The organism is Pseudomonas sp. FSL W5-0299, assembly GCF_005930655.1.
Taxonomy (GTDB): domain Bacteria; phylum Pseudomonadota; class Gammaproteobacteria; order Pseudomonadales; family Pseudomonadaceae; genus Aquipseudomonas; species Aquipseudomonas mandelii.
Genome location: NZ_RXHX01000002.1, coordinates 220,273 through 277,943 on the forward strand (window position 1 = coordinate 220,273; position 57,671 = coordinate 277,943).

Genomic DNA, 57,671 nt, shown 5'->3' on the forward strand with positions numbered 1-57,671 from the left:
TGCATGGTCGAAGGCTCGATCACGTCGCAAACCAGGATCAGGGTCGGCTCTTCGGTGAACGGGTCGAGAACGGCAGTGGAGTCGTCCGGCATCAGGATCATGTCGGAAGCTTCGATGCCTTTCCAGCCAGCGATGGAGGAACCGTCGAACATTTTGCCTTCTTCGAAGAAAGCTTCATCCAGCGCGTCGCGAGCCGGCATGGTCACGTGGTGCTGAGTGCCTTTGGTGTCCGTGAAGCGCAGATCAATCCACTTGACGTCATGATCTTTGATGAGTTGAACCGACTTCGACATAGTGTCCTCCGGGTGGCTTCGGGCTTAGTAGTGGATGCCCTTAGAATGTGGGTGATGCCGGCGCGAATACTCTGCCAAGGCAACCTGCCTCACAAGGGAGCAAATTGCATGCCAGTGCCCCAGCATGGGTTTTTTGCCCCAATATCACGCTTATAAAGGCACAAAGCGTCTGTAAGCGGAAAATCTCGCCCTACAATGTAGCGTTAAAATCATCAAATGACCTGTTTTGGTGCGCGCAAAACCTTCTGCACATTAACTGGTTAAACCTTGAGCAATTTCCGCTATAATCCGCGCCCCCCTTTTTCGGCTGGGCCTGCGCGCGCTGTTTTCATGAAATTAATCGTAAAAGTCTTCCCCGAGATCACCATCAAGAGCCGCCCGGTACGGATGCGTTTCATCCGCCAGTTGGCCAAAAACATCCGTACCGTGCTCCGCGATCTGGACCCGGCTGTGGTGGTGAACGGTGTGTGGGACAATCTCGAGCTGGAAACCCGCGTCAGCGAGCCCAAGGCCCTGAAGGAGATGACCGAGCGCCTGAGCTGCATGCCGGGCATCGCGCATTTCCTGCAAGTCGATGAATACCCGCTGGGCGACTTCGACGACATCGTCGCCAAGTGCAAGCAGCACTTCGGTGATGCGCTGGCCGGGAAGATCTTTTCGGTGCGCTGCAAGCGTGCCGGCAAGCACGAATTCAGTTCGATGGACGTCGAGAAATACGTCGGCAGCCAACTGCGTCGTCAGTGCGGCGCCGCGGGAATCTCGCTGAAAGAGCCGGAAATCGAAGTCCGCATCGAAATTCGCGACAAACGGTTGTTCGTGATCCACAGCCAGCACAACAGCATCGGCGGTTATCCGCTGGGCGCCCTGGAACAGACGCTTGTGTTGATGTCGGGTGGGTTCGATTCCACGGTGGCTGCGTACCAGATCATGCGCCGCGGCCTGATGAGCCATTTCTGCTTCTTTAATCTGGGCGGGCGGGCCCATGAACTGGGCGTCATGGAAGTCGCGCACTTCATCTGGAAGAAGTACGGCAGCTCCCAACGCGTGTTATTTGTGAGTGTGCCATTCGAGGAAGTACTGGGAGAAATTCTCGGGAAAGTCGATAACAGTCATATGGGTGTAGTTTTGAAGCGTATGATGTTGCGCGCTGCTTCCCGTATTGCCGATCGGCTGGACATCGAAGCGCTGGTTACCGGCGAGGCGATTTCCCAGGTGTCGAGCCAGACACTGCCGAACCTGTCCGTGATCGACTGCGTGACCGACAAGCTGGTCTTGCGTCCGCTGATCGCCAGTCACAAGCAGGACATCATCGACCTGGCCAACGAAATCGGTACTGCCGACTTCGCCAAGCACATGCCGGAATATTGCGGGGTCATCTCGGTGAACCCCAAGACCCACGCCAAGCGTCCGCGCGTGGAGTACGAAGAACAACAGTTCGACATGGCAGTACTTGAGCGTGCGCTCGAGAACGCCAAACTGGTGCCGATCGATCGCGTGATCGACGAATTGGGCCAGGACTTGCAGATCGAAGAAGTCAGCGAAGCGTTGGCTGGTCAGATCGTCATCGACATCCGTCACCCGGATGCCGCTGAAGACGACCCGCTGGGCCTTGCTGGCATTGAGGTACAAACGATGCCGTTTTATGCATTGAACGCTCGTTTCAAGGAACTGGACCCTACTCGCCAGTACCTGCTGTATTGCGACAAAGGCGTGATGAGTCGCCTGCATGCCCACCATTTGCTCAGTGAGGGGCATGCCAATGTGCGCGTTTATCGACCGAGCTAAGTGCCCGGGGCTGTTTGCCTGTGGCCTGCGTCACCGGCCCCCCGACGCCGCCGTCAAGCTGTAACGGCTTTGCCGGACTCTACTGTTAATCGCTGCCAAGACTTGTCAGCACACCGAATCCTCTGATCGAGATACACAAGTGATCGAAAATCTACGCAACATCGCCATCATTGCTCACGTTGACCATGGTAAGACCACCCTGGTAGACAAACTCTTGCGTCAATCCGGCACCCTGGAGCGCAACGAGCTCAACGACGAGCGCGTGATGGACTCCAACGACCAGGAGAAAGAACGCGGTATTACCATTCTGGCGAAAAACACCGCCATCAACTGGAACGGCTACCACATCAACATCGTGGACACCCCGGGCCACGCCGACTTCGGCGGCGAAGTTGAACGCGTAATGTCGATGGTTGACTCCGTTCTGCTGCTGGTTGACGCTCAAGACGGCCCTATGCCGCAAACCCGTTTCGTGACCAAGAAGGCTTTCGAAGCCGGCCTGCGTCCAATCGTGGTGATCAACAAGGTTGACCGTCCAGGCGCACGTCCGGACTGGGTTCTGGACCAGATCTTCGACCTGTTCGACAACCTCGGTGCTACCGAAGAACAGCTGGACTTCAAAGTCGTCTACGCCTCGGCCCTGAACGGCATTGCCGGTCTGGAACACACCGACATGGCTGAAGACATGACCCCGCTGTACCAGTCGATCGTCGACAACGTACCTGCGCCGAAAGTCGACCGTGAAGGTCCGTTCCAGATGCAGATCTCCGCTCTGGACTACAACAGCTTCCTGGGTGTTATCGGCGTTGGCCGTATCGCTCGTGGCCGCATCAAGCCGAACACTCCGGTTGTTGCTATCGACGCCGACGGCAAGAAGCGTAACGGTCGTATCCTGAAGCTGATGGGGCACCACGGTCTGCACCGTATCGACGTTGAAGAAGCAGCTGCCGGCGACATCGTCTGCATCAGCGGCTTCGACCAGCTGTTCATCTCCGACACTCTGTGCGACCCACTGAACGTCGAAGCGATGAAGCCGCTGACCGTTGACGAACCAACCGTTTCCATGACCTTCCAGGTAAACGACTCGCCTTTCTGCGGTAAAGAAGGCAAGTTCGTGACGTCCCGTAACATCAAGGAACGTCTGGACAAAGAACTGCTCTACAACGTTGCCCTGCGCGTTGAAGAAGGCGACACCGCCGACAAGTTCAAAGTCTCCGGCCGTGGTGAGCTGCACCTCTCGGTACTGATCGAAACCATGCGTCGCGAAGGCTTCGAAATGGGTGTTGGTCGTCCGGAAGTGATCATCCGCATGGTTGACGGCGTGAAGCACGAACCGTACGAAAACGTGACCATCGACCTGCCAGAAGAATCGCAAGGTTCGATCATGGAACAGATCGGTATCCGTAAAGGCGACCTGACCAACATGGTTCCGGATGGCAAGGGCCGTGTGCGCCTTGAGTACAACATCCCGGCTCGTGGCCTGATCGGTTTCCGTAACGAGTTCCTGACCCTGACCTCCGGTGCAGGCATCCTGACCTCGATCTTCGACCGTTACGACGTGATGAAGTCCGGCGACATGTCCGGCCGTCAAAACGGCGTGCTGGTTTCGGTTGCTACCGGTAAGGCTCTGACTTACTCGCTGGAAACCCTGCAAGCTCGCGGCAAACTGTTCCTGGGTCACGGTGAAGACGTGTACGAAGGTCAAATCGTCGGCATCAACAGCCGCGACAACGACCTGGGCGTCAACCCAACCAAAGGCAAGAAGCTCGACAACATGCGTGCCTCGGGTAAAGACGAAACCATCGCTCTGGTTCCGCCTATCCGTTTCACCCTGGAACAAGCTCTGGAATTCGTTCAAGAAGACGAATTGTGCGAAGTCACTCCTAAGTCCATCCGTCTTCGCAAGAAGATCCTGGGCGAAAGCGAGCGTACCCGCGCTGCCAAGAAAGCCGGTAACTGAGTCTCGACTTAGTTAGCTGCTAAAAAAACGCCCCCGACCGCAAGGTCGGGGGCGTTTTTGTTTGTCTGGGGTTTGTGCGGTGTCAGTTCGGGTCCCTTCGCGGGCAAGCCTCGCTCCTACGGGTTTTGCACGCGTCACAAGAACGGCGCATGACCTGTAGGAGCGAGGCTCGCCCGCGAAGGCGATCTATCCGGCAGCGTGATTGCGGATCAGAACTTCTCAAGCGTCCTACGGCTGGCGCTGCTCTCGCGCACCACTTCTTTAGGCTTGTATGCGCAATACCCCGGCCGTGGCCCGATTTTCGGGTGATTGCGGCAAGTGTCCGGGCGCTTTTCATAAATAGTGCACAGACGGCTCTTACGATCCAGGTACAGGCAATCGTTGTTGCTCATGCGCTGGAGGGTGAAGATCTCGGACTTCTGGTTGTAACGCTCGACGATCCCTTCCTTCTGCAAGCGCTTGGCAATGTTCTTTGGCGGCTCGCCGCGCTCGAACTCGTCGACGATGCCGATGCGGATCAGGTCCTTGATCTTGACCTCGACCGGCAGCGTGCAGCAGCTGGATACACACGAGCCGCACATCGGTGCAGAATATTTGGCCCAGGTATCGAGGCGATCGATCTCCGCAGCGGCGATCAGGTTGGACTTCATCATCGGTTGTTACCAGCGTGTGCATCAGGGCGCGCGATCATACCGGGACTGGTGGATTTTTGAACAACCTTTCGCCAGATTTTTTCTCCTTCGCTCAAATAACACCGTTAATCCGGCACGGCCCCTGCATTGATTGAGGCACATGACAATGTAATGCCGCCCTATCTCGCACTATCAGGAAAAACTGCCGAACCAGAGTCCCAACGGCCTGTCAGACCGTCTAGGCTCAACAACTCCACGCTCGCTCGAGGTCCTATCGATGACTCAAGAACCACTTGTTCGCGAAGCAGAGGTGGCCGCATTTCGCGATGCCGTCTTGACCAAACTCACCTACGCGGTGGGCAAAGACCCGGATCACGCCTTCGACCACGACTGGTTCGAAGCCATTGCGTTGGCAGCGCGCGATCACATGGTCGAGCACTGGATGGATCACACCCGGCAGATCTACCGCAAAGGTCAGAAACGGGTTTACTACCTCTCCCTGGAATTTCTCATCGGCCGGCTGCTCTACGACAGCCTGAGCAACCTTGGCCTGCTCGACGTCGCCCGCGAAGCGCTGACCGAACTCGGCGTCGACCTGGAACGTATCCGCCTGCTGGAGCCCGACGCGGCGCTGGGCAACGGCGGCCTCGGTCGTCTGGCAGCGTGCTTCATGGAAAGCATGTCGACCCTCGGCATCGCTGGCCACGGCTACGGTATTCGTTATGAACACGGCTTGTTCCGCCAGGCCATCGTTGACGGCTGGCAGCAGGAGCAAACCGAACACTGGCTGGACTTCGGCAACCCGTGGGAATTTGAACGGCCTGAAGTCGTGTACCCGATCGGCTTCGGCGGCAGTGTCGAAACCGTCACCGATGAAAACGGCAAGTCCAAGCAAGTCTGGTCCCCGGCGGAAACCGTGCGGGCCATTGCCTACGACACGCCGGTGGTCGGCTGGCGCGGGGCGAGCGTCAATACGCTGCGCCTGTGGCGTGCCCGCGCCATGGAAGATTTGCACCTGGAGCGCTTCAACGCCGGTGACCACTTGGGCGCTGTGGCCGAAGTCGCCCGGGCGGAAAGCATCTCCCGCGTGCTCTACCCGGCGGACAGCACCGAAGCCGGTCAGGAGCTGCGCCTGCGCCAGGAATACTTCTTTGTCGCCGCGTCCTTGCAGGACTTGCTGCGCCGCCATCGCAACATGCACACCTCGGTCCTGACCCTGGGCGACCACGCGGCGATCCAGCTCAACGACACGCACCCGTCAATCGCCGTGGCCGAACTGATGCGTCAGCTCGTCGACGTCTACGACGTGGCGTGGGATGCCGCATGGCAGGTCACCGTCGACACGCTCTCGTACACCAACCACACGCTGTTGCCGGAGGCGCTGGAAACCTGGCCGGTCGGTTTGATGGAGCGGATGCTGCCGCGGCACATGCAGATCATTTACCAGATCAACGCCCAGCACATTGACTCGTTGCGCGCCAAAGGCATTCACGACTTCGACGTGCTGCGCGCGGTGTCGCTGATCGAGGAAGACAACGGCCGCCGAGTGCGCATGGGCAACCTGGCGTTCCTCGGATCCCACAGCGTCAACGGTGTGTCCGCGCTGCACACGCAACTGATGCGCAAAACCGTGTTCTCCGAACTGCACAAGCTCTATCCGGAGCGGATCAACAACAAGACCAACGGCATCACCTTCCGCCGCTGGCTCTACCAGGCCAACCCCGAGCTGACGTCGATGATGGTCGACGCCCTCGGCCCGGACCTGTTGGACAACGCTGAAGCACGCCTGAAGGAACTGGAGCCGTTTGCCGAGAAAGCTGCGTTCCGCAAAGCCTTCGCCGAGCAGCGGCTGCACAGCAAAAAAGCCCTGGCGTACCTGATTCATGAACGACTGGGGATCGCGGTCAACCCGGCGGCCATGTTCGACGTGCAGGTCAAGCGGATCCACGAATACAAACGCCAGTTACTCAACCTGATGCACACCGTGGCGTTGTACCAGGCGATTCGCGCCGAGCCGGAAATCGACTGGGTGCCGCGGGTGAAGATCTTCGCCGGCAAGGCGGCGGCCAGTTATCACCAGGCCAAGCTGATCATCAAGTTGACCAACGACATCGCCCGGGTGGTGAATAACGACCCGACGGTGCGCGGACTGCTCAAAGTGGTGTTCCTGCCCAACTACAACGTCAGCCTGGCGGAAAGCATCATTCCGGCGGCGGATTTGTCGGAGCAGATTTCCACCGCGGGCTTTGAAGCCTCGGGCACCAGCAACATGAAGTTCGGCCTCAACGGTGCGCTGACCATCGGCACCCTCGATGGCGCCAACGTCGAAATGTGCGAGTTCATCGGCCCCGAGCACATGTTCATCTTCGGTCTCAGTGCCCAGCAGGTTGAGGCACGCAAGCAGAACCATGAGTTCAATGCGACGCCGGATATTGCCGCATCACACCGTTTGAATGACGTGCTGCAAGCGATTCGCGGCGGGGTGTTCTCGCCGGATGATCCGGCCCGTTACACCGGGTTGATCGACTCGCTGATCGATTACGACCGCTTCCTGGTCTGCGCCGATTTCGATTCCTATTGGGACGCGCAGATGCGCGTGGAAGCCCATTGGCATGATTCGCAAGCCTGGTGGCGTTCGGCGGTGTTGAATACTTCCCGGATGGGCTGGTTCTCGTCCGACCGGACCATTCGCGAGTACGCCACGGATATCTGGAAGGCATTGGAGTAACTTTTAGCAATAATTGCGAGCAAGGCCCGGCGGTTGTTGGGCCTGATCGATATACTAAGCCCCAGTTTCACCGGGCAGCAGGCACTGGCAATCCATTGTGGGAGCGAGCCTGCTCGCGAAAGCGGTCTGACATTCAACGTCAATGCTGAATGTCATGGCCCCTTCGCGAGCAGGCTCGCTCCCACAGGTTTGTGCGGTTTCACACTAGACTCAGCCAGAGACTGCTTCACCCGGATTCGCCCCGCAGCGGGGCCGCTTAGGGATATCGACCATGCAATGGATGTTCATGCTGATTGGGCTGGTGCTGGGTTGGATACTCGATGAGTCATTCAGCGATGCGCTATTGGGTGCGCTGCTCGGGTTGGGAATAGGGCAGGCCATTCGTATCGGCCGCCTGGATTTAGAAGCGACCGAGCAGCGTCGTCTGCTGGAGCAGGCGCAGGTTGCGCTCAATGGCGTGCAGCAACGCCTGGCATTGTTGGAGGTGCCGGGCGTCACAACGCCTGAAACCGGCGAGCCGGTTGCCAGCGAAGCCGCTCCGTCGCCTGAATTCACCCTCGATGACATTCCTGTCGAAACCCCCGAGCTGATCTGGGATCTTCCGCCCGAACTCGAGCCGATGAGCGCAACGCCGGCGCAAACCAGCCGTCCGCTGCCCGACGATGTCTGGAAACCCGAGCCTGTTACCCGCGAACCGCAACAACCCGCCGTCCCGCGTGGCCCGAACTTCATCGAGCGGGCCATCAGCGGCGCTCGCAACTGGCTGTTCGGCGGCAACACCGTTCTGCGGGTCGGCGTGGTGCTGTTGTTCCTCGGTCTGGCGTTCTTGCTGCGGTATGCCACCGAAGGCATGGTGGTGCCGATCGAACTGCGTTACGCCGGGGTTGCGGCCGCTGCGTTGGGCCTGCTTGGTCTGGGTTGGTGGCTCAGGACACGCAACAGCAATTACGCGCTGATGCTGCAAGGCACTGGCATCGCCGTGTTGTACCTGACGGTGTTTGCCGCGATGCGCCTGCACCCGTTGCTCGATCCAAGCGCCGCCCTGGGCCTGCTGGTCGCGGTCACGGTGTTCTCGGCGATTCTCGCCATCACCCAGGATGCGTTGGGCCTGGCCGCGGCCGCTGCACTCGGCGGCTTCGCGGCACCGATCCTGACTTCCACCGGCGCCGGCAACCACGTCGCGCTGTTCAGCTACTTCGCCTTGCTCAACGCCGGCATCCTCGCCATCGCCTGGTTCAAGGCCTGGCGACTGCTGAACCTGATCGGTTTCGTCGGCACCTTCGGCATCGGTTTCGCCTGGGGCCTGCGCTCCTACACACCGGAATTGCTGTGGAGCACTGAACCGTTTCTGGTGCTGTTCTTCCTGATGTACCTGGCCATCGGTCTGCTGTTTGCCCGGCGCAAGTTGCTGGAGATGAGCGACGCCCCCGAGGACGATAGCCGTGAGGCGCTGCTGCGCTGGTCGGCGCGCAAGGGCGATTACGTCGACGGCACGATGCTGTTCGGCCCGCCGCTGGTGGGCTTCGGATTGCAGTTCGCGCTGGTTCAGCATTTGGAATTTGCCGCAGCGTTCAGTGCCTTGGCCTTGGGCATGATCTACATGGGCCTGGCGCGTTTCCTGATGGGCGGCCGCGCATTGCTGCTCGCGGAAACCTGTTTGGCGCTGGGCGTGATCTTCGCCAGCCTGGCGATTCCGCTGGGGCTCGACGCGCGCTGGACGGCTGCCGCTTGGGCGGTCGAGGGCGCGGGCATTTTCTGGCTCGGCCTGCGTCAGCAACGACCGCTGGCTCGTGCGTTTGCCTTGCTGCTGCAACTGGGCTCGGCCATCGCGTTTGTCAGCGAATTGCGCATCGGCGACGGCAGTTTGCTCGACGGCGCTCCGCTGGGCGCGTTGATGCTCGGCGTGGCGTTGTTGTTCAGCTTCTATCAATTGCGCAAAGCCCTGCCCGAACAGACATCGGAATGGGAGCGCAAAGGGCGGCCGGTGTTGGCTTGCCTGGGCCTGACCTTCCTCTATCTGTTGGCGCCATTGTTCTTCCTGACCCACGGCACCGCGATCAGTTGGGCGCTGGCGGGGTTGGCGACGTTGTTTGTCGGTCTGCGTCTGCAATCACGCACGTTCCTGTTCACCGCGTTTGCTGTGCAATTGCTTGGCGGTGCGTTGTTCCTGCTGCGCTTGCAAGGTTCCAGCGGTGAGTCTGGCGCCGTGTTCAGCGCGGGTTGGAGCGGTTTGCTCAGCGCGTCTTTGATCGGCCTCGCGCTGATCGCCGGCATGTTGCTCGCCGCGCGTGATGAGATGGTGCGCAGCGATGTCCGGCTACTGCGCGGCTTGTCGGTGGTGTTGCTGGCGGGTCTGGTGCTGATCAACCTGGCGGTGCTGTTCGTGCTGCCCTGGCAGACCGCGAGTGCGGTGTGGGCGGCCAGTGGCTTGTTCATCATTTGGCTGAGCCTGTACCTCAAGCAGCGCGTGAGTTTTGTCTTCGGTTTGCTTTTGCAGTTGATTGGCGGCGCGGCGTTCCTGTTCGCGGGGCCGGACCTGCTCGGGCCGCTGGCCAGCGAAGGGTTGAAACCTCTGGCCCACAGCGGTTTCTGGACGCCGCTGGTGTTGGGCCTGGCCGCGATGGTCGGAGCGTGGCGCTTGCAACTTGGCAACCATGCCTCGGCGTTTGATGTGCTGAGCTTGCAGCGTTTGTCCGAAGTGCTGCTGGTGTGGGGCGCAGGCTGGTGGGCGCTGGCGTGGATCAGCGAAGTGCTGCGTTTTGCACCGCTGAATCTGCAAGCAACCTTGTTGCTGGCGGTTGCCGCCTTGAGCGTGGCGCTGTGGGCGGTGTTGGCGCTGCGCTTGAATTGGTCGTCGCTGGGCCTGCTTTGCACCTTGCTGATGCCCGCTGCCGGTCTGGTACTGCTCGCCGCGTGGCACTCGCGTTATCACCCGGCAGCCAATTTCGGTTGGCTGGTGTGGGCGGCCGTGTTCGTCGTGCATTTCATCTCCCTGCGACGTCTGGCGCCGATGTTGCCGGCGCGTGCCCTGAGCACCGCTCATGTGCTCGGCTGCTGGCTGTTGATCGGTGTGCTGGCCTTGGAGCTGCGTTACGGTTTGCTGCTGTTGTCCGAGCAGTACAACGCCTGGCGCTGGCTGGGTTGGGCGATCCTGCCGAGTCTGTATCTGGTGCTGATGGCGGCGCCACGCAATGGGCCTTGGCCTGTTTCGGCGTATCCACGCGAGTACCGTTTTTATGCGGCGGCACCGTTGGCGCTGCTGATGCTCGGCTGGTTCTGGCTGGCGAATATCGTCAGCGACGGCACGGCCGAGCCGCTGCCCTATGTGCCGCTGGTCAATCCGTTGGAGTTGGGTCTGCTGTTTGCGCTGTTCGGCGTCTACGTCTGGTCCCGCAGCGCCGTGACGCAACTGGCGATTCGCAAAGATTACATAGAGCACGCCACGCAACTGATCGCCGGGGTCTGGCTGTTCGCGTTCTTCACCGCACTGGTGATGCGCACCGCGCACCATTGGGGCGGTGTGCCGTTCGAGCTCGATGCGTTGCTTGAATCGATGCTGGTGCAGGCGGGGCTGTCTATTGTCTGGACCCTGATGGCGCTGAGCCTGATGATCGGCGGCCATCTGCGTCATCGCCGTGAAGTCTGGCTGATCGGCGCCGCGCTGATTGGCGTGGTGGTGGCCAAACTGTTCTTTGTCGAACTGAGTAACCGTGGCGGCCTTGCGCGGATTGTGTCGTTTATCGGCGTCGGCGTGTTGCTGCTGGTGGTGGGCTATTTCGCGCCGCTGCCGCCCAAGCGCGCCGAGGCTGCGCGCCAAGGCGGAGCCGACGCTGAAAGGCCGGCCCCTGAAACCGAAGGAGTGTCGTCTTGAGTCAGAAGTTGAACCTGGGCTGGTTGGGCGCTGTTGCGTTGGGTGTGGCGCTGTCCGCCAGCGCTCAGGAAAAACCGGCGGACTTTGCCACGCACGTGCCGTTGTCGGTGAGCGGCGAAGGGCCTTGGTATCGCATCGAATTGCCCTTGAGCGTGCAACTCAATGCGCGGCAAACGGACCTCAGCGATGTTCGCGTGTTCAACGCTGCCGGTGAGGCCCAGGCCTACGCCTTGGCTCGCGAGGCGGCGTCAACCCGGGAAAATCGCACGCTGACCGATGTGAAGTGGTTCCCGCTGTACACCTCGGCGGACGCCACGGAGCGTGCGCCGGGCATCCGCGTGCAATCGAACGCGAACGGCACGTTGGTCGAAGTGCAACCGTCCAGTCAGCTGGAGGCGGGCGAAGAAGTGCTGCGCGGCTGGTTGCTCGACGCCAGCGCCATCAAGGCGCCGTTGCAGCAGTTGATCCTCGACTGGACCAGCGAGCGCGATGGCTTTCAGCGTTTCACCATCGAGGCCAGCGACGACTTGCAGCATTGGCAGTCGTGGGGCGAAGGCCAGGTGGCGCGGCTGACGTTTGCCGATGAACGGGTCGAGCAGCATGAAGTCGGCTTGCCGGGGCTATCGGCGCGTTATCTGCGCCTGCTGTGGAATTCACCGCAATTGGCACCGACGCTGACGTCTGCGCAGCTGCAAAGCGCGAGTCCCCGCAGTCTGCCGCTGCCGTTGGTCTGGTCGCAGCCGCTGGCGGGCAGCAGCGTGAAGGCGGGTGAGTACACCTGGCAGTTGCCGATGGGGCTGAATGTCGAGCGGGTCCAGGTCGAGCTGAGTCAGCCCAACAGCCTGGCGCCGGTGACGTTGTCCGGTCGTCGCGAAAGCAGCCTGCCGTGGCAGCCGCTGACCAGCGGATTGCTCTATCGCCTGACCCAGAGTGGCCAGGACGTGGTGCAGAACGAATTGCAGCTGTCGGGGCAAACCGTGCAGCAGTTGAAGCTGGTCGTGGATGAGCGCGGCGGTGGCTTGGGTGCTGAAGCGCCGACGTTGAAGTTTGCTGTGCGCTCGACGCAATTGGTGTTCCTGGCACGTGGGGCGGGGCCTTATACGCTGGCGCTGGGGAGTGCGACGGTGAGGGCGGCGAACCTGCCGTTGTCGACGCTGATCCCGGATTACAGCGCGGCCAAGTGGGCGGCGCTGGGCAAGGCTTCGGTGGAGGGTGCGGCAGTGGTGAGCAACTCCTCCACGGTGACGGCGGCCGCGACAGCGGACACGGACTGGAAGAAGTTCGGGTTGTGGGGGGTGTTGCTGCTGAGCGTGCTGTTTCTCGCAGCGATGGCGTTCAGTTTGCTGCGCAAGCCCCCCGTTAAACCCTGAACCTGTGGCGAGGGAGCTTGCTCCCGTTCGACTGCGAAGCAGTCGTAACTTCTGCGGCTGCATGTTCTCGGACAAATGGCGGCGAATGCTTCAGGGGGCCGCTTCGCACCCCAACGGGAGCAAGCTCCCTCGCCGCCATAGAGTTCATTTACGGCTACGCTCAACCCCGCGCATGAACTCTATTGGGCGTATCACGTCTGATAGGAGGAAATGCGCCTCGACTCGCGTTAAACTGCGCGGGTTTTTAGCCCCCAATTCCACCGGAGCCTTCCATGTCCCGCGTTACCCTGAGTCGCTATTTGATTGAGCAGACCCGTAGCAACAACACCCCTGCCGATCTGCGTTTCCTGATCGAAGTGGTGGCGCGTGCTTGCAAGGAAATCAGCCACGCCGTATCCAAGGGCGCCCTGGGCGGCGTTCTGGGCAGCATGGGCACTGAAAACGTCCAAGGCGAAGTGCAGAAGAAGCTTGATGTGATGTCCAACGACATCCTGCTCGAAGCCAACGAATGGGGCGGTCACCTGGCCGGCATGGCATCCGAAGAAATGGATAATGCCTACCAGATCCCGGGCAAATACCCGAAAGGCGCGTACCTGCTGGTATTCGACCCACTGGATGGTTCGTCGAACATCGACATCAACGCGCCGGTCGGTACGATCTTCTCGGTGCTGCGTTGCCCGAACGAATACCTGACCCAGAACGAGCCTTTGAACGAAAAGGCCTTCCTGCAGCCAGGCACTCAGCAGGTTGCCGCCGGTTATGCGATTTACGGTCCACAGACCATGCTGGTGCTGACCCTGGGCAATGGCGTGAAGGGCTTTACCCTGGACCGTGAAATGGGCAGCTTCGTGCTGACCCATGAAGACATCACGATCCCTGAGTCCACGCAGGAATTTGCGATCAACTCGTCCAACAAGCGTCACTGGGAAGCGCCGGTACAACGTTATGTCGACGAATTGCTGGCTGGCGATGAAGGCCCGCTGAAAAAGAACTACAACATGCGCTGGGTCGCGGCGATGGTTGCCGACGTACACCGTATCCTGACCCGTGGCGGTCTGTTCATGTACCCACGCGACAACCGCGAGCCGTCCAAGCCGGGCAAACTGCGTCTGATGTACGAAGCCAACCCGATGTCGTTCCTGGTTGAGCAGGCTGGCGGCGCTTCCACCGATGGCCATCAGCGCATCCTCGACATCAAGCCTGAGGGCTTGCACCAGCGTGTTGCGGTGTTCCTCGGTTCGAAAGAAGAAGTCGAACGCGTCACGGCTTACCACAAGGAATAAACCATGACCGCGCCCTGGCAGCCGTTGCTCGAGTGGTGGTTCGGAACCTTCGAATCCCCCCAAGACATAGCGGCTGACAAGGGCAAGTTATGGTTCGGCAAGCGCGACAGCCAGGACCTCGAAGCGCAGACGCGTTTCGGGGACTGGGTCGAGCAGGCACTGGCCGGCGGATTGACTGAATGGGCGCAACGCCCCGAAGGTTGGCTGGCCTTGGTGCTGCTGCTCGATCAGCTCCCGCGAATGATCTTTCGCGACACCCCCAAATCCTTTTCAGGCGATCTCAGGGCTCAGGCACTGGTGGCGCAAGGCATTGCTGCGGATTTCGATCGGCAGTTGCGGCCGATTCAGCGGGTGTTTATCTACCTGGTGTTTGAACATTGCGAGAATCTGGCGGTGCAGAACGAGGCGGTTTCGCGGTACATCGATCTGGTTAAACAACAACCGGAGGGTGATCAGGCTTTGTTTACCGATTACCTGAATTACGCCGAAAAGCACCAGAAGGTGATTGCGCGGTTTGGGCGGTTTCCGCACAGGAATGCGGTGTTGGGAAGGGAGTCTACGGCTGAAGAGCTGGCGTTTCTTTCCGGGCCTGGTTCTCGCTTTTAGTTTTCTGCTGTAGCTGATGCCGCCATCGCCAGCAGGCTGGCTCCCACATTGGGTTTGTGTCGTTCACAATCCCCTGTGGGAGCCAGCCTGCTGGCGATGGGGCCAGTGAAAGCCGCTTAAATCCGGAAGCTGCCCACCAACTGCTTCAACCGTGCCGCCTGCTGCTCAAGGTCCGCACATGCACGCAATGTCGACTGCAAGTTCTCCACCCCTTCCTGGTTCAAGGTATTGATCTCGGTAATGTCGACATTGATCGACTCCACCACAGCGGTCTGCTCTTCAGTCGCGGTCGCCACGGACTGGTTCATTCCGTCGATCTCCCCAATACGCTGGGTCACGCTGCCCAGACGCTCACCGGCCTGGTTGGCGATGCCGACGCTGCTTTCGCTCTGGCGCTGGCTGTCGGTCATGGTGCTCACCGCTTCCCGGGCGCCGACTTGCAGTTCCTCGATCATCTTTTGCACTTGCTGCGCCGAATCCTGAGTGCGATGGGCGAGGTTGCGCACTTCGTCCGCAACCACGGCAAAACCACGTCCGGCTTCACCGGCGCGGGCAGCTTCGATGGCGGCGTTCAATGCCAGCAAATTGGTTTGCTGCGAGATGCTGGTGATCACTTCCAGAATCTGCCCGATGTTCACCGTGTTGCTGTTGAGCGTTTCGATGTTGCCGCACGAATCGCTGATCTTCGCCGAGAGCTGCTGCATCGCCGCGATGGTTTTATCCACCACTTGCTGACCTTCTTCGGCCAACGCGCGGGCATCGCTCGAATGCTGGGAGGCGAGGGCGGCGTTCTGGGCGATTTCCTGTGCAGCAGCGCCCAGTTCGTTGATCGCTGCAGCCACGCTGCTGGTGCGCGAGGCTTGCTGATCGGAATTGAACATTGACGAGTTCGACGCGGCAACCACACGCAAGGCGACTTCGTTGACCTGGCCGGTGGCCGAGGACACTTCGCGGATCGAGGTGTGAATACGTTCCACGAAGCGGTTGAACGAGGTGCCCAAGGCACCGAATTCATCGTGGCCGTGGATGGTCAGGCGTTTGGTCAGGTCACCTTCGCCTTCGGCGATGTCATGCATGGCGCGGCCCATGGTCAGCAGCGGCTGCATCAGAAAGCTGATCAACATGCCCAGCAACGCGATGATGATGACTACGGCGATGACCATGGCAATGATCGCCGAGGTACGGAATTCGCTGAGCATCGAGAACGCGGTGTCCTGGTCCAGCACCAGCGCCACGTACCAGTCGGCCGAGGGCACACCGTTGACGTGGGTAAAGGAGATGAACTGGGTCTTGCCGTCGAGCTCGACTTCTTTCATGCCCGGGCTGACTTTTGGTGCGCCGTTCGGGTAGGCCTCGGCGAGGCTCTTGAGCACCAGTTTGCTGTCCGGGTGGATCAGGATCTTGCCGTCGGCGCTGACGATGAACGCGTGGCCGTGACCGCCGAAGTTCAGCGAGTTGATGATTGCGCTGACGCTCGACAGGTCGATGTCCGCACCGGCGACGCCGATCATCTGGCTCTGATGCTGCACCGGCGTGGCCACGGTGATCACCAGTTTGCCGGACGAGGCGGCGATGTACGGTTCGGTGACGATGGTCTGTTGCGCGCTGTTGGCCGCCTTGTACCAGCCACGTGCGCGAGGATCGTAGTCTGCCGCACGATTGCCCGCCGGGATCGAGAACATCACGCCGTCAGTGCCACCGAAGTAGCTCAGCTGGAAGTTGCCGGTGTAGGCCGGCAAGTCGATGGCGCGTTTGAGGCTGGCGGGTGTGCTGCCGTCCACTGTGATCTGCTGGGACAACGATTGCAGCAACTGGATGCGGCTTTCCAGCCAGGTCTGGATGTTGCGGGTGGTCAGGCTGCCGAGTTCCTGCATCGAGGATTCGGTACTGCTGCGCAAGGTCTGGCGCTGACGGTAGTCGTTGAACAGGATGAAGCAGGCAAACGCAACAGCGACCACGAGGGCGGCTGCCAGCAGGATCTTGTGGCTGAATTTCATGTTTCTGGTCATTAAGTGCACTACCGCGGAGGGGCTGGTCAGCGAGGGGGCGTCAATTTGCCACAGTCGAGGGCTTTGCGCTGCTTCTATGTCGACTGGCCAGCGCCAAAGATTAGGCGTGTTTTGGCGAAAACCGATGAAATACTCAGCGGCGCAGGAAAGTTGCTGATTTTTCGAAAAAAGGCAGACGAGCGGCCCGATAAATAGCCGGGCGGTCGGGGAACCAGATGGGGGTTTTCTCTTCTAAGCTTCTGCTTGGCAGCCATGCCATTCCCCCCTCGCCCCAGGAGCTACACCATGTCGCTGCGTTCTATCGCCCTGCTCTCGTTCTGCGTGTTGTTGGCCGCATGCAGCAAGGTCAATCAGGAAAACTATTCGAAACTGTCGGCCGGCATGCCCAAGGCAGAGGTTGAAGCCTTGTTGGGTAAAGCCACTGATTGCTCGGGCGCGCTCGGCATGTCCAGTTGCACCTGGGGTGACAAGAACAGCTTTATCAGCGTGCAGTATGCCGGTGACAAAGTACTGATGTTTTCCGGCCAAGGCCTGAAGTAATCCGGGGCTACGCGCCCACGGGAGAAAAACAATGAAGCGGTTATTGATACTCCTTTTTGCCGGCCTGGTATTGGCCGGCTGCGCCACTTCTGGCACAGATCCGTTGGCGCCGAAAACCGTCAACAGCGTCAATCTCAAGAAATACCAGGGCACCTGGTACGAGTTGGCCCGCCTGCCGATGTATTTCCAACGCAATTGCGCACAATCCGAAGCCCATTACACGCTCAATCCCGACGGCAAGGTGCAGGTGCTGAACCGCTGCCTGACGGCGGATTGGCAATGGGAAGAGGCCAAGGGCACGGCTTATCCACAAGTGCCGGGCAAGACCGACAAGTTGTGGGTCGAGTTCGATACCTGGTTCTCGCGCTTGCTGCCAGGTGTGGCGAAGGGGGAATACTGGGTGCTTTACGTCAGCGACGATTACAAGACCGCCATCGTCGGTGACCCGAGCCGCAAGTACCTGTGGCTGCTGTCGCGCACGCCGACGGTCAACGGTGTAGTGCGTGAAGAACTGCTGAGCAAGGCGCGTCAGCAAGGCTACGACACTACGCGGCTGATCTGGCGCGCGTCGGATACGCAGATGGCCAAGACCTCGAACTGACGGCTAGTAAAGAACAAATGTGGGAGCGAGCCTGCTCGCGATAGCGGAGTATCAGTCAACACTTCTGTTGAATTTGATCGCCCTGTCGCGAGCAGGCTCGCTCCCACATTTCGTTTGTGTCAGCCCAGGAGGTCGCGCAGGACTTGGGTAAACGCGCGGTTACTTTCTTCTTCTGCTGCATGACGCCCGTCACGCACCACCCACTGGCCATTGACCAGCACATCGCGCACCTGGCGATCGCCGCCGGCAAACAACCAGCGATTGAGAATCCCGTCACCGCTGGCCGTTGCCAGGTACGGATCGTTGCCGTCCAGCACCAGCCAATCCGCACGTTTACCAACTTCCAGTGCACCGATCGGCTGCCCGAGCGCCTGAGCGCCGCCATCCAGCGCAGCGTCATATAGCGTGCGGCCAACCATCGGCTGATCCGCGCCATACAGCCGATTACGCCGCTGATCGCGCAGGCGCTGGCCGTATTCCAGCCAACGCAACTCTTCCACAACGCTCAATGACACATGGCTGTCGGACCCGATACCCATGCGTCCACCCTGCGCGAGGAAATCCACCGCCGGGAAAATCCCGTCGCCGAGGTTGGCTTCGGTGGTCAGGCACAGACCGGCGATGGCGCGACTCTTGGCCATCAACGTGACTTCTTCCGGATTGGCATGGGTCGCGTGGACCAGGCACCAGCGCTGGTCGACCTCGGTGTTTTCGTACAGCCATTGCAGAGGACGACGACCGCTCCAACTCAGGCAGTCATCGACTTCCTTCTGCTGTTCAGCGATATGAATGTGCACTGGGCACTGCTTGTCGCTGGCCGCCAGCACTTCGCTGATCTGCTGCGGTGTTACCGCGCGCAACGAGTGGAAACACAAGCCCAGCGACTGCGCCGGTTGCTGCGCCAGGATCGGCTGCAAACGCGACTGAAGCGTGAGGTAGTTCTCGGTGCTGTTGATGAAGCGGCGCTGACCGTCGTTCGGCGCCTGGCCGCCGAAACCGGAATGGCTGTAAAGCACCGGAAGCAAGGTCAGACCGATACCGGCGGAACTGGCCGCCTGGCTGATGCGCAGCGCCAGTTCAGCGGGATCTGCGTAAGGCTGGCCGTTGGTGTCGTGATGCACATAATGAAATTCCGCGACCGAGGTGTAACCGGCCTTGAGCATTTCGATGTACAGCTGACGAGCAATGACGCCGAGTTGATCCGGGCTGATTTTTCCGACGAGGCGATACATCAAGTCGCGCCAGGTCCAGAAACTGTCATTCGGATTGCCCGCCACTTCCGCCAGCCCGGCCATGGCCCGCTGGAAGGCGTGGGAATGCAGATTCGGCATCCCCGGCAGCAGCGGACCGCTCAGCCGTTCGGCGCCATCTGCGTTGGAATCGGCCTGGATATGGGTCAAAACGCCCTCGGCGCTGACCTCAAGACGTACATTGTTGGCCCATCCACTAGGCAGCAGCGCGCGTTCGGCAAAGAAGGCGGACATGGTTCAGAACCCCATCGTGTGTTATTTGTATATACATATACAGACGTTTGCCTGCTCGGTAAACTCCGGCAAGCTAGCGACTTCTAACAGACGACCAAGGATTAACCGTGCCGACTCCGCCCCCAGTGTCACCGTTGGCCGCGAACATGGGCGACAGTCCGGCGCCCTTGTACGCCCGCGTCAAACAGATGATCACCCAGCAAATCGACAGTGGAAACTGGCCGCCGCACTACCGCGTTCCGTCGGAAAGCGAGCTGGTCAGCCAACTCGGTTTCAGCCGCATGACCATCAACCGCGCCCTGCGCGAGATGACCGCCGACGGTCTGCTGGTGCGCATGCAAGGTGTCGGCACGTTCGTCGCCGAGCCGAAAAGCCAGTCCGCGCTGTTTGAAGTGCACAACATCGCCGACGAAATCGCCTCCCGTGGCCATCGCCATACCTGCAAGGTGATCACCCTCGAAGAAGAGGCCGCTGGTTCCGAGCGCGCTTTGGCGCTGGACATGCGCGAAGGCCAGCGGGTTTTCCATTCGCTGATCGTGCATTTCGAAAACGACATTCCGGTGCAAATCGAAGACCGTTTCGTCAACGCGCTGGTGGCGCCGGACTACCTCAAGCAGGACTTCACCCTGCAAACGCCTTACGCCTATCTGAACCAGGTCGCGCCGCTGACCGAAGGCGAGCATGTGGTCGAGGCGATTCTGGCCGAGGCCTCAGAGTGCAAATTGCTGCAGATTGAAAAGGGCGAGCCGTGCCTGCTGATTCGGCGCCGCACCTGGTCCGGCCGCCAGCCGGTAACCGCCGCCCGTTTGATCCACCCTGGTTCCCGTCATCGTCTGGAAGGTCGGTTTCATAAATGAATGTAACGAAGGTTCTACGCGCAAAAGATTACCCGCGAATGCCGTGGAAAAACGGCGGTGGCAGCACCGAAGAAATCACCCGCGATGCGGGGACCGGGCTTGACGGCTTCGGCTGGCGCCTGTCGATTGCCGATATCGGCGAGTCCGGCGGATTCTCGACGTTCGCCGGCTATGAGCGGGTGATCACCGTGTTGCAAGGCGACGGTATGACCTTGCGGGTTGACGGCCAGGACACGCCTCCATTGTTACCGTTGGAGCCTTTTGCGTTCAGCGGCGAAAGCCGCGTCACTTGCACATTGCTGGGCGGGCCGATTCGCGACTTCAACCTGATTTATGCGCCCCAGCGTTATAGCGCTCGGTTGCAGTGGCTGGAGGGCGAGCAGCGGTTTTTCAGCTCGGCTGGCACCGTGCTCATATTTAGTGTCACTGACGAGCTTGTCGTGAAGGTCGGCAACAGCGCCTCGCAACTCGGTCGCCATGATTGCCTGCAACTCGGTGGTAACACCGGCCTGCTGGAAGTTTCCAGCAACGGCTCGTGCTGTGTGATCGAGCTGACTGCACGCTGATCCAATACCACCACTGATCGTTCCCACGAGCGTGGGAACGATCAACTGATTCGAAACTGCGCACCACTTTGTTACCGAACGCCCCAGCGTGGCGCAAAACCACGCCCAAGTAACAGCAGTCACCCCCCCTCGCAAAATCCCCCGAAAAATTTCATCTTTGTCAGAACCCTTGATCCAGGCGCTTTCCAGCCCGTTTAAAACTTTTCTTGAACGCCCCTCCAACAAGTTGGCCGCTTGATTGCATATGCTTGTATGTACAAGTAAAGACGTATGCGTATGAGTCGACCGAGACTCCTCGCAACGTCCACTGATTCGCTTGTGGCGCAACAGTGCGCACAGGCTGGCTGACCCACCGCCAGGGTTGGTTTGGATTGATCGCTGAGGAGTCTTTTTCGTGACTGACAATACCCAGAAACCTACTAAATACCGTGATGTTGAAATCCGTGCCGCCCGCGGTAACAAGCTGACCGCCAAGAGCTGGCTGACCGAAGCGCCGCTGCGCATGCTGATGAACAACCTCGACCCGGAAGTTGCCGAGAACCCTAAAGAACTGGTGGTTTACGGTGGTATCGGTCGTGCGGCGCGTAACTGGGAATGCTACGACAAGATCGTCGAAAGCCTGACCAACCTGAATGACGACGAGACCCTGCTGGTGCAATCCGGCAAGCCGGTCGGCGTGTTCAAGACACACACCAATGCTCCGCGCGTGCTGATTGCCAACTCCAACCTGGTGCCACACTGGGCGAGCTGGGAGCACTTCAACGAACTCGACGCCAAAGGCCTGGCCATGTACGGCCAGATGACCGCCGGCAGCTGGATTTACATCGGCAGCCAGGGCATCGTCCAGGGCACTTACGAAACCTTCGTCGAAGCCGGTCGCCAACATTACAACGATGACCTGAAAGGTCGTTGGGTCCTGACCGCAGGCCTCGGCGGCATGGGTGGCGCTCAGCCTCTGGCTGCAACACTGGCCGGTGCTTGCTCGCTGAACATCGAATGCCAGCAGGTGAGCATCGATTTCCGCCTGAACAGCCGTTATGTCGATGAACAAGCCACCGACCTCGACGACGCGCTGGCCCGCATCGCCAAGTACACCAAGGAAGGCAAGGCGATTTCCATCGCGCTGCTGGGTAACGCGGCAGAAATCCTGCCGGAACTGGTCAAGCGCGGCGTGCGCCCGGACATGGTCACCGACCAGACCAGCGCCCACGACCCGCTCAACGGTTACCTGCCAGCCGGCTGGACCTGGGAAGAGTACCGCGCTCGCGCCAAGACCGAGCCTGCTGCCGTGGTCAAAGCCGCCAAGCAATCGATGGCCGTGCACGTAAAAGCGATGCTCGAATTCCAGAAGATGGGTATTCCGACCTTCGACTACGGCAACAACATCCGTCAGATGGCGCAAGAAGAAGGCGTCGAGAACGCATTCGACTTCCCGGGTTTTGTACCGGCTTACATCCGTCCGCTGTTCTGCCGCGGCATCGGTCCATTCCGTTGGGCTGCACTGTCGGGTAACGCTGAAGACATCTACAAGACCGACGCGAAGGTTAAAGAGCTGATCCCGGACGACGCCCACCTGCACAACTGGCTGGACATGGCCCGCGAGCGCATCAGCTTCCAGGGTCTGCCGGCCCGTATCTGCTGGGTTGGCCTGGGCCAGCGCGCCAAGCTGGGTCTGGCGTTCAACGAAATGGTGCGCAGCGGTGAGTTGTCCGCGCCAATCGTGATCGGTCGCGACCACCTGGACTCCGGTTCGGTCGCCAGCCCGAACCGTGAAACCGAATCGATGCAGGATGGCTCCGACGCCGTGTCCGACTGGCCACTGCTCAACGCCCTGCTCAACACTGCGAGCGGCGCGACCTGGGTTTCCCTGCACCACGGCGGCGGCGTCGGCATGGGCTTCTCCCAGCACTCGGGCATGGTGATTGTCTGCGACGGTACTGACGAAGCGGCCGAGCGTATCGCTCGCGTCCTGCACAACGACCCGGCCACCGGTGTCATGCGTCACGCCGATGCCGGTTACCAGATCGCGATCGACTGCGCCAAGGAACAAGGGCTGAACCTGCCGATGATTACCGGCAAATAAAACAGGCTTTGGCCTGATGCAAAACCTGTAGGAGCGAGCGATGCGGCGCCCCGCATTGCTCGCTCCTACAGGGATCACCAACACCGACAAACAATCCACAGAGGTTGAACAATGGCTGTTAATGACGATCGTGCAGGCAGTAAACCGTTGATCGAGACACGTTCGATCGACTACATCCCGGAAGCGGAAAGACACGGTCGTCTGTTAAGCCAGTTCACCCTGTGGATGGGTGCCAACCTGCAGATCACCGCAATTGTCACCGGGGCGCTCGCCGTGGTGCTGGGCGGTGATGTGTTCTGGTCGCTGATCGGTCTGCTGATCGGTCAACTGCTGGGCGGTGGCGTGATGGCGTTGCATGCAGCGCAAGGGCCAAAACTTGGCCTGCCGCAAATGATCTCCAGCCGCGTACAGTTCGGCGTTTATGGTGCGGCCATCCCAATCGTGCTGGTCTGCCTGATGTACCTGGGCTTCACCGCAACGGGAACCGTGCTTTCCGGCCAGGCGCTGGGCCAGTTGTTTGGCGTCAGCGACAGCGTCGGTATCCTCATCTTCGCCAGCGTCATCGTGCTGGTCACGGTACTCGGTTATCGGGTGATCCATTTCATCGGCCGTGTCGCCAGCGTCATCGGCGTGATTGCCTTTGTTTATCTGTTCAGCCGTCTGATGAGCCAGACTGATGTGGGTGCACTCCTGCAAATCCGCCACTTCAGCTGGAGCAGCTTCCTGCTTGCGGTGTCCCTCGCGGCATCCTGGCAGATCGCCTTCGGTCCTTACGTGGCTGACTACTCGCGCTACCTGCCGAGCAAGACTTCCTCGGTGAAAACCTTTTTCGCCGCTGGCGCGGGTTCGGTGATTGGTGCACAGGTGGCGATGATCCTCGGCGTGTTTGCCGCCGCTTCGGCCAACGGACAATTCGCCGGCCACGAAGTGGCCTATATCGTGGGTCTGGGCGGCACCGGTGCCACCGCTGCGCTGCTGTATTTCAGCATCGCGTTCGGCAAGGTCACCATCTCCACGCTGAACTCCTACGGCAGCTTCATGTGCATCGCGACCATCATCAGCGGTTTCCGTGGTCACCTGCAGGTATCGCGCTTGCAACGTCTGGTGTTCGTGCTGTTCATCGTCGGTACCGCCACCCTGATCGCGTTGCTCGGTCAGCACTCGTTCCTCGGTGCGTTCAAGTCCTTCATCCTGTTCCTGCTGGCGTTCTTTACGCCATGGAGTGCGATCAACCTGGTGGACTACTACTGCATCACTCGCGAGCGTTATGACGTGCCGGCGCTGGCCGATCCAAAGGGTCGCTATGGCCGTTGGAACCCACTCGGCATCAGCGTCTATGTCTTCGGTGTGCTGGTACAACTGCCATTCATCGCCACCAAGTTCTATACCGGTCCGCTGGTGGAAACCCTGGGTGGTGTGGATATTTCCTGGATCATCGGTCTGGTGCTTCCCGCAGCCCTGTACTACGTCTGTGCGAAAAAATGGCACGGCTCGGTACCTGATCACCTGATTCTGCCGGTTGAGCAGGACAGCGTTGTACAACAAAAAACAAGTGGGGCTGGTCGCGCTGCGGCGCAGGCCTGATTGGACGTGGACAGGGCTGGATGCCTCTTGACTGCCGTAAGCCAATTCATGATTAGGAGCGTCACTACAATGAAATCGAACAAGACCCTGCTGACCACATTGCTGTCCATGGTCCTGCTCGCCAGCGCCGGCGCCACTCAGGCTGCCGGTTGGTGCGAGTCGGGCAAACCGGTGAAGTTCGCCGGCCTGAACTGGGAAAGCGGCATGCTGCTGACCGACGTGATGCAAATCGTGTTGGAGAAGGGCTACGACTGTAAGACCGACAGCCTGCCGGGCAACTCCATCACCATGGAAAACGCCCTGAGCAGCAACGACATTCAAGTGTTTGCCGAAGAGTGGGTTGGCCGCAGCGAAGTCTGGAACAAGGCCGAGAAGGCCGGCAAGGTTGTCGGTGTCGGCGCTCCGGTCGTTGGCGCAATCGAAGGCTGGTACGTGCCGCGCTACGTGATCGAAGGCGACGCCAAGCGCAAGCTGGAGCCCAAGGCCCCGGACCTGAAAGCAATCGCCGACCTGGGTAAATACGCCGCCGTGTTCAAGGACCAGGAAGAGCCTTCCAAGGGCCGTTTCTACAACTGCCCGGCCGGCTGGACCTGTGAACTCGACAACAGCGAAATGCTGAAAAGCTACGGCCTGGAAAGCACCTACACCAACTTCCGTCCGGGCACCGGCCCGGCGCTGGATGCCGCAGTGCTGTCGAGCTACAAGCGTGGCGAGCCGATCCTGTTCTACTACTGGTCGCCCACCCCGCTGATGGGCCAGGTTGATCTGGTCAAACTCGAAGAGAAACCAGGCGTGAACAAGGAAGTGACCATCAAGGTCGGCCTGTCCAAGACGTTCCACGAGCAAGCCCCGGAACTGGTGGCGGTGCTGGAAAAGGTCAACCTGCCGATCGACCTGCTCAACCAGAACCTCGGGCGCATGGCCAAAGAGCGGATCGAGTCGCCAAAACTGGCCAAGATCTTCTTGAAGGAACATCCTGAAGTCTGGCACGCATGGGTAAGCGAAGACGCAGCCAAGAAAATCGACGCGGCCTTGTAGGTTGGGCCTCTCCGACTGTCGGCAACGGCAGTCGGGTGCTTGATCGCAACCCCTTGATTGAGAGTCTCTTATGTTTCCCGAAAGCTTTACCTTTTCCATCGCCGACTGGGTCAACGGTTGGGTCGATTCGCTGGTCACCAACTACGGCGATGTGTTCCGGCATATCTCCGACACCCTGTTGTGGGCCATCGTCAATCTTGAAGGGTTGCTGCGTGCGGCGCCCTGGTGGCTGATGCTGGCCATCGTGGCGGGCGTTGCCTGGCACGCGACTCGTAAAGTGGTGACCACGGCAGTCATCGTCGGCCTGCTGTTCCTGGTGGGTGCGGTCGGCCTCTGGGACAAGCTAATGCAGACCCTGGCGCTGATGATGGTGGCCACAGTCATTTCGGTGCTGATCGGCATCCCGCTGGGCATTCTCTCGGCACGCAGCAATCGCCTGCGTTCGGTGCTGATGCCTTTGCTGGACATCATGCAGACCATGCCGAGCTTCGTGTACCTGATCCCGGTGCTGATGCTGTTCGGCCTGGGCAAGGTGCCGGCGATTTTCGCTACCGTGATCTACGCCGCGCCACCGCTGATCCGCCTGACTGATCTGGGCATTCGCCAGGTGGACGGTGAAGTGATGGAAGCGATCAACGCCTTCGGTGCCAACCGCTGGCAGCAACTGTTTGGCGTGCAACTGCCGCTGGCCCTGCCGAGCATCATGGCCGGGATCAACCAGACCACCATGATGGCCCTGTCGATGGTGGTGATTGCCTCGATGATTGGCGCTCGTGGCTTGGGTGAAGACGTGTTGGTGGGGATTCAGACCCTCAACGTCGGACGTGGCCTGGAAGCCGGTCTGGCGATCGTGATTCTGGCAGTGGTCATCGACCGCATTACTCAGGCGTATGGTCGGCCACGGCATGAGGTGAGCAAATGAACGACGCAACCGTGAGCAAAATCGAAGTCAAAAACGTCTTCAAGATTTTCGGCAACCGCTCCAAGGACGCGCTGGGCATGATTGGCCAGGGCAAAACCAAGGATCAGGTGCTGGCCGAAACCGGCTGCGTGGTCGGCGTGAACGACTTGTCGTTGAGCATCGGCACCGGCGAAATCTTCGTGATCATGGGCCTTTCGGGTTCCGGCAAATCGACCCTGGTGCGCCACTTCAACCGCCTGATCGACCCCACCAGCGGCGCGATCCTGGTGGACGGCGTGGACATCCTGCAATACGACATGGAAGCCCTGCGCGAATTTCGCCGGCACAAGATCAGCATGGTGTTCCAGAGCTTCGGCCTGCTGCCGCACAAGACCGTGATCGACAATGTCGCCTACGGCCTGAAAGTGCGTGGCGAGAGCAAGCAAATGTGCTCCGAGCGTGCGCTGCACTGGATCAATACCGTGGGCCTGAAAGGCTACGAAAACAAATACCCGCACCAGCTCTCGGGCGGCATGCGTCAGCGTGTGGGCCTGGCCCGTGCCCTGGCGGCAGACACCGACATCATCCTGATGGACGAGGCCTTCAGTGCGCTTGATCCGTTGATCCGCGCGGAGATGCAGGACCAGTTGCTGGAACTGCAAAAGACCCTGCACAAGACCATCGTCTTTATCACCCACGACCTCGATGAGGCCGTGCGCATAGGTAACCGCATCGCGATCCTCAAGGACGGCCGCCTGATCCAGGTGGGCACGCCGAGAGAGATCCTGCATTCGCCGGCGGATGAGTATGTGGACCGGTTCGTCCAGCGTCGGGCGGCGGTGGTTTAAAGGTTTGCGGCGGTTGTGCCGGCCTATTCGCGAGCAGGCTCGCTCCCACAATTGGAATGCGTACCCTGTGGGAGCGAGCCTGCTCGCGAAAGCGTCGGCAAAGCTGCATCAATATTCAGGTAAGAGGTCAAAGATGTCCCAGGCTGAAAAAATCGTTATCGCCGACGCCCCGTTGCGTTGGCAGGATGTGGTTGCCGTCGCCCGTCATGGCGCTCAGCTTGAGCTGTCGGCCCAGGCCTGGGCGCGGATCGAGAATGCCCAGGCGATCGTACAGCGCATCGTCGCCAGCGGCGAGCGAGCGTATGGCGTCAACACGGGCCTGGGTGCGTTGTGCAACGTCTCGCTCAAAGACGAACAACTGAGCCAGTTGTCGCGCAACACCTTGCTCAGCCACGCTTGTGGCGTTGGCGCTCCGCTGGCCGACGAGCAGACCCGTGCAATTCTCTGCGCAGCGATCCTGAATTACAGCCATGGCAAATCCGGCATTCATCGCCGGGTGGTCGAAGCCCTCCTGGCGCTGCTCAATCGCGGCATCACCCCGCAAGTGCCGTCCCAGGGTTCGGTCGGTTACCTGACCCACATGGCCCATATCAGCATCGCGCTGTTGGGTGTCGGCAATGTCAGTTATCGCGGGCAGATCGTTACCGCCCAGCAAGCCCTGGCCGAAGAAGGTCTGCAACCGGTTCAGTTGGGGGCCAAAGATGGCTTGTGCCTGGTCAACGGCACGCCGTGCATGTCCGGCCTCAGCTGTCTGGCGATTGCCGATGCGACGCGCCTGGTGCAATGGGCCGACGTGATCGGCGCCATGAGCTTCGAAGCCCAGCGTGGCCAGATCGCGGCGTTCGATGCCGAGATCATCGCGCTCAAACCGCATCCGGGCATGCAGCAGGTCGGCATCAATCTGCGAGCGTTGCTGGATGGCAGTGAAGTGATTGCATCGAGCAAAGGCATTCGCACGCAGGATGCGTTGAGCATCCGTTCAATCCCGCAAGTCCACGGTGCTGCACGGGATCAACTGACTCACGCGATCCGCCAGATCGAAACCGAACTCAACGGCTGCACCGACAACCCGTTGCTGCTGGGTACGCCAGACAACTTCCGTGTCATGTCCCAGGCCAACCCGCATGGCCAATCGGTCGCGCTGGCGGCGGACTTGCTGGCCATCGCCATGGCCGAAATCGGCTCCATCGCCGAGCGTCGCCTGGACCGCTTGATCAACCCGCACGTCAGCGGCCTGCCAGCGTTTTTGGTGGCCAACCCCGGGGTGAACTCCGGGATGATGATTGTCCAGTACGTCGCCGCGTCGCTGTGCGCGGAAAATCGCCAATTGGCGCAACCGGCCGTGCTCGACAACTACGTTACCTCGGGCTTGCAGGAAGACCACTTGAGTATGGGCACCAACGCGGCGCTGAAGCTGCATCGCGCCCTGGAAAATTGCACGCAGATCCTCGCCATCGAGTATCTGCTGGCGGCCCAGGCGTTTGAATTTCTCAAGGATCAGCGTTTTGGCGCTGGCACCGATGCCGCGTGGCGTCTGCTGCGTGAACGCGTCCCGGCCTACGACCAGGACCGCTGGCTGGCGCCGGACATTGCCGCCGCTGCCGGCGTGTTGAAAGATCCGATTTTGCTGCACAAGGCGTTACCGAACCTCAACTGATTCCTACATCAAACCAGCGTGCCAAGGCGCCAGCCCCCCACGAGGCGGGAAGCGACGGACAACGGACATTTCCGGAGCGTCTGGTTAGTTAACAAAAAGACTCTCAAAAGGAGAATAAAAGTGACTGCGCTAAATTTGATTCCCGGCCAACTGAGCCTTGCCCAACTGCGTGATATCTATCAGCAGCCGGTCAAAATCACCCTCGACAACAGTGCATCAAAGCAGATCGAAGCCAGCGTTGCCTGCGTGGAACAGATCCTCGCCGAGAACCGCACCGCCTACGGCATCAACACCGGTTTTGGCCTGCTGGCTTCGACCCGCATCGCCAGCGAAGACCTGGAAAACCTGCAGCGCTCGCTGGTGCTGTCCCATGCCGCCGGTGTCGGCGAGCCGATCAGCGACGCGCTGGTGCGGTTGGTCATGGTGCTCAAGGTCAACAGCCTGAGCCGTGGTTTCTCCGGCATTCGCCGCGTCGTGATTGACGCGTTGATCGCACTGATCAACGCCGAGGTTTACCCGCACATTCCATTGAAAGGTTCAGTCGGTGCGTCCGGCGATTTGGCGCCTTTGGCGCACATGTCCCTGGTGTTGCTGGGTGAAGGCAAGGCCCGCTACAAAGGCGAGTGGATGGAAGCGACTGAAGCACTGAAAGTCGCCGGCCTGACGCCGCTGACCCTGGCGGCGAAAGAAGGCCTGGCGCTGCTCAACGGCACTCAGGTGTCGACCGCTTATGCGCTGCGCGGTCTGTTCGAAGGCGAAGATCTGTTCGCCGGTGCCGTGGCGATTGGTGCCCTGACGGTCGAAGCCGTGCTGGGTTCGCGTTCGCCGTTCGACGCACGCATCCACGCCGCCCGTGGCCAGAAAGGCCAGATCGACGCCGCTGCCGCTTACCGTGATCTGCTGGGCGAGCGCAGTGAAGTATCCGACTCGCACCAGAACTGCGAAAAGGTCCAGGACCCGTACTCCCTGCGCTGCCAGCCGCAAGTCATGGGCGCCTGCCTGACTCAGTTCCGTCAGGCGGCCGAAGTGCTGGCCGTCGAAGCCAACGCCGTTTCCGATAACCCTCTGGTCTTCGCCGCTGAAGGCGACGTGATCTCCGGTGGTAACTTCCACGCCGAACCGGTGGCCATGGCCGCTGACAACATGGCCCTGGCTATCGCTGAAATCGGTTCCCTGAGCGAACGTCGCATCTCGCTGATGATGGACAAGCACATGTCGCAACTGCCGCCGTTCCTGGTGGCCAATGGCGGTGTGAACTCCGGTTTCATGATCGCCCAGGTGACTGCGGCGGCACTGGCTAGCGAGAACAAGGCGTTGTCCCATCCGCATTCGGTGGACAGCCTGCCGACTTCCGCGAACCAGGAAGACCACGTATCGATGGCACCGGCTGCCGGCAAGCGCTTGTGGGAAATGGCTGAAAACACGCGCGGTGTGTTGGCGGTGGAATGGTTGGCGGCGGTTCAGGGGCTGGATTTGCGTGAAGGTCTGAAGACTTCGGCGAAGCTGGAAAACGCCCGTGGGATTCTGCGTAAAGAAGTGCCGTTCTATGAGAAGGACCGCTTCTTTGCGCCGGACATCAATGCGGCGACTGAACTGTTGGCCACGCGTTGCCTGAATGAACTGGTGTCGGCCAGGCTTTTGCCGAGCCTTTAACCCCCACCCACCGATCGTTCCCACGCTCTGCGTGGGAATGCAGCCCGTGACGCTCCGCGTCACTGGACGCAGAGCGTCCCTAGAGGCATTCCCACGTGGAGCTTGGGAACGATCAAAGACGAGGAACTCGGGATGAAAACTCTCTGGCAACACTGCCACGTCGCAACCATGGCGCAAGGCGTCTACTCGATCATCGAGGATGCGGCCATCGTGACGTCCGGTGCGCACATTGAGTGGGTCGGCCCGCGCAGTGAGCTGCCGTCGGGTGAGTACCCGGCGGTCAATGATTTGAAAGGGGCCTGGGTCACCCCGGGCCTGATCGACTGCCACACCCACACGGTGTTCGGCGGTAACCGCAGCGGTGAATTCGAACAGCGCCTGAAAGGTGTCAGCTACGCGGAAATTGCAGCAGCCGGTGGCGGCATCGCCAGCACCGTGCGCGCCACCCGTGCAGCGACCGAAGATGAGCTGTTCGCCAGCGCCGCCAAGCGTCTGAAAAGCCTGATGCGCGACGGCGTGACCACGGTCGAAATGAAATCCGGCTACGGCCTCGACCTGGCCAGTGAACGCAAGATCCTGCGAGTCATCCGTCGTCTCGGCGCCGAACTGCCGGTCAGCGTGCGCAGCACGTGCCTCGCCGCTCATGCGTTGCCACCGGAATATGCGGATCGCGCCGACGACTACATCGATCACATCTGCGCTGAAATGCTCCCGGCCCTGGCCGCCGAAGGGTTGGTGGATGCGGTGGACGCGTTCTGCGAATACCTGGCCTTTTCGCCGGCACAGGTCGAGCGGGTGTTCATCACCGCACAAGAACTGGGTCTGCCGGTGAAGCTGCACGCCGAGCAATTGTCGTCGCTGCACGGTTCGAGCCTGGCGGCGCGTTACCACGCTCTGTCGGCCGATCACCTGGAATTCATCACCGAAGACGACGCCATCGCCATGGCCAGATCCGGCACCGTCGCGGTGCTGCTACCCGGTGCGTTTTACTTCCTGCGTGAAACCCAGTTGCCACCGATGGATGCCCTGCGCAAACACGGCGTGAAAATCGCCATCGCCAGCGACCTCAACCCCGGCACGTCACCGGCGCTGTCGTTGCGCTTGATGCTGAACATGGCCTGCACCTGTTTCCGCATGACCCCGGAAGAAGCCTTGGCGGGCGCGACCATTCATGCCGCCACCGCGCTGGGCATGGCTGATACTCACGGTTCGCTGGAAGCCGGCAAGGTCGCGGATTTCGTCGCCTGGCAAATCGATCGTCCCGCCGATCTGTCGTACTGGCTGGGCGGTGACCTGGAAAAACGCGTCGTGCGTCACGGCGTCGAAACGAGCGTTTAGGAGAGCAGTTGTGGATAAGGTTCTGAACTTCAAACAAGGCCGCGTGCCGCTGCTGATCAGCATGCCCCACGCCGGCCTGCGCCTGACTCCGGCGGTGGAAGCCGGATTGATCCCCGATGCGCGCAGCCTGCCGGACACGGACTGGCACATTCCCCAACTTTATGAGTTCGCTGCCGAACTGGGCGCCAGTACATTGGCTGCCGAGTACTCGCGCTTCGTCATCGACTTGAACCGTCCGTCTGACGACAAGCCGCTGTATGTCGGCGCCACCACCGGTCTGTATCCGGCGACGCTGTTCGACGGTATTCCGTTGTTCCGTGAAGGGATGGAACCGTCGGCGGCGGAACGAGCAACATATCTGGAGCAGGTGTGGACGCCGTATCACACCACCCTGCAGAACGAACTGGCGCGACTCAAAGCCGAGTTCGGCTACGCGTTGCTGTTCGATGCGCATTCGATCCGCTCGATCATCCCGCACCTGTTCGACGGCAAGCTGCCGGACTTCAACCTCGGCACCTTCAACGGCGCCAGTTGCGATCCACAATTGGCCACTCAGCTGGAAGCAATCTGCGCCAGGCACACCGATTACAGCCACGTGCTGAACGGTCGCTTCAAGGGCGGCCACATCACCCGGCATTACGGCAACCCGGCCGAAAACATCCATGCGGTGCAACTGGAGCTAGGGCAGTGCACGTACATGGAAGAGTTTGAGCCGTTTCGCTATCGCCCGGACCTGGCGGCGCCGACGCAGGTTGTGCTCAAGGAATTGCTGCAAGGCCTGCTGGCCTGGGGCCAAAAGCACTACAACGCGTAACCCTGTGGGAGCGCGCTTTTGTGGCGAGGGCGCTTGCTCCCGCTCGGCGGCGAAGCCGTCGTAAACCCGGCGAGTCGGGTGTATCTGATAACACTCGGTTGAATGGGTTGGGGACTGATTCGCAACTCAGCGGGAGCAAGCTCCCTCGCCACAGGGTGGGGTTGGTCTCGCTACCTGAGCGGAACGGTCGCCACCGTGCAAATCTCGGTCGCTACAGTTCGCTTTTACCCTCTCGACGCTGCGTAATGTGCTGGTCACGGTGCAAGAAGACACCGGCCCTCACAATAATCTGCCGCACGAGAACGCTCTCTATGACAAGCACCAAAGGTTTGTTCACCCGCTGTCTCTCAATCCTCTGCGGCACCGCTCTTCTGAGCACTAGCGTCCTGGCCAGTGACGACGCGTCCTGCAAGGCCGTGCGCATGGGCGTGGTCAACTGGACCGACGTGATCGCCACCAGCGGCATGGCTGACGTATTGCTCAACGGCCTCGGCTACGAAAGCAAGCAAACCAGCGCCGTGCAGCAAATCATCTTTGCCGGCATCCGCGACAAACGCCTCGATATTTTCCTCGGTTACTGGAAACCGGCGATGGACAAGAACATCGCGCCGTTCCTTGATGCCAAACAAGTGAAGGTCCTGGATAAGCCGAGCCTGGCCGACGCGCAGGCAACGCTCGCGGTGCCTCAGTACGTTGCGGACGCCGGGCTGAAAACCTTCGCCGACATCGCCAAGTTCAAAGACAAGCTCGGCGGCAAGATCTATGGCATCGAGCCCGGCAGTGGCGCCAACACCACGATCAAAACCATGATCGAGACCAATCACTTCGGCTTGAAAGACTTCAAGCTGATCGAGTCCGGTGAGGCCGGCATGCTCGCGGCCGTTCAGCGGGCGGTGAACCGTAAGGAGTTCGTGGTGTTCGTCGGTTGGACTCCGCACCCGATGAACATCAACATGAAAATCGCCTACCTGACCGGCAGCGAAGACGTTTATGGCCCCAACGAAGGCGCAGCGACGGTCTCGACTGTGACGTCCCCGGACTATGCCGAACGTTGCCCGAACGTGAACCGTTTGCTGGAGAACCTGACTTTCACCGCCGCCCAGGAAAGCCAGTTGATGGTGCCGATCATGGAGCGCAAGACGCCTCAGGACGTTGCCCGGCAATGGCTGCGTGATCATCCCGAAGACCTTCAGCGCTGGCTGGCCGGTGTGACCAGCTTTGAGGGCAAGGAGGGCGCGGCGACCGTTTTGGCCAGCTTGAAGCCCTAAACGCAAAACCTGTGGGAGCGAGCCTGTTCGCGAAGACGGAGTGTCAGTCGACATCAATGTTGACTGACACTCCGCTTTCGCGAGCGGGGCTCGCTCTCACAGGGGTTGGCCCCATCTCCTGAACGGGCACCAGACCCATGAAGCCTTACCCGATTTCTGAACAAATGTCGGCATTCGTCGAGAAAACCGTCAGCTTCAACAGCACCGACAGCAGCCTCGACGGTTTGCGCCAGGCCTACAGCGCGATGTGCCGGGCGTTCACTCCGCCACGTCCCGCCGGGCTCTACGTGGTCGATTTCGAGTTGGCCGGCGTGTCGGTGCGGTCTTATCAGCCGCCGGTTTCACCTCCGACCGACGTTGGACCGTGCATCGTGTATCTGCATGGCGGTGGTTGGGTGGTAGGGGATCTGGAATCCCACGATTTCATCTGCGCCGAACTGGCGTCGACACTCGGCGCACTGGTGATCGCGGTCGATTACCGATTGGCGCCGGAACATCCTTTTCCGGCGGCGTTCAATGATTGCCTGGGTGTCTGGCGCGCGCTGCGAAGCGGACCTTTTCGGCTTGATCCCGGACGAACGCTGGTGGCGGGGGACAGTGCCGGTGGCAATCTGGCTGCTGCGTTGTGTCTGGCGCTGCGGGATGCGGGCGAGCCGGTCCCGGCGGCGCAGGTTTTGATCTATCCGGGGCTGGGCGGTGATCGCTCGTTGCCGTCGCGTAGCGAATGCATCGACGCGCCATTGCTCGCCAGCAGTGATGTGGATTGTTATCACGCCCTGTACTTGCGCGGCACCCGACAGCCGGGCGTCTATGCGATGCCGTTGCTCGCCGGACACTTCGGCGGGCTGCCGCCGGCATTGATTGCCGTGGCGCAATTCGACCCGCTGCGCGATGACGGCGTGCTCTATGCCGAGCATCTCCAGGCCGCGGGTGTGCCCACCACGTTTTACTATGGAGAAGGGCTGGTTCATGGCTGTTTGCGGGCCCGGGGCCAGGTCGCCGAGGTCGACTTGCTGTATGAAACGCTGCTCGGGTTTTTGGCTGACAGGTTATGACGCTGCAAGGGGCATGCTCATTGGCGTAATTCGGGTTTATGATGCCGGACGGCAGAATAATAGAAGTCCCCCCAGGGATGACCTCGACCCCTTACGGAGCGCGCAATGCAGACTTTGTACCCGCAGATCAAACCCCACGCCCGGCACGATCTGGCCGTCGATGAAACTCACACCCTGTATGTCGACGAAAGCGGTTCACCGGAAGGTTTGCCGGTGGTGTTCATCCACGGCGGCCCCGGTGCCGGGTGTGATGCCCAGAGTCGACGGTACTTTGATCCGAACATGTACCGCATCGTGACCTTCGACCAGCGCGGTTGCGGGCGCTCCACGCCCCACGCCAGTCTTGAAAACAACACCACCTGGGATCTGGTCGCCGACCTTGAGCGCATTCGCAAACACCTGGGCATCGAAAAATGGGTGCTGTTTGGCGGCTCTTGGGGCTCGACCCTGGCGCTGGCCTACGCGCAAACCCACCCGGAGCGTGTACACGGTCTGATCCTGCGCGGGATTTTTCTCTGCCGGCCGCAGGAAATCGAGTGGTTCTACCAGTGTGGCGCCAGCCGTCTGTTCCCCGATTACTGGCAGGACTATGTCGCGCCGATTCCATTGGATGAGCGCGGCGACCTGCTCAGCGCTTTCCACAAGCGCCTGACCGGCAACGATCAGATCGCCCAGATGCATGCGGCCAAGGCCTGGTCCACCTGGGAAGGCCGGACCGCGACCTTGCGTCCGAATCCGCTGGTGGTTGATCGCTTCTCCGAGCCGCAGCGCGCATTGTCCATCGCACGTATCGAATGTCACTACTTCACCAACAATGCCTTCCTCGAGCCGAACCAGCTGATTCGCGACATGGGCAAGATCGCCCATTTGCCTGGCGTGATCGTCCACGGTCGTTATGACGTGATCTGCCCACTGGACAACGCCTGGGAACTGCATCAAGCCTGGCCGAACAGTGAACTCCAGGTGATCCGCGACGCCGGCCACGCCGCGTCCGAGCCGGGCATCACCGATGCACTGGTGCGTGCCGCCGGGCAGATGGCTCGCCGCCTGCTCGACCTGCCGCCCGAAGAAGCATGAAAGGCCTGCTGCAACGCGTGCATGGCGCGCGAGTCGAGGTAGCGGGGGAAGTGGTGGGGGCGGTCGATCAGGGGTTGTTGGTGCTGGTGGCGGTAGAGCCCGAGGATACTCGTGCCAGCGCCGACAAACTTCTGCATAAACTGCTTAACTATCGAGTATTCAGTGACGCCGAGGGCAAGATGAACCTGTCTTTGGCGGATGTAGGCGGCGGGTTGCTGCTGGTCTCGCAGTTCACCCTGGCCGCAGACACCAAGAGCGGGTTGCGCCCGAGTTTTTCGACCGCTGCCCCTCCAGCCCTGGGCGAGGAGCTTTTCGACTATTTATTAAGCAAAGCGAAACAGGTGCATGGCACTGTGGCATCAGGTAGATTCGGCGCGGATATGCAGGTGCACCTGGTCAACGATGGCCCGGTCACCTTCCTGTTACAGACGTGAAAGCACTTGAAACATGTTTTTCAGGGCTTTTCGACTGAAAACAGGGGTTTTTCGCGATAAATACTTTGTTACCCCTGATGCGTTGTAACGCGGCCTACTAGATAATCGCGCGCTACGGGGATCAGCGTTCGTTGGTCCATTTTGACTTAGGTAGAGACTTGTCCGAGACCTGTTGGGGAATCATTTAGCCCCATAGGAGTCGGAACAATGCTCGCCAACCTGGCATATAGATAGCTGGCCGTTGGTTTTTTGATCTGTTTTCGGCGAGGGTTGCTCGTGATTGTTACTCCCTGTAATGCACCAAAATTGACTGCCAAACGGTTCCGAAGCGCTCTGGTAGCGGGCTCAGCACTGCTCTGCCTGCTCAGCGCCGGCCAGATTTGGGCATTCAATCTGGAGGATGTATCGGTCAAGGCGAAAGAGCTGGCCGGACAAAAATACGAAGCCCCGCGCAGTAACCTGCCGAACGAATTCCGCGAAATGAAATTCGCGGACTATCAAAAAATTCGTTTCCGCACTGAAAAAGCCGAGTGGGCCGATCAGAAAACCCCGTTCAAGCTTTCGTTCTATCACCAGGGCATGCACTTCGACACGCCGGTGAAAATCAACGAAATCACGGCTAACACCGTCGAAGAGATCAAATACGACCCAACTCGTTTCGATTTCGGCGATGTGAAGTTCGATCCTAAAGCTACCGAACAACTGGGTTATGCCGGTTTCCGTGTGCTTTACCCGATCAACAAGGCCGACAAGCAAGACGAAATCATGACCATGCTCGGCGCGAGCTACTTCCGCGTTGTCGGCAAGGGTCACACCTATGGCTTGTCCGCTCGCGGCATGGCCATCGATACCGCATTGCCGTCCGGCGAAGAATTCCCGCGCTTCACCGAATTCTGGATTCAACGGCCAAAACCGGGTGACAAACACCTGGTGATCTTCGCGCTGCTGGATTCGCCACGTGCCACCGGTGCTTATCGTCTGACCCTGCGTCCTGGCAGCGACACCATTGTCGACGTCAAGGCCCGCATGTTCCTGCGTGACAAGGTCACCAAGCTTGGCGTTGCGCCGCTGACCAGCATGTTCCTGTTCGGCGCCAACCAGCCGTCGAAAGTGCTGAACTACCGTCGTGAACTGCACGATTCCAGCGGTCTGTCGATTCATGCCGGCAACGGCGAATGGATCTGGCGTCCACTGAATAATCCAAAACACTTGGCCGTGAGCAACTACTCGATCGAAAACCCGCGTGGTTTCGGCTTGCTGCAACGTGGCCGCGACTTCAGCCACTACGAAGACCTCGACGACCGCTACGACAAGCGCCCAAGTGCCTGGATCGAACCAAAAGGCGATTGGGGCAAGGGTTCCGTCGATCTGGTAGAGATTCCGACTGCCGACGAAACCAACGACAATATCGTTGCGTTCTGGAGCCCGGAAAAACTGCCTGAGCCTGGTCAGCCGCTGGACGTCGCCTATCGCATGCACTGGACCATCGACGAAGCCGCCCTTCACGCACCGGACAGTGCCTGGGTTCAACAGACCCTGCGTTCCACGGGTGACGTGAAACAGTCCAACCTGATCCGTCAGCCGGATGGCAGCGTTGCCTATCTGGTGGACTTCGAAGGTCCGTCCCTGGCAGCACTGCCGGAAACCGCGGACGTTCGCAGCCAGGTCAGCGTGGGCGACAATGCCGAGCTGGTCGAAAACAGCGTGCGCTACAACCCTGAAACCAAGGGCTGGCGCCTGACCCTGCGGATGAAAATCAAGGATCCGGGCAAGCCTACCGAGATGCGTGCGGCACTGGTCGAGAACATCGTGCCGGGCGACCTCGCCAAGAACTCGCTGCCAGTCTCCAACTCTTCGGTTGCCAAGGCCGATAAAGTGGCCGCCAAGCAACAAGAGAAGGCGGACAAGGAAGCCAAGGACGCCAAGCAAGCCGAAGCCAAGCAGGCCGACGCTAAGCCAGTTGCCGATACCAAGGAAAAGGACAAGGACAACAAAGACGCCAAGCAGCCTGTTGCTGCGGACGCGGCCCCAGCCACACCGGAATCGGCAGCGACGGAAGAAGTCCTGACCGAGACCTGGAGCTACCAGTTGCCTGCCGATGAGTAATTCTCAACTACAGCCAGAGACTCTTGCCGAGTATCTGGCGCATCTACCGATGACCGACCAGCAGCGCGCGGAACTCGCGGGCTGCCAGTCCTTCAGCGAACTGCACCAACGTCTGTCGTCTTCGACGTTCGACGCTCCGACCGAGGCTGCCCAAGCCTCGGTGGGCCGTCGCCTGACCCTGAGCACTGCTGAAGAACTGGAAGAAGCGGAAATGCTGGCGGTCGACGCCAGTGGTCGGGTTTGCCTCAAGGCCACCCCGCCGATCCGTCGGACCAAAGTCGTGCCGGAGCCGTGGCGCACCAACATTCTGGTGCGTGGCTGGCGGCGTCTGACCGGTCGCACCAATCCCCCGGCCCCGCCGAAGGACGAGAACGTGCTGCCGGCGGCTCGCTGGCGCACCGTCGGTTCGATCCGCCGTTACATTCTGCTGGTCCTGATGCTTGGCCAGACCATAGTCGCCGGCTGGTACATGAAAGGCATCATGCCGTACCAGGGCTGGTCGTTCGTCGACCTGAACGAGGTTCTGCACCAACCGATCCTGAAAACCGTCACGCAAGTGCTGCCGTATGCGCTGCAAACCAGCATCCTGATTCTGTTCGGGATTCTGTTCTGCTGGGTCTCGGCCGGTTTCTGGACGGCGCTGATGGGCTTCCTCGAATTGCTCACTGGCCACGACAAATACCGGATCTCCGGTAAAAGTGCTGGCAACGAGCCAATTGCCAAGGACGCGCGCACTGCACTGGTGATGCCGATCTGCAACGAAGACGTGCCACGGGTGTTTGCCGGTTTACGTGCGACCTTCGAGTCGGTTGCAGCCACGGGTGACCTGGATCGCTTCGACTTCTTCGTCCTCAGTGACAGTAATGACGCGGACATCTGCGTGGCCGAGCAGCAAGCCTGGCTGGACGTCTGCCGTGAAGCCAAGGGTTTCGGCAAGATTTTCTATCGCCGTCGTCGCCGTCGTGTGAAACGTAAAAGCGGCAACCTCGACGACTTCTGCCGTCGCTGGGGCGGCGACTACAAGTACATGGTCGTGCTCGACGCGGACTCCGTGATGAGCGGTGACTGCCTGACCAGCCTGGTGCGCTTGATGGAAGCCACGCCGGACGCCGGGATCATCCAGACCGCGCCGCGTGCGTCGGGCATGGACACCCTTTATGCGCGTATGCAGCAGTTCGCTACCCGCGTGTACGGTCCGTTGTTCACCGCCGGCCTGCACTTCTGGCAGTTGGGTGAATCCCACTACTGGGGCCACAACGCGATCATCCGCATGAAGCCGTTCATCGAGCACTGCGCCTTGGCGCCGTTGCCGGGTAAAGGTGCTTTTGCCGGTGCGATTCTGTCCCACGACTTCGTCGAAGCTGCGCTGATGCGCCGTGCCGGCTGGGGCGTGTGGATTGCCTACGATTTGCCGGGCAGCTACGAAGAACTGCCGCCGAACCTGCTGGACGAACTCAAGCGTGACCGTCGCTGGTGCCACGGTAACCTGATGAACTTCCGCCTGTTCCTGGTCAAGGGCATGCACCCGGTGCACCGTGCGGTGTTCCTGACCGGCGTGATGTCTTACCTGTCGGCGCCGTTATGGTTCTTCTTCCTGGTGTTGTCGACGGCGCTGCTGGCGGTCAACACCTTGATGGAACCGCAGTACTTCCTTGAGCCGCGTCAGCTCTATCCGCTGTGGCCGCAATGGCACCCGGACAAAGCAATTGCGCTGTTCTCGACGACGATTGTGCTGTTGTTCCTGCCGAAGCTGTTGAGCATCATCCTGATCTGGGCCAAGGGCGCGAAAGAGTTCGGTGGCAAGTTCAAGGTGACCTTGTCGATGCTGCTGGAGATGCTGTTCTCCATGCTGCTGGCGCCGGTGCGGATGATTTTCCACACCCGTTTCGTCCTCGCCGCGTTCCTCGGCTGGGCCGCGACCTGGAATTCGCCACAACGTGACGACGACTCCACGCCATGGAGCGAAGCGGTCAAGCGCCACGGTCCGCAAACCTTGCTGGGCTTCTTCTGGGCCCTGCTGGTGGTCTGGCTGAACCCGAGCTTCCTGTGGTGGCTGGTGCCGATCGTCGGTTCGTTGATGCTGTCGATCCCGGTATCGGTGATTTCCAGTCGTGTCGGCCTGGGCCTCAAGTCCCGTGACGAAAGCCTGTTCCTGATCCCTGAGGAATACAATCCGCCGCAGGCGTTGCTGGCAACCGATCAGTACACCCACGAAAACCGTTGGCATGCACTGAACGACGGTTTCATCCGTGCGGTGGTCGATCCACAGCAGAACGCCTTGGCGTGCTCGCTGGCGACCTCGCGTCACGGTCAGGCCGAGCCGATCGAATGGTTGCGCATCGAGCGGGTGCGTCACGCCTTGAAAGTTGGGCCTGACGGCCTGAACAACAATGAGCGTGTGCAATTGCTGAGCGACCCGGTGGCATTGGCTCGCTTGCATGAGCAGATCTGGAATGAAGGCCATCCCGAGTGGCTGGCGGCCTGGCGCAAATCGGTGAAAGCCGATCCCCATGCGCCGCTGCTACCGCTCAAACCACTGAGTGCGCAGCCTCAGTTGGCCTGACGAGAAACCCCGCGAAAGCGGGGTTTTTTTTGCGCTGCTGATCGCTCCCACGCAGAGCGTGTGAACGACCAGCGTTAGAGCAACAATTCCTGCTTAAACCCTTGTGCAAACGGAGGCATGACCATGGTCTGCGTCACCCACGAGATGGGCTTTGCACGGGAAGTCGCGGATCGAGTGCTGTTCTTCGATCACGGCAAATTGCTGGAAGATGCCTCGCCGGCCGAATTCTTCGATGCGCCGAAGGATCCGCGGGCGCAGGCCTTCTTGCGCCAGGTTTTGTAGCTTTAGCACCTGTCCTGACGCCTTCGCGGGCAAGCCTCGCTCCTACAGTATTGTGTCGTGGCTCAATCGAGCGATACGCAAAGCCCTGTAGGCGCGAGGCTTGCCCGCGAAGGCATCACCTCTGTTTCAAACCTTGAACCTGCCCACTAGCATCTGCAGATGCGTCCCCAGGCGCGCCAGCTCGACGCTGGACGCCGCGGTCTCTTCACTGGCTGCCGAGGTCTGCTCGGACACATCGCGCACGTTCAGCACGCTCCGGTTGATCTCCTCGGCCACTGCGGTTTGCTGCTCGGCAGCGGCGGCAATCTGCTGGTTCATCGACTGAATCGCCGACACCGTGCGGGTGATGCTTTCCAGCGAGCTACCGGCGCGGCGGGTCAGTTCGACGCTGCTGTCGGTCAGACTGCGGCTGTTGTCCATGATGGTCGCCACTTGCTGGGTGCCGGTTTGCAGGCCGACGATCAGCTCTTCGATTTCCTCGGTGGACTTCTGAGTGCGCTGGGCCAGGCTGCGCACCTCGTCGGCGACCACCGCGAAACCACGTCCGGCCTCACCGGCACGGGCAGCTTCAATCGCGGCGTTGAGGGCCAGAAGGTTGGTTTGTTGGGCCACGGATTTGATCACGTCCAGCACGCTGCCGATCTTGTCGCTCTCGCGTTTCAGATCACCCATGGCCGCTGTGGAATTGCCAACCTCGAGGGCCAGGCGCTCGATCTGAGCGATGGCCTCTCCGACCACTTTGTCACCTTCGCGGGCCTGCTGATCGGCGGCGACGGCGGCCTCGGAGGCTTCTTCGGCGTTTCGCGCGACTTCCTGCACGGTGGCCGTCATTTCGTTCATTGCCGTGGCCACCTGATCGGTCTCGACCTTCTGGCTGTTGACCCCGGCGCTGGTCTGTTCGGTGACGGCGGACAGTTCTTCGGCGGCGCTGGCGATTTGCGTTACGCCATCGCTGATACCGCCGATCAGTTCGCGCAGGCCCAGAGTCATGTTCTGCATGGCACGCTGGAGCTGGCCCAATTCGTCGCGACGTTCGGAAACAAGGTTTTGCGTCAGGTCACCAGCCGCCACGCGTTCGGCGACTTTGAGGGTCTGGTTCAGCGGAACCACGATCTGGCGAGTGATCGCCCATGCCGCCAGCAAGCCAAACGCCAGGGCCAGAACGGTAGCCATCAGCAGCAGGTTCTTGGCGTGTGCGGCGTCGGTGTCGCGGACGATGGTTTGTGACACGGTGAGTTTTTTGCTGACGTCGAGCAAGATATCGCCTTGCGCGGCCATGCGCTTGAGGGCGGCGGCGCTGGCCACTTGCGAGTCGCGGAACTGGCTGACGGCGGCGCGATAGGCCTTGAGCGAATCGCTGGCCTGTTGCAGGTTGGCAATGTGCTGTTCCGGCAGTTTGGAGGGCAGGCTTTCGAGGTTCTTCAGGGCGTTGTCGATGGCGTCCAGTGCAGGTTGCTCGGCCTCGGTCTTGCCGCTGTAGGTATAGCCGCGCACCTGGAAGCGTGCCTGCTGAATCAGTTTGCTCAGGTCGATCACGCTGTTGAAGTCGGCGACGCTGTCGCCTTGCAGCATGGATTTTTCGACTTCAGCGACGCGGGCCACGGCGTTATCGGCGGTCGCGCCCAGTTTGCTGCGGGCGTCTTCGCGGTTGGCACCGGCCTGGGTCATCGCGATGAAGGCTTGCTTGTACTGGCTGACGGCGGCCAGTTGCTGGTCGATCATCGCCGCATCAGCAGGCTGTTCGATCAATTTGCGTGCGGTTTGCAGGCCTGTGTCGAGTTGGCTCAACAGATCGTTGACGGCGCCCGGGCCTTGTTCGCCTCGGCGCATTTCGTAGTCCAGACGGGCCAGGCGCAGGTCTTTGGTCTGGTCGTTGAGGCTGGCAATGAACCCCAGCTTGTCGCCCCGGCTCATCACGCCCGTCAGGCCGGTCCAGGCGGTGAAGGTGATCAGCAGCGTCAGCAGCAGCACCAGACCGAAACCGATCCCCAGTTTGCGATTGACGCTTACGTTTCCCAGACTCTCGGTTAGCCAACGGTACATGCTGCTACTCCCTCGGACTACAAATTGGTTTTATGGGAGCTGTATCGGCCGGCGGCCGGGAATCTGTAGGTACAGCGCGGTATTCAGGTCGAGTAAATCCCTGTGGCGAGGGAGCTTGCTCCCGTCCGGCTGCGAAGCAGTCGCAAATCAGGCTGAGATGGTTTTGCAGGAATAAAGCGGTGGCCGCGGCGCGCCCAAACGGGAGCAAGCTCCCTCGCCACAGTGACCGTGCTTGATCTTAAAAGAGGCGGGCGAGCAGGGCGGTGACGGCGGTTTCGACGCGCAGGATGCGCTCGCCGAGTTGTACCGGTTGCAGGCCAGACTTGGCCAGCAGGTCGATTTCGTAAGGGATCCAGCCACCTTCGGGGCCGATGGCCAGGGTCACCGGTTCATTCAGGCCGCGAGGGCAGGGCGGGTAATTGCCCGGGTGACCCACCAGGCCGAGGGTGCCTTGAGAAATGGCCGGCAGCCGATCTTCGACGAACGGCTTGAAGCGCTTCTCGATGACGATTTCCGGCAGCACGCTGTCCCGGGCCTGTTCCAGGCCGAGGATCAATTGCTCGCGAATCGCTTCAGGTTCCAGAAACGGCGTCTGCCAGAAGCTCTTCTCGACGCGATAGCTGTTCACCAGGATGATTCGTGGCACACCCATGGCCGCCACGGTCTGAAACACCCTGCGCAGCATTTTCGGCCGTGGCAGGGCCAATATCAGTGTCAGGGGCAGCTTGGTCGGCGGCGGCTGGTCAAGGGTGACGCGCAATTCGGCTTCATCAGCGTCCAGGCGCAACACTTCGGCCGCACCCATCAGGCCGCCGATACGCCCGACGCGCATGCTGTCACCCACTTCACAGCGGTGGACTTCCTGCATGTGCGTCAACCGGCGATCACGCAGGATCACCCGGTCGGCCGCAATGAAATCGGCCTCTTCGAGGAGCAGCAGGTTCACGGCTGGGTCGCTGGCGGCTGGTCGTTGTGATCGTCTGCCGGCTGGTTGTCCGGCTGATCGTCTGGATGATCGCCGCGCTTGCTGATCAGACCGCCGAACAGGATGCCGATCTCGAACAGCAGCCACATCGGTACAGCCAACAGCGTCTGCGAGAAGATGTCCGGTGGTGTCAGGATCATGCCGACCACGAAGCAGCCGATGATCACGTAGGGGCGAATTTTCTTCAGGTATTTGACGTCGACCACGCCGATCCATACCAGCAGCACCACAGCCACCGGGATCTCGAACGCCACGCCGAAGGCAAAGAATAGCGTCATGACGAAGTCGAGGTAGCTGCTGATGTCAGTCATCATTTCCACGCCGGCCGGGGTGGCGGCGGCGAAGAATTTGAAGATCAGCGGGAACACCAGGTAATAGGCGAATGCCATGCCGGCATAGAACAGCATGATGCTGGACACCAGCAACGGCACGGCGATGCGCTTCTCATGCTTGTACAGGCCCGGCGCGATGAAGCCCCAGATCTGATGCAGGATCACCGGGATTGCCAGGAACAGCGAGACCATCATGGTCAGCTTCAATGGCGTCAGGAACGGCGACGACACGTCGGTGGCGATCATCGTTGCGCCCACGGGCAAATACTGGCGCAGCGGCGTCGAAACGAAGGTATAGATCTGCTGGGTGAAGGCGAACAACCCGGCGAAGATGATGAAGATCGCCGCTACGCAACGCAGCAGGCGGGTACGCAACTCGGTGAGGTGCGAAACCAGCGGCATGTGCTGGTCGTTTTCAGGAAGATCGCTCATGGGGCTCGCGGCGCCAGTGTTGGGTCATGAGGGGCCGGCGCAACAGGCGCAGCCGCAGGCGTGGCAGGTTCAACCGGTGGCGTTGCAACAACGGGTGCAGGTGCTTCTACGGCGACGACAGGTGCTGGCTCGGCGGCGGGGGCATGAATCGTTTGCTCCGCGATCGGTTCAACAGGCTGAACGGGCGTGGCCTCCTGCTGGGTCGGCGTGAAAATCTTCCGCGCCTCCTGTTCCAGCGACAGGATGTGCTCGTTGTGCAGTTGCCGACGAATCTCGTCGGCACCGATTTCACGTTCAACTTCCTGTTTGATCGCGTTGAAGCTGCGCTTCAGACGACCGACCCACAGGCCGGCGGTGCGCGCAGCGCCCGGCAGGCGCTCGGGGCCCAGCACTAGCAGGGCGACGAGGCCGACGAGCAGCAGTTCAGAGAAGCTGATACCAAACATTAGTCAGTGCTCACACGTCTTTGCGGATCGGCTCTTCGACTTTTTGCGCCTGCACGTCGATGGTGTGCGGCTGGTTCACGGACTGCGTGGTCTGTGGCTGAACAGGTGGAACCGGTTGCGCCGGGGTCACGGTAGGATCGGCCGGTTTCTCGTCATCGTTCATGGCTTTCTTGAAACCCTTGATCGACTCGCCCACGTCAGTGCCGAGGTTTTTCAGTTTCTTGGTGCCGAACACCAGCACGACAACAACCAGGATGACGATCCAGTGTTTCCAGTCAAAAATGCCCATGTTGCTGCTCCTCTCTAATAGTTGTTCAGGCGGACGGGCGCGAGGCTTTCTCGGCGTGTCCGGACAGACCGAAACGACGGTCCAGTTCATCGAGTACAGCCTGTGGATGCTGCCCCAGTTGGGCGAGCATGACCATGCTGTGGAACCACAGGTCGGCGGTCTCGTAGATCACATCGCTGCAGTCGCCACTGATGGCGGCATCCTTGGCGGCAATGATGGTTTCGACCGACTCTTCGCCGACTTTTTCCAGAATCTTGTTCAAGCCCTTGTGGTACAGGCTGGCGACATACGAGCTGTCAGCGGCAGCGCCTTTGCGCTCTTCCAGCACCTCGGCCAGACGGGTCAGGGTGTCACTCATGGCTGTGTCCTGCGGAATAAATGGCGTGCGGGTCCTTGAGCACGGGATCGACGGTTTTCCAGTCGCCGTTCTCGAAGACGCGGTAGAAGCAGCTCTGCCGACCGGTATGGCAAGCAATGTCGCCGATCTGCTCGACCATCAGGATGATCACGTCGGCGTCACAGTCCAGGCGCATCTCATGCAGCGTTTGCACGTGGCCGGACTCCTCGCCCTTGCGCCACAGCTTGCCACGGGAACGTGACCAGTAAATGGCACGGTTCTCGGCAGCGCTCAGTTCCAGTGATTCGCGGTTCATCCAGGCCATCATCAGGACGCGCCCGGTCTTGTGATCCTGGGCAATCGCCGGCACCAGGCCGTCTGCGTCCCACTTGATCTCGTCCAGCCAGTTTTTCATCTTCGACTCCGACAGCGGGTTCCACACTTCATGAGCAGAACCCAAGCGTTCAAACAGTGTGCCAGCGTGCGGGGGCGCTGGCTATCGGCGAACGACCAGATACAAACCGACGGCCACCATGATTCCGGCCGGCCAATGACCCATATCGCTCAATGGCCCGCCGGCCAGCAGAATGGCGCCGCCCGCCAGGTGAGCGCAGCCGAGCAGGCGCAGGAACCAGTCGTCCTTGCGCTTGTGCCACGGTGGCGGCGGATCGTTGGCGTGGGGCTGGGACATGCGTTCGAGCAGGTCACGGGCCATGTTGGCCAGGTGCGGAATCTGTTCGAACTGGCTCTGCACGTTGCCGAGCAAGGCTTTGGGGCTGACGCGCTCACGCATCCAGCGTTCGAGGAACGGCTGGGCGGTGTTCCACAGATCGAGATCCGGGTACAGCTGACGGCCGAGGCCTTCGATGTTCAGCAAGGTTTTTTGCAGCAACACGAGTTGCGGCTGCACTTCCATGTTGAAGCGGCGAGCGGTCTGGAACAGGCGCATCAGCACTTGGCCGAATGAAATATCTTTTAACGGTTTTTCGAAGATCGGCTCGCACACGGTGCGGATCGCTGCCTCGAATTCGTTGAGCTTGGTTTCTGCCGGTACCCAGCCCGAATCGATGTGCAATTGCGCCACACGACGGTAGTCACGCTTGAAGAACGCGAACAGGTTACGCGCCAGGTAATCCTGATCTTCAGGGGTCAGGCTGCCGACGATGCCGCAGTCGATCGCAATGTATTGCGGGCTCCACGGGTTGACGGTGCTGACAAAGATGTTGCCCGGGTGCATGTCGGCGTGGAAGAAACTGTCGCGGAACACTTGGGTGAAGAAGATTTCCACACCCCGTTCGGCGAGCATCTTCATGTCGGTGCGCTGGTCGGCCAGGGTCGCGAGGTCGGTGACCTGAATCCCGTAGATGCGCTCCATTACCAGCACTTTCGGCCGGCACCAGTCCCAATAGACTTGTGGCACATACAGCAGCGGCGAGCCTTCGAAGTTGCGCTTCAACTGGCTGGCATTGGCCGCTTCGCGCAGCAGGTCGAGTTCGTCGTAGATGGTTTTTTCGTAGTCCTGGACCACGTCCACCGGGTGCAGCAGACGTGCATCGGCCGAGAGTTTTTCGGCGGCGCGGGCGAGGATGAACAGCCACGCCAGGTCCTGGGCAATGATCGGTTTCAGGCCCGGGCGTATCACCTTGACCACCACTTCTTCGCCGGTCTTCAGTTGCGCGGCATGCACCTGCGCCACCGAGGCTGAGGCCAGCGGTTCGACGTCGAAACGGCTGAACACTTCACTGATCTTTTTGCCGAGCTGCTCTTCGATCAGGTTGACCGACACTTGCGAGTCGAACGGCGGCACACGGTCCTGCAGCTTCATCAACTCATCGGCGATGTCTTCGGGCAGCAGGTCGCGGCGCGTCGAAAGGATCTGCCCGAACTTGATGAAAATCGGCCCAAGGTCCTGCAACGCCAGGCGCAATCGCGCACCACGGCTCAGGTCCAGCGTCTTGCGCGGGAACCAGCGCCACGGCAAGGCGTAGCGCAGCGCCAGGAGAAACCAGGGCAGCGGCAGGGCGAACAGCAGGTCATCGAGGCGGTAGCGAATCACAACGCGCTGGATGCGCAACAAACGGCGGACGGCAAGCAGCTTCATGCGTTATCGCTTGGGTCGAGGGATCGGGAAAGGCGCTCGAAACGCGCCTCGAGACGTTCCAGATCGAGCTTGATCTGGTCCAGTTCACTGAAACGGGCTTCGGCTTCGCGCTGACCGACGAGGGTGCGCGATTCTTCGGCCAGGTATTCGCCAAGATTCTGATTCAGGCTGGCGAAACCTTGCTGATACCAGCGTGCGCGGCTGCGCAGGTGACCTCCGACCAGTTGCGTGGCAACCGGGCCGAGCCAGCGCGAGAGTTCGTACTCCCAGTCCAGCTCAAGGTCCTGAAGGATCGCCGCCAGCTCCAGCAGCACGCCGCTGTCACCGTCGAGCTCGACTTCAGGGCCATGCAGCACCGAGGTCTTTTCCTTGCTCATCGCCAGTTTCAACAGGCTGGAGGCCGGTGCACGCAACGTGCAGTCAGCGCCGGTTTCCCAGTGGGAAGCGAGCATCAGGCCTTCGTCGCTGGGCAGGATGAACAGTTGCAGCGCCGGGCTGCGGCAGTCGACGGCAATCACCCTGCCGCTCAAATGCGCCAGTCGCGGCAGCGCCGTGCTGTCGAGACGCAGCACCCGGTTCAGACCGAGTTCAACGCTGGCGAGCAGGCCGGCCAGCAACATCAGGGTTTGATGCCGCGGTGCAGGGCGACGATGCCTGCGGTCATGTTGTGGTAGGTCACGCGGTCGAAACCGGCCTCGACCATCATCGACTTCAGGGTTTCCTGATTCGGGTGCATGCGGATCGATTCGGCCAGGTAGCGATAGCTTTCCGAGTCGTTGGTGATCAGCTTGCCCATCAACGGCATGAAGGCGAACGAGTAGGCGTCGTAGGCTTTGGACATCAGCGCATTGGTCGGCTTGGAGAATTCCAGCACCAGCAAACGGCCGCCCGGTTTCAGTACTCGCAGCATCGAGCGCAGGGCGTCTTCTTTATGGGTCACGTTGCGCAGACCGAACGCGATGGTCACGCAGTCAAAATGGTTGTCCGGGAACGGCAGCTTTTCAGCGTCGGCCTGAACGAACTCGACATTGCCGGCCACACCCAGATCCAGCAGGCGGTCACGACCGACCTTGAGCATGGATTCGTTGATGTCGGCCAACACCACCTGGCCGGTCGGGCCAACGAGGTGCGAGAACTTCTTGGTCAGGTCGCCTGTGCCGCCGGCGATGTCCAGCACGCGGTTACCGGTGCGAACACCCGACAGCTCGATCGCAAAACGCTTCCACAGACGGTGCATGCCGCCCGACAGGAGGTCGTTCATCAAGTCGTACTTGGCGGCTACCGAGTGGAAAACCTCAGCGACTTTTTCCGCTTTCTGGCTTTCCGGTACGTTTTTGAAGCCGAAGTGAGTGGTGGGTTCGGCATCGCTGCCTTTGCGCTGATCAGTCATATCGCTGTCACCAAAAGAGAATGCGGGACATTCTAATCCCGGTGGCCTGCTTTGTCTTGGCAAGGCTGAAGGTAAGATAGGCAACCACCGGGACGTTTTGCCGCAGCAGCGGTCAAGATGCTTCAGGAAAGTATCCATAAAGCAGGAGTCATTCGATGGCCCGTATTAGTGTTGAGCGTGCCCACGGCCTGGGCAAGGAAGCAGCCCGCGAGAAGGCTGATCTGTTGGCGCAGAAGCTGTCCGATCAATATGGCCTGGAGCCGCAATGGTCCGGCGACACCCTGAGCCTCAAACGTTCCGGTGTGAAAGGCGCGGTACATGTCAGCGAAGATTCGATCCGCGTCGATGTGGAGTTGGGCCTGATGATGTCGGCCATGAGCGGCATGATCAAATCGGAAATCGAAAAAGCCCTTGATAAGGCCTTGGTCTGATTCCGGATTGAAATCCCTTCATCTGTAGGAGTGAGCCGCTCGCGATAGCGGTCTGTCAGTCGATATTGATTTCTACTGACAGACCGCTATCGCGAGCGGCTCACTCCTGCATTTGTTTTGTGTGAAGCCAAAGTTTTATGTCAGTTGTTAGGGTGCCGTTTCTAATTTTTCTCCCTACTTTGTGCCTGAGCCCGACACTTTCGCGGGCAGTTCCTCAAACCTTCTGCGCGTGAGGTGCACCATGGCCAAAGTTATTTTGAAGAAAAAAATCGACGCTTCGACTACTGCTCTGGGCGACGTCAAATCCTATGCCCGCAAGATCTGGCTGGCAGGCCTGGGGGCCTACACCAAGGTCGGTCAAGAGGGCAGCGAGTACTTTCAAGAGTTGATCAAGGCTGGTCAAACTGTTGAAACCAAAGGTAAAAAAGTAGTTGCCGAGAAACTTGAGGCGGCTAACACAGAGATTGAAGAAGCCAAGAGTGAAGTGAGCACTTTCAAAGGCAAGGTCGAAGTTCAACTCGACAAGGTCGAGAAGGCTTTTGACTCGCGTGTCGCAAGTGCCTTGAATCGTATCGGCATTCCGTCTAAACATGACGTTGAGACACTCTCTGCTAAGCTCGATGAGCTGACGGCATTGCTCGAACGCGTCGCGCGTAAATCTTAAGGAGAACGGGATGGCTGGTAAAAAGAACACCGAAAAAGAAGGCAGCTCGTGGATCGGGAAAGTCGAAGACTACTCCCGCAAAATCTGGCTTGCTGGTTTAGGCGTGTACTCGAAGATCGACACTGACGGCAGCAAGCTCTTCGATACATTGGTTAAAGACGGCGAGAAAGCCGAGAAGCTCACCAAGAGCGCTGTCGGCAAGAAAGTCGATGCCGCCAAGGACTCCGCTTCGTCGGCCAAGTCGCGCATCAGCGGCGTGAAAGATCGTGCACTGGGCAAGTGGGACGAGCTGGAAGGGGCTTTTGACAAGCGCCTGAACAGCGCCATTTCGCGCCTGGGTGTACCGAGCCGCAATGAAGTGAAAGCGCTGCACAGCAAGGTCGATACCCTGACCAAGCAAATCGAGAAACTCACCGGCGCCAAGGTTGCACCTGTTGCGGCGAAAACCGCAGCGGCCAAACCTGCTGCTAAACCAGCCGCCAAAAGCGCTGCCAAGCCACTGGTAAAAGCGGCTGCCAAACCGGTCGCCAAAGCCGCGTCGAAAGTCGCATCCGCCGCCAAGTCCGCTACCAAAACTGCCGCCGCCAAACCTGCAGCAGCCAAGACAGCGGTCAAATCGGTTGCTGCCAAAGCCGCCGCCAAACCAGCAGCAAAACCGGCTGCCAAAACTGCAGCGGCCAAACCGGCAGCCAAGCCAGCGGCAAAACCTGCCGCAGCGAAGAAGCCAGCAGTGAAGAAACCGGCCACGCCTAAGGCTGCCGCGCCAAAACCAGCAGTGGCTGCCGCCAAACCGGCGACCCCGGTCAGCACGTCGAACTCCGCTGCTGCACCGACCCCTGCTGTAACCCCGACTGTCGCGCCAGCTCCATCGACGCCAACCAGTCAGTCCTGATTTTCAGGGCTCAAGAAAACGCCCGGCCTGCAAAGGTCGGGCGTTTTTGTTTGTGCACGATTTCATATACACCGCAGAACCCTTGTGGGAGTGAGCCTGCTCGCGATTGCGGTGTGTCATTCAACATTGATATTGACTGACCCGGCGACATCGCGAGCAGACTCGCTCCCACAGTGAAATGTGTTTATCCAGTGAAAGGGTTACTCGTGTTCTTCGAGGTATTGCAGGGCCAGGTGCTCGGTCGCCACTTTGATCGGCGGCAGCAAATGCGGCGCCACCAGCATCATGATCTGATACACCACCAACCTGACTTCACCCTCGCGATCAAGAATCCGCTGATAGTCCAGTGAGAACAGCAGCGTCATGGTGATCTGCTCCACCAACTGCCCCAGCGCTTGAGTGTCACTGACCAACTGCCCTTGCGCCTTCAATCGCGCCAGCAACGAAGCCAGCGTGCGCTTCAGTGCATTGAGCAGATTGCGGATGCCCTTGGCCAGTTTCGGCAGGCGCCCGGCCAGGTTTGACAGGTCCTGGAACAGAAACCGGTAATGGGCCAGCCGCTCGACGATCAAGTGCAGGAACAACCAGTAATCCTCCGGTGCCAGCTCCACGTCGGCCGGAGGATCAAGCAGTGGCGCAAGCTCGGCCTGGAAACGCTCGAACAAGCCGAGAATCAACGGTTCCTTGCCGTGGAAGTGGTAGTAGAGGTTGCCCGGGCTAATGCCCATTTCGTTGGCAACTTCCATGGTGGAAACGTTCGGTTCACCCTTCTGATTGAACAATTGCAGGGCACATTCGAGGATCCGGTCGCGGGTTTTCATCCAGTCTTCTTAATGGTCGGGTCATGCCACGGCAGGCGTGTGCCGTGGTTCGTTGTCAGTCAGCGCACACGCACGTAAGTACCGGGTGCCGCCTCCATCGGTGGATAGTTCTGGTTGCCGAGGGCCATGTGGGTTTCTTTTTGCGCGCCCGAGCGTTCCTGAATCCAGCTCAGCCATTGGGTCCACCAACTGCCGTCGACTTGCTTGGCGTCGTAATACCACGCTCGTGGGTCGCTACTTAGTTTCGCGCTCTCGACGAAGTTGGCCTTCGGGTTGCTCGGCGGGTTGAGGATGCTCTGCACATGACCGCTGTTGGACAGGACGAAACGTCGCTCGCCACCCAGCAGCAGCGTCGAGCGATACACCGCGTCCCACGGCGTGATGTGGTCGTTGATGCCGGCCACGCTGAAGCTGTCGACCGTGACTTTCTGCAAGTCGATCGGCGTGCCGCACACTTCAAGGCCGCCCGGATGACTCAGTGGGTTGTGCTTGAAGAAGTCCAGCAGGTCGCCATGCAAGGCTGCCGGCAACCGGGTGTTGTCGTTGTTCCAGTAGAGGATGTCGAACGCTGGAGGCTCCTTGCCCAACAGGTAGTTATTGACGAAGTAACTCCAGATCAAATCGTTGGGACGCATCCAGGCAAAGACCTTGGCCATGTCGCGCCCGTCCAGCACACCTTTCTGATAGGAGCGACGCTTCGCCGCTTCGAGGGTCTGTTCGTCAGCGAAAAGCGTCGCCGGAGAGTCCATCTGACTGTCGAGCAGGCTCACCAGATACGTCGCGCTGGATACCCGCCGCAGTTGTCGCTTGGCCTGCAAGTGGCCTTGCAGCGCGGCGATGGTCAGCCCACCGGCGCAAGCGCCCATCAAGTTCACTTCGCGAGCGCCGGTGATTGCCCGGCAAACGTTCATCGCTTCTTCAACCGCTTCGACGTAGGTCGACAGACCCCATTCGCGATGGCGCACATCCGGATTGCGCCAGCTGATCATGAAGGTCTGCAGGCCGTTTTTCAGGGCGAACTGGACGAAGCTGTTATGCGGGCTCAGGTCGAAAATGTAGTACTTGTTGATCTGCGGCGGCACCACCAGCAGCGGTTTGGAATACTGCTTTTCGCTCATCGGCTTGTACTGGATCAGCTCCAGCAGCTCGTTGCGAAACACCACGGAACCCGTGGTGGTGGCGACCGTTTTACCGACCTCGAACGCTTGCTTGGTGACTTGTCTGGGCAGGCCGTCGTTGTGCAGGAAATCGTCGACCAGATGGCTGATGCCACGCACCAGGCTGTTACCGCCGGAATTGAAGATTTCCTTGATCGCCAGCGGATTGAGCAAGGTGTTGGACGGCGCCACGGCGTCATTGAGCAAGGCGAACGCAAAGTGGGCCCGAGCGCGATCGTCCGGGGTCATGTTGCTTTCGTCGATCCAGCTTTTAACTTCTTTCTGCCAGCTCAGGTAGGCCTGCAAGCTGCGGCGATAAAACGGGTTGAGGCTCCACGCCGGGTCGGCAAAACGACTGTCCTGCGGGTTGGTCGGGTGCAGGGTTTCCCCCAGCATGACGCGACCCAGTTGGCCGCCCAGTTTCAAGGCATGTCGAACGCTGTGCACCGGGTTACGCAAGCCATGGGCGGCAACGCTGCGCAGGGTCGAAAACAGATCCCGGCCACGCAGGCCGGTGATCGCACTCTGCGCGTTGATGAACGCGGCGGGAGTGGGCAAAAAGTCCCTCGCTGGTTTGTCGCGCATGTGTCAACACTCCTTCGTCTTTCAGGCCAAATACAAACACATCGAACCAGAACACCATAGACGCTGTTATGGGTTGTTGCGCGGTGCGGCGTCCTGCCGACCGACAATGGGCCGGTTAACCGCCCAATGGCGCGGGATGCGGATGCATCACGGCGCGCTGACGTTCCTCCTCGAGGAATTTCATGATGATCGGTGCCACCGCTTCGGCGCGGGTAATCAGGAACAGATGCCCGTCATCGATGATGTGCAACTGCGCATTGGGGATCCGCCAGGCCAGCATGCGCATGTTGATCAGCGGGATCAGTGGATCGTCGTCGCCGGCCAGTACCAGCGTCGGCTGGTTGATCTTGTGCAGCCAGTGAATACTGGTCCAGCCAAGCCCGGCGAACAGCTGCCAGTAGTAACCGAGTTTGCCCGCCGAGCGGACCTTCGCCGCATGGCTGGCGGCCAGGGTCGGATCGCGACGGAAAGAGCCGCCGTAGATCATCGGCGCAATGCGGATCACGTGAGACGGCTGGATATAGCGCCGCGGGCTGGCCATCATCCACAGCACTTTCGGTTTGCCCGGCACCATCACCGCGCCGGCCGCCGTGGCCGCCAGCACGAGTTTCTTGCAGCGCTCTGGATAGTCGTAGGCGAACTGCTGAGCGAGTGCGCCTCCCCAGGAAACGCCGATGACATTGACTTGCCCGTAGTCGAGATAGTCGAGCATCCGCGCCGTGAGTTTCGCCAAGCCCGGAAAACGGTACGGCCGATTCGGCGTCGACGAACCGCCGACACCGGGAACGTCGAAGGCGATGACTTCCAGGTCCGGGTCCAGCGCTGCGACGAACGGAAACACCAGCTCCAGGTTGGCGCCGATGCCGTTGAAAATCAGCAAGGGCGTCAAGTGAGGCTTGCCGGGGCGTACCGCCGTGCGGAGGGTCTGGCCATCCAGGTCGACGGTACGGAATATGAACGGTTGCGGCATGCTTCAGGCCCTGTGGGTTAATTCATCCCCGGTCCCCCTATCGGAGTGAAGCTTGCTCGCGAAGGCGTCAAGTCAGTCGACATCCATGTTGAATGAAAGACCGCTTTCGCGAGCAAGCTTCGCTCCTGCAGAGGGGCGCGGGGTGTGTCAGTTACCGCTCATGCACATAAGTGCCGGGTGCTGCTTCGCCCGCTGGATAGGCCTTGTTCCCCAGGCTCGCCGGGGATTTCTTCAGCTTGCCCGAACGCTCGGCCTGCCAGGCCTGCCAATGCAGCCACCAGGAGTCAGTGTGCTTGGTGGAGTTCTCTTGCCAGTCTTCGGCTTTGACCGGCATTTCGGTGCTGGTCATGTAGCGCGATTTCGGATTGCCCGGCGGGTTTAGAATGCTCTGGATATGCCCGCTGCTGGACAGCACGAACTCGACCTTGCCGCCAAACAACTGCGCCGACTTGTAGCAGGACTTCCACGGCGTGATGTGGTCGTTGGTGCCGGCCAGGGAAAAGATGTCGGCCGTGACCTGCTTCAGGTCGATCGGCGTGCCGCACACTTCCAGTGCATCAGGACGGATCAGCGGGTTGTTTTTGAACATTTCGATCAGGTCGCCGTGGAATGCGGCGGGTAACCGGGTGGTGTCGTTGTTCCAGAACAGGATGTCGAATACCGGCGGCTCGTTGCCCAGCAGGTAGTTGTTGACCCAGTAGTTCCAGATCAGATCGTTGGGGCGCATCCAGGCGAAGACTTTCGCCATGTCGCGGCCTTCCAGCACACCGGCCTGATAGGAATGGCGCTTGGCGGCTTCGAGGGTCTGCTCGTCGACGAACAAGGCCACGTCGCTGTCCAGGGTCGTATCCAGCACGCTGACCAGCAGGGTGAGGGCGTTGACCTTCTTCTCGCCGATCGCGGCGTAGTGGCCCAGCAGCGCGGTGCAGGTGATGCCACCGGAGCAGGCGCCCAGCATGTTCACGTCTTTGCTGCCGGTGATCGCAGTAACCACGTCGACCGCTTCCTTGAGCGCTTCGATGTAGGTCGACAGACCCCACTCGCGCTGCTCCTTGGTCGGGTTGCGCCAGCTGACGATGAACGTCTGCACGTTGTTGCGCAGGCAGAAGCGCGCCAGGCTCTTGTCCGGGCTCAGGTCGAATACGTAGAACTTGTTGATCTGCGGCGGCACCACCAGCAGCGGACGCTCGTGCACCTGCTCGGTGATCGGGCGGTACTGGATCAATTCCAGCACGTCATTGCGGAACACCACCGCGCCTTCGGTCACGCCCAGGCTCTTGCCGACTTCGAACGCGCCCATGTTGACCTGGCTCGGCATGCCGCCGTTGTGTACCAGATCCTTGGCCAGGTGCGAGAGGCCGTCGAGCAGGCTTTTGCCGCCGGTTTCGAAGAAACGTTTGACCGCCGCCGGGTTGGCCGCACTGTTGGTCGGGGCCATGGCTTCGGTCATGAGGTTGATCACGAAATGCCCGCGACTGACGTCTTTGGGCGGCAGGTTGCTGTCGTCAATCCAGTCGTGGAGTTCCTTGCGCCACGCAAGGTAAGTTTGCAGATAACGTTTATAGAGCGGGTTCTGGCTCCAGGCCGGATCGGCGAAGCGACGGTCATCGCTGGTAGGTTGAAGTTCTGATTTGCCGAACAACACGTTCTTCAATTCAAGGCCGAAATGGGCGACATGCTTGGCACTGTGAATCGGTTGTTTGATGGCCTGCCTGAGCACCATTCGAGCAGAAGCCAGTAGATCCTTTCCACGCAGCCCAACGACAGGATTCAGCCCCAAGGTGTTTTCCGAGGCTTGATACTTCAAGTCATCGTTATTCTTGTTACTCATCTACGACGCTCCATTGTCCTGAGACGAGTACCTGGGCCCAGCTGTCATCACACAGCCAATGCCAGGTACTTCTGCTCGGGTGACCGTTAATTCTGCATCGCTGCTTTTTACGGCAGAGAGCACTGCAGGGAACTTGCCAGCTCCATTGGTTACCCGAGTTTAATTTTTTTCGCAAGCGGGCCAATCATTGACCCAGGAGCGGAGCATTCAAACAGATGGAATTAGAAAATGCCCTCTAAAGAGCAAGAGGGCTGACCTAGAGCATCAGCTTGACGATGGATTCGTTCGGATCGCGGGTTTTTCCGGCGGCTTTGAGTTCGGCAAGATAATCGTTCCAGAGATCCTCTTGGCGCACGCCCAGCTGGTACAGATATTCCCAGGTGAACAGGCCGCTGTCGTGTCCGTCGTCGAAGGTCAATTTCAGTGCGTACTGACCGGCCGGTTCTACCTTGGCCAGGCCTACGCCGATCTTGCCAAATTGCAGGATAGGTTTGCCGTGGCCCTGGACCTCGGCGGAAGGAGAGTGCACGCGAAGGAACTCGGCGGGCAGGTGATATTCCTCGCCGGACGCGTATTTCAGCGACAGGGTTTTCGAGGCTTTGTGCAGTTTGATGTCGGTGGGGAGTTGGGTCATGGCCTGCGTTCCGTTATGGATGGAACCCTGTAGGAGCGAAGCTTG

Annotated in this window: 48 protein-coding genes and 3 pseudogenes (1 of these 51 running past the window's edge); 30 read left to right on the top strand and 21 right to left on the bottom strand. The window is 60.1% G+C overall.

Annotated features, from left to right (window positions below; genetic code table 11):
* Positions 1-293: the beginning of a glutamate--ammonia ligase gene (gene glnA, locus FHL16_RS04790; protein ID WP_010464555.1), read on the bottom strand. It extends 1,114 nt beyond the left edge of the window; 293 of the gene's 1,407 nt are visible here — the first part of the coding sequence; it begins with the start codon at positions 291-293; its stop codon lies beyond the left edge, outside the window.
* Positions 294-623: 330 nt separating this feature from the next.
* On the opposite strand from glnA, the gene thiI reads away from it, so the two are divergent.
* Complete coding sequence (gene thiI / locus FHL16_RS04800) at positions 624-2,078, top strand: tRNA uracil 4-sulfurtransferase ThiI (RefSeq protein WP_077747593.1); 1,455 nt, start codon at positions 624-626, stop codon at positions 2,076-2,078.
* A 139-nt stretch (positions 2,079-2,217) separates the two neighbouring features.
* The gene (typA, locus tag FHL16_RS04805) at positions 2,218-4,038 is read left to right on the top strand and encodes a translational GTPase TypA (protein WP_010464551.1); all 1,821 of its coding nucleotides are present in this window, start codon (positions 2,218-2,220) and stop codon (positions 4,036-4,038) included.
* A 209-nt stretch (positions 4,039-4,247) separates the two neighbouring features.
* Here typA and FHL16_RS04810 read toward each other — a convergent pair whose 3' ends face one another.
* A complete protein-coding gene (locus FHL16_RS04810) occupies positions 4,248-4,688 on the bottom strand; it encodes a YkgJ family cysteine cluster protein (protein ID WP_102593477.1) in 441 nt (146 codons plus the stop codon).
* Positions 4,689-4,947: 259 nt separating this feature from the next.
* Here FHL16_RS04810 and FHL16_RS04815 point away from each other — a divergent pair, with 259 nt between their 5' ends.
* The 5 genes from FHL16_RS04815 to FHL16_RS04835 all read left to right on the top strand — a co-directional run bounded on the left by FHL16_RS04815 (position 4,948) and on the right by FHL16_RS04835 (position 14,528).
* Complete coding sequence (locus FHL16_RS04815) at positions 4,948-7,398, top strand: glycogen/starch/alpha-glucan phosphorylase (RefSeq protein WP_077747594.1); 2,451 nt, start codon at positions 4,948-4,950, stop codon at positions 7,396-7,398.
* Between the two features lie 271 nt (positions 7,399-7,669).
* On the top strand, positions 7,670-11,269 hold the full coding sequence (locus FHL16_RS04820) for a DUF2339 domain-containing protein (protein WP_077747595.1): 3,600 nt from the start codon (positions 7,670-7,672) through the stop codon (positions 11,267-11,269).
* A complete protein-coding gene (locus FHL16_RS04825; protein WP_077747596.1) occupies positions 11,266-12,639 on the top strand; it encodes a DUF3999 domain-containing protein in 1,374 nt (457 codons plus the stop codon). Before FHL16_RS04820 ends, FHL16_RS04825 begins: the two co-directional genes overlap by 4 nt.
* 272 nt (positions 12,640-12,911) lie before the next feature.
* Positions 12,912-13,922: a class 1 fructose-bisphosphatase gene (locus FHL16_RS04830; protein ID WP_010464542.1), complete on the top strand. Its 1,011-nt coding sequence runs from the start codon at positions 12,912-12,914 to the stop codon at positions 13,920-13,922.
* A gap of 3 nt (positions 13,923-13,925) precedes the next feature.
* Positions 13,926-14,528: a DUF924 family protein gene (locus FHL16_RS04835; protein WP_077747597.1), complete on the top strand. Its 603-nt coding sequence runs from the start codon at positions 13,926-13,928 to the stop codon at positions 14,526-14,528.
* Positions 14,529-14,644: 116 nt separating this feature from the next.
* Here the strand turns inward: FHL16_RS04835 and FHL16_RS34900 are convergent, their stop codons facing one another.
* Together FHL16_RS34900 and FHL16_RS34905 are read right to left on the bottom strand one after the other, a co-directional pair.
* Complete coding sequence (locus tag FHL16_RS34900; RefSeq protein WP_370655188.1) at positions 14,645-15,409, bottom strand: methyl-accepting chemotaxis protein; 765 nt, start codon at positions 15,407-15,409, stop codon at positions 14,645-14,647.
* Positions 15,410-15,502: 93 nt separating this feature from the next.
* Positions 15,503-16,537, bottom strand: a pseudogene (locus tag FHL16_RS34905) (HAMP domain-containing protein); the annotation flags it as partial.
* Between the two features lie 285 nt (positions 16,538-16,822).
* Between FHL16_RS34905 and FHL16_RS04845 the strand changes: the two are divergent.
* Both FHL16_RS04845 and FHL16_RS04850 read left to right on the top strand, forming a co-directional pair.
* Entirely contained in the window at positions 16,823-17,077 is a 255-nt protein-coding gene (locus tag FHL16_RS04845) for a hypothetical protein (protein ID WP_010464535.1), read from the top strand.
* Positions 17,078-17,108: 31 nt separating this feature from the next.
* Positions 17,109-17,678 carry a lipocalin family protein gene (locus FHL16_RS04850; protein WP_010464533.1) on the top strand — a complete coding sequence of 190 codons (570 nt, stop codon included), beginning with the start codon at positions 17,109-17,111 and terminating at the stop codon, positions 17,676-17,678.
* Between the two features lie 119 nt (positions 17,679-17,797).
* Here FHL16_RS04850 and FHL16_RS04855 read toward each other — a convergent pair whose 3' ends face one another.
* Positions 17,798-19,162 (bottom strand): formimidoylglutamate deiminase, encoded by a 1,365-nt coding sequence (locus FHL16_RS04855; RefSeq protein WP_077747599.1) that lies wholly within the window; start codon positions 19,160-19,162, stop codon positions 17,798-17,800.
* A gap of 146 nt (positions 19,163-19,308) precedes the next feature.
* On the opposite strand from FHL16_RS04855, the gene hutC reads away from it, so the two are divergent.
* The 18 genes and pseudogenes from hutC to FHL16_RS04945 form a co-directional block, all read left to right on the top strand.
* The gene (hutC, locus tag FHL16_RS04860; RefSeq protein WP_154505298.1) at positions 19,309-20,019 is read left to right on the top strand and encodes a histidine utilization repressor; all 711 of its coding nucleotides are present in this window, start codon (positions 19,309-19,311) and stop codon (positions 20,017-20,019) included.
* Complete coding sequence (locus tag FHL16_RS04865; protein WP_077747600.1) at positions 20,016-20,585, top strand: HutD/Ves family protein; 570 nt, start codon at positions 20,016-20,018, stop codon at positions 20,583-20,585. The genes hutC and FHL16_RS04865 overlap by 4 nt, the downstream gene beginning before the upstream one ends.
* Before the next feature lie 394 nt (positions 20,586-20,979).
* Positions 20,980-22,668, top strand: coding sequence for a urocanate hydratase (hutU, locus tag FHL16_RS04870; RefSeq protein WP_010464525.1), 1,689 nt, complete (start codon positions 20,980-20,982; stop codon positions 22,666-22,668).
* A 111-nt stretch (positions 22,669-22,779) separates the two neighbouring features.
* Positions 22,780-24,252 carry a purine-cytosine permease family protein gene (locus FHL16_RS04875; protein ID WP_077747601.1) on the top strand — a complete coding sequence of 491 codons (1,473 nt, stop codon included), beginning with the start codon at positions 22,780-22,782 and terminating at the stop codon, positions 24,250-24,252.
* 69 nt (positions 24,253-24,321) lie between these two features.
* Positions 24,322-25,290: an ABC transporter substrate-binding protein gene (locus FHL16_RS04880; protein WP_077747602.1), complete on the top strand. Its 969-nt coding sequence runs from the start codon at positions 24,322-24,324 to the stop codon at positions 25,288-25,290.
* Positions 25,291-25,360: 70 nt separating this feature from the next.
* Positions 25,361-26,212 carry an ABC transporter permease gene (locus FHL16_RS04885; protein ID WP_010464518.1) on the top strand — a complete coding sequence of 284 codons (852 nt, stop codon included), beginning with the start codon at positions 25,361-25,363 and terminating at the stop codon, positions 26,210-26,212.
* On the top strand, positions 26,209-27,039 hold the full coding sequence (locus FHL16_RS04890) for a quaternary amine ABC transporter ATP-binding protein (protein WP_010464516.1): 831 nt from the start codon (positions 26,209-26,211) through the stop codon (positions 27,037-27,039). Before FHL16_RS04885 ends, FHL16_RS04890 begins: the two co-directional genes overlap by 4 nt.
* 133 nt (positions 27,040-27,172) lie before the next feature.
* Positions 27,173-28,696 (top strand): histidine ammonia-lyase, encoded by a 1,524-nt coding sequence (gene hutH / locus FHL16_RS04895; RefSeq protein ID WP_077747603.1) that lies wholly within the window; start codon positions 27,173-27,175, stop codon positions 28,694-28,696.
* 120 nt (positions 28,697-28,816) lie between these two features.
* Positions 28,817-30,349 carry a histidine ammonia-lyase gene (gene hutH, locus FHL16_RS04900; protein ID WP_010464511.1) on the top strand — a complete coding sequence of 511 codons (1,533 nt, stop codon included), beginning with the start codon at positions 28,817-28,819 and terminating at the stop codon, positions 30,347-30,349.
* Positions 30,350-30,481: 132 nt separating this feature from the next.
* Positions 30,482-31,687 (top strand): imidazolonepropionase, encoded by a 1,206-nt coding sequence (gene hutI / locus FHL16_RS04905; protein WP_077747604.1) that lies wholly within the window; start codon positions 30,482-30,484, stop codon positions 31,685-31,687.
* A gap of 10 nt (positions 31,688-31,697) precedes the next feature.
* Positions 31,698-32,501, top strand: coding sequence for an N-formylglutamate deformylase (gene hutG / locus FHL16_RS04910; RefSeq protein ID WP_010464507.1), 804 nt, complete (start codon positions 31,698-31,700; stop codon positions 32,499-32,501).
* A 311-nt stretch (positions 32,502-32,812) separates the two neighbouring features.
* Entirely contained in the window at positions 32,813-33,769 is a 957-nt protein-coding gene (locus FHL16_RS04915) for a choline ABC transporter substrate-binding protein (RefSeq protein WP_077747605.1), read from the top strand.
* A gap of 137 nt (positions 33,770-33,906) precedes the next feature.
* Positions 33,907-34,824, top strand: coding sequence for an alpha/beta hydrolase (locus FHL16_RS04920; RefSeq protein WP_077747606.1), 918 nt, complete (start codon positions 33,907-33,909; stop codon positions 34,822-34,824).
* Positions 34,825-34,929: 105 nt separating this feature from the next.
* Positions 34,930-35,901, top strand: a complete 972-nt coding sequence (gene pip / locus FHL16_RS04925) for a prolyl aminopeptidase (protein WP_010464501.1) — start codon at positions 34,930-34,932, stop codon at positions 35,899-35,901.
* Positions 35,898-36,335, top strand: a complete 438-nt coding sequence (gene dtd, locus FHL16_RS04930) for a D-aminoacyl-tRNA deacylase (protein WP_010464499.1) — start codon at positions 35,898-35,900, stop codon at positions 36,333-36,335. The genes pip and dtd overlap by 4 nt, the downstream gene beginning before the upstream one ends.
* A gap of 276 nt (positions 36,336-36,611) precedes the next feature.
* Positions 36,612-38,441 (top strand): glucan biosynthesis protein G, encoded by a 1,830-nt coding sequence (locus FHL16_RS04935; protein ID WP_010464497.1) that lies wholly within the window; start codon positions 36,612-36,614, stop codon positions 38,439-38,441.
* Positions 38,434-41,004, top strand: a complete 2,571-nt coding sequence (gene mdoH / locus FHL16_RS04940) for a glucans biosynthesis glucosyltransferase MdoH (RefSeq protein ID WP_010464496.1) — start codon at positions 38,434-38,436, stop codon at positions 41,002-41,004. The genes FHL16_RS04935 and mdoH overlap by 8 nt, the downstream gene beginning before the upstream one ends.
* A 114-nt stretch (positions 41,005-41,118) precedes the next feature.
* Positions 41,119-41,286 (top strand): annotated as a pseudogene (locus FHL16_RS04945) (peptide ABC transporter ATP-binding protein); the annotation flags it as partial.
* A 126-nt stretch (positions 41,287-41,412) separates the two neighbouring features.
* On the opposite strand, the gene FHL16_RS34910 reads toward FHL16_RS04945, so the two are convergent.
* From FHL16_RS34910 to ubiE, 11 genes and pseudogenes are all read right to left on the bottom strand, one after another.
* Positions 41,413-42,285 (bottom strand): methyl-accepting chemotaxis protein, encoded by an 873-nt coding sequence (locus FHL16_RS34910; RefSeq protein WP_370655189.1) that lies wholly within the window; start codon positions 42,283-42,285, stop codon positions 41,413-41,415.
* Positions 42,271-43,329 (bottom strand): annotated as a pseudogene (locus FHL16_RS34915) (methyl-accepting chemotaxis protein); the annotation flags it as partial. The pseudogene FHL16_RS34915 and the gene FHL16_RS34910, both read right to left, overlap by 15 nt.
* Before the next feature lie 238 nt (positions 43,330-43,567).
* Entirely contained in the window at positions 43,568-44,275 is a 708-nt protein-coding gene (locus FHL16_RS04955) for a 16S rRNA (uracil(1498)-N(3))-methyltransferase (protein ID WP_010464490.1), read from the bottom strand.
* Positions 44,272-45,078, bottom strand: a complete 807-nt coding sequence (tatC, locus tag FHL16_RS04960) for a twin-arginine translocase subunit TatC (RefSeq protein ID WP_010464487.1) — start codon at positions 45,076-45,078, stop codon at positions 44,272-44,274. Before tatC ends, FHL16_RS04955 begins: the two co-directional genes overlap by 4 nt.
* Positions 45,075-45,524, bottom strand: coding sequence for a Sec-independent protein translocase protein TatB (gene tatB, locus FHL16_RS04965; RefSeq protein WP_077747609.1), 450 nt, complete (start codon positions 45,522-45,524; stop codon positions 45,075-45,077). Before tatB ends, tatC begins: the two co-directional genes overlap by 4 nt.
* Before the next feature lie 10 nt (positions 45,525-45,534).
* Positions 45,535-45,813: a twin-arginine translocase TatA/TatE family subunit gene (locus tag FHL16_RS04970; RefSeq protein ID WP_010464483.1), complete on the bottom strand. Its 279-nt coding sequence runs from the start codon at positions 45,811-45,813 to the stop codon at positions 45,535-45,537.
* 25 nt (positions 45,814-45,838) lie between these two features.
* The gene (locus FHL16_RS04975) at positions 45,839-46,171 is read right to left on the bottom strand and encodes a phosphoribosyl-ATP diphosphatase (protein ID WP_008047820.1); all 333 of its coding nucleotides are present in this window, start codon (positions 46,169-46,171) and stop codon (positions 45,839-45,841) included.
* Positions 46,164-46,565: a phosphoribosyl-AMP cyclohydrolase gene (gene hisI, locus FHL16_RS04980; RefSeq protein ID WP_010464478.1), complete on the bottom strand. Its 402-nt coding sequence runs from the start codon at positions 46,563-46,565 to the stop codon at positions 46,164-46,166. Before hisI ends, FHL16_RS04975 begins: the two co-directional genes overlap by 8 nt.
* 81 nt (positions 46,566-46,646) lie before the next feature.
* Positions 46,647-48,251, bottom strand: a complete 1,605-nt coding sequence (gene ubiB / locus FHL16_RS04985; RefSeq protein WP_010464476.1) for a ubiquinone biosynthesis regulatory protein kinase UbiB — start codon at positions 48,249-48,251, stop codon at positions 46,647-46,649.
* Positions 48,248-48,871 carry a ubiquinone biosynthesis accessory factor UbiJ gene (locus FHL16_RS04990; RefSeq protein WP_010464473.1) on the bottom strand — a complete coding sequence of 208 codons (624 nt, stop codon included), beginning with the start codon at positions 48,869-48,871 and terminating at the stop codon, positions 48,248-48,250. The genes ubiB and FHL16_RS04990 overlap by 4 nt, the downstream gene beginning before the upstream one ends.
* Positions 48,871-49,641: a bifunctional demethylmenaquinone methyltransferase/2-methoxy-6-polyprenyl-1,4-benzoquinol methylase UbiE gene (gene ubiE, locus FHL16_RS04995; protein ID WP_007948968.1), complete on the bottom strand. Its 771-nt coding sequence runs from the start codon at positions 49,639-49,641 to the stop codon at positions 48,871-48,873. The genes FHL16_RS04990 and ubiE overlap by 1 nt, the downstream gene beginning before the upstream one ends.
* A gap of 155 nt (positions 49,642-49,796) precedes the next feature.
* Between ubiE and FHL16_RS05000 the strand changes: the two genes are divergently transcribed.
* From FHL16_RS05000 to FHL16_RS05010, 3 genes are all read left to right on the top strand, one after another.
* Entirely contained in the window at positions 49,797-50,072 is a 276-nt protein-coding gene (locus FHL16_RS05000) for a polyhydroxyalkanoic acid system family protein (RefSeq protein ID WP_077747610.1), read from the top strand.
* Between the two features lie 241 nt (positions 50,073-50,313).
* Positions 50,314-50,736 carry a phasin family protein gene (locus tag FHL16_RS05005; RefSeq protein WP_010464467.1) on the top strand — a complete coding sequence of 141 codons (423 nt, stop codon included), beginning with the start codon at positions 50,314-50,316 and terminating at the stop codon, positions 50,734-50,736.
* A gap of 10 nt (positions 50,737-50,746) precedes the next feature.
* Positions 50,747-51,628: a phasin family protein gene (locus FHL16_RS05010; protein ID WP_010464464.1), complete on the top strand. Its 882-nt coding sequence runs from the start codon at positions 50,747-50,749 to the stop codon at positions 51,626-51,628.
* A gap of 200 nt (positions 51,629-51,828) precedes the next feature.
* Here the strand turns inward: FHL16_RS05010 and FHL16_RS05020 are convergent, their stop codons facing one another.
* The 5 genes from FHL16_RS05020 to FHL16_RS05040 form a co-directional block, all read right to left on the bottom strand.
* A complete protein-coding gene (locus FHL16_RS05020) occupies positions 51,829-52,449 on the bottom strand; it encodes a TetR/AcrR family transcriptional regulator (RefSeq protein WP_010464462.1) in 621 nt (206 codons plus the stop codon).
* 59 nt (positions 52,450-52,508) lie between these two features.
* Positions 52,509-54,191 carry a class II poly(R)-hydroxyalkanoic acid synthase gene (gene phaC, locus FHL16_RS05025; protein ID WP_010464460.1) on the bottom strand — a complete coding sequence of 561 codons (1,683 nt, stop codon included), beginning with the start codon at positions 54,189-54,191 and terminating at the stop codon, positions 52,509-52,511.
* A 115-nt stretch (positions 54,192-54,306) separates the two neighbouring features.
* Complete coding sequence (gene phaZ / locus FHL16_RS05030; protein WP_010464458.1) at positions 54,307-55,161, bottom strand: poly(3-hydroxyalkanoate) depolymerase; 855 nt, start codon at positions 55,159-55,161, stop codon at positions 54,307-54,309.
* Positions 55,162-55,312: 151 nt separating this feature from the next.
* A complete protein-coding gene (gene phaC / locus FHL16_RS05035) occupies positions 55,313-56,992 on the bottom strand; it encodes a class II poly(R)-hydroxyalkanoic acid synthase (RefSeq protein WP_010464456.1) in 1,680 nt (559 codons plus the stop codon).
* A 256-nt stretch (positions 56,993-57,248) separates the two neighbouring features.
* Positions 57,249-57,626 carry a gamma-butyrobetaine hydroxylase-like domain-containing protein gene (locus FHL16_RS05040; RefSeq protein ID WP_077747611.1) on the bottom strand — a complete coding sequence of 126 codons (378 nt, stop codon included), beginning with the start codon at positions 57,624-57,626 and terminating at the stop codon, positions 57,249-57,251.
* Positions 57,627-57,671: the final 45 nt, after the last annotated feature.

Excerpts from the sequence above, each read along its gene's own strand:
- FHL16_RS04975 (WP_008047820.1), bottom strand. The coding sequence starts at position 46,171 with ATGAGTGACACCCTGACCCGTCTGGCCGAGGTGCTGGAAGAGCGCAAA.
- FHL16_RS04845 (WP_010464535.1), top strand. The coding sequence starts at position 16,823 with ATGTCGCTGCGTTCTATCGCCCTGCTCTCGTTCTGCGTGTTGTTGGCC.
- tatB (WP_077747609.1), bottom strand. The coding sequence starts at position 45,524 with ATGTTTGGTATCAGCTTCTCTGAACTGCTGCTCGTCGGCCTCGTCGCC.
- FHL16_RS05000 (WP_077747610.1), top strand. The coding sequence starts at position 49,797 with ATGGCCCGTATTAGTGTTGAGCGTGCCCACGGCCTGGGCAAGGAAGCA.
- dtd (WP_010464499.1), top strand. The coding sequence starts at position 35,898 with ATGAAAGGCCTGCTGCAACGCGTGCATGGCGCGCGAGTCGAGGTAGCG.
- FHL16_RS04835 (WP_077747597.1), top strand. The coding sequence starts at position 13,926 with ATGACCGCGCCCTGGCAGCCGTTGCTCGAGTGGTGGTTCGGAACCTTC.
- FHL16_RS04880 (WP_077747602.1), top strand. The coding sequence starts at position 24,322 with ATGAAATCGAACAAGACCCTGCTGACCACATTGCTGTCCATGGTCCTG.
- FHL16_RS05005 (WP_010464467.1), top strand. The coding sequence starts at position 50,314 with ATGGCCAAAGTTATTTTGAAGAAAAAAATCGACGCTTCGACTACTGCT.
- FHL16_RS04885 (WP_010464518.1), top strand. The coding sequence starts at position 25,361 with ATGTTTCCCGAAAGCTTTACCTTTTCCATCGCCGACTGGGTCAACGGT.
- ubiE (WP_007948968.1), bottom strand. The coding sequence starts at position 49,641 with ATGACTGATCAGCGCAAAGGCAGCGATGCCGAACCCACCACTCACTTC.
- phaC (WP_010464460.1), bottom strand. The coding sequence starts at position 54,191 with ATGCGCGACAAACCAGCGAGGGACTTTTTGCCCACTCCCGCCGCGTTC.
- hutC (WP_154505298.1), top strand. The coding sequence starts at position 19,309 with ATGGGCGACAGTCCGGCGCCCTTGTACGCCCGCGTCAAACAGATGATC.
- FHL16_RS04875 (WP_077747601.1), top strand. The coding sequence starts at position 22,780 with ATGGCTGTTAATGACGATCGTGCAGGCAGTAAACCGTTGATCGAGACA.
- FHL16_RS04890 (WP_010464516.1), top strand. The coding sequence starts at position 26,209 with ATGAACGACGCAACCGTGAGCAAAATCGAAGTCAAAAACGTCTTCAAG.
- pip (WP_010464501.1), top strand. The coding sequence starts at position 34,930 with ATGCAGACTTTGTACCCGCAGATCAAACCCCACGCCCGGCACGATCTG.
- FHL16_RS04970 (WP_010464483.1), bottom strand. The coding sequence starts at position 45,813 with ATGGGCATTTTTGACTGGAAACACTGGATCGTCATCCTGGTTGTTGTC.
- FHL16_RS04815 (WP_077747594.1), top strand. The coding sequence starts at position 4,948 with ATGACTCAAGAACCACTTGTTCGCGAAGCAGAGGTGGCCGCATTTCGC.
- FHL16_RS04865 (WP_077747600.1), top strand. The coding sequence starts at position 20,016 with ATGAATGTAACGAAGGTTCTACGCGCAAAAGATTACCCGCGAATGCCG.
- FHL16_RS04830 (WP_010464542.1), top strand. The coding sequence starts at position 12,912 with ATGTCCCGCGTTACCCTGAGTCGCTATTTGATTGAGCAGACCCGTAGC.
- FHL16_RS04990 (WP_010464473.1), bottom strand. The coding sequence starts at position 48,871 with ATGTTGCTGGCCGGCCTGCTCGCCAGCGTTGAACTCGGTCTGAACCGG.
- FHL16_RS04810 (WP_102593477.1), bottom strand. The coding sequence starts at position 4,688 with ATGAAGTCCAACCTGATCGCCGCTGCGGAGATCGATCGCCTCGATACC.
- FHL16_RS34910 (WP_370655189.1), bottom strand. The coding sequence starts at position 42,285 with ATGCAGAACATGACTCTGGGCCTGCGCGAACTGATCGGCGGTATCAGC.
- hutI (WP_077747604.1), top strand. The coding sequence starts at position 30,482 with ATGAAAACTCTCTGGCAACACTGCCACGTCGCAACCATGGCGCAAGGC.
- FHL16_RS34900 (WP_370655188.1), bottom strand. The coding sequence starts at position 15,409 with ATGTTCAATTCCGATCAGCAAGCCTCGCGCACCAGCAGCGTGGCTGCA.
- tatC (WP_010464487.1), bottom strand. The coding sequence starts at position 45,078 with ATGAGCGATCTTCCTGAAAACGACCAGCACATGCCGCTGGTTTCGCAC.
- hutH (WP_077747603.1), top strand. The coding sequence starts at position 27,173 with ATGTCCCAGGCTGAAAAAATCGTTATCGCCGACGCCCCGTTGCGTTGG.
- FHL16_RS05020 (WP_010464462.1), bottom strand. The coding sequence starts at position 52,449 with ATGAAAACCCGCGACCGGATCCTCGAATGTGCCCTGCAATTGTTCAAT.
- FHL16_RS05040 (WP_077747611.1), bottom strand. The coding sequence starts at position 57,626 with ATGACCCAACTCCCCACCGACATCAAACTGCACAAAGCCTCGAAAACC.
- FHL16_RS04920 (WP_077747606.1), top strand. The coding sequence starts at position 33,907 with ATGAAGCCTTACCCGATTTCTGAACAAATGTCGGCATTCGTCGAGAAA.
- thiI (WP_077747593.1), top strand. The coding sequence starts at position 624 with ATGAAATTAATCGTAAAAGTCTTCCCCGAGATCACCATCAAGAGCCGC.
- phaC (WP_010464456.1), bottom strand. The coding sequence starts at position 56,992 with ATGAGTAACAAGAATAACGATGACTTGAAGTATCAAGCCTCGGAAAAC.
- FHL16_RS04820 (WP_077747595.1), top strand. The coding sequence starts at position 7,670 with ATGCAATGGATGTTCATGCTGATTGGGCTGGTGCTGGGTTGGATACTC.
- mdoH (WP_010464496.1), top strand. The coding sequence starts at position 38,434 with ATGAGTAATTCTCAACTACAGCCAGAGACTCTTGCCGAGTATCTGGCG.
- FHL16_RS04855 (WP_077747599.1), bottom strand. The coding sequence starts at position 19,162 with ATGTCCGCCTTCTTTGCCGAACGCGCGCTGCTGCCTAGTGGATGGGCC.
- FHL16_RS04915 (WP_077747605.1), top strand. The coding sequence starts at position 32,813 with ATGACAAGCACCAAAGGTTTGTTCACCCGCTGTCTCTCAATCCTCTGC.
- phaZ (WP_010464458.1), bottom strand. The coding sequence starts at position 55,161 with ATGCCGCAACCGTTCATATTCCGTACCGTCGACCTGGATGGCCAGACC.
- FHL16_RS04850 (WP_010464533.1), top strand. The coding sequence starts at position 17,109 with ATGAAGCGGTTATTGATACTCCTTTTTGCCGGCCTGGTATTGGCCGGC.
- FHL16_RS05010 (WP_010464464.1), top strand. The coding sequence starts at position 50,747 with ATGGCTGGTAAAAAGAACACCGAAAAAGAAGGCAGCTCGTGGATCGGG.
- ubiB (WP_010464476.1), bottom strand. The coding sequence starts at position 48,251 with ATGAAGCTGCTTGCCGTCCGCCGTTTGTTGCGCATCCAGCGCGTTGTG.
- hisI (WP_010464478.1), bottom strand. The coding sequence starts at position 46,565 with ATGAAAAACTGGCTGGACGAGATCAAGTGGGACGCAGACGGCCTGGTG.